We start from the raw sequence: 57,671 nt of genomic DNA, 5'->3' as shown, positions 1-57,671 counted from the left end.
TAAAATACCAGTGAAAATACCGGCAGCAAATACGAGAGAAACAACTGCTAATACATTCCCTGCATGAGAAGCAATACGTTCTTTCTGTTGCTCTAAGTTTGGATAGTTAATCATAACAGCAATAGCAAAAGCGACTGTAAATAAAACAGGTAACGGCATAACTTCTAGTATGAGACAGACAAGTAATGTAGCAGTTAATAAAAAGTTAATCCATAGAAGTTTAGGACGTTTATGCGCTGCGGCTTCGACAGTTGCAGCTTGCTCATCCATTGTTTGCATTTGTTTTAAATACTGTACATCCATAATACCTAAACGTTTTCTTTCTTTTTTTCCAAGATAGTAGGCAACGAGAATAACCCAAATTGCACCAGCAATCATTCCTGGAATAAGAGGTGTAAATAATTCGGAAGCCTCAAGTCCAAGTGCGCTCATAACACGAGCTGTGGGTCCACCCCAAGGTGTAAGGTTTGTTACTCCTGCCCCTAACATAACAACTCCAGCTAATATGAGGGGGTTCATTCCAAGGCGCTTATATAGTGGATACATTGCGGAAACTGTAATCATGTATGTTGTTGTACCATCACCATCTAGAGAAACGATAATAGTCAATATAGCCGTTCCGACAACGATTTTTAAAGGATCTCCTTTTACAAATTTTAAAATCTTACTAATGACAGGATCGAATAAACCGCTATCAATCATAATTCCAAAATATAAAATAGCGAACATAAGCATAATACCAGTAGGTGCTAATTTTTGAATCCCCTCTAACATCATAGGCCCCATATTGGCATAGAATCCGCCAATTACTGCAAAAACACTCGGAATTAATATTAAGGCTACTAGTGCTGACATACGTTTCGTCATAATTAAAAACATAAAGACAAATACCATCGCAAATCCAAGTAGTGCTAACATGTAATTTCCCCCTCAAAAGAATGATTGCGCTTTCAAAATAGAATAAAAATTCAGAAAAAGGTTTTTTATTTATAATAAAAGCATCTATTCAAATGGTAAATAATTTGAAAAATAACATCATTAGAAGCATAATTTTTATTTTGTTCATTTTGTTCACGGTAGTTAATTTGAATTTTTAAAAAGTAAGCCGCTCCTCGTAAGAATGGTAGAATAAGATGAAAATAGTGAAGTGTGAAATAGGGAGTAGATGTTATATGAAAACGAGAATAGAAGAGATTTATAGCTCTTATGAAGGAAAAGTAGAGGAGATTTTTATTAATGAATCTTCTTACGTATATGAATGGGAAAAATTACTGATGATCCGAAAAAATGACGGTGAGCTAAAAAAAATTGCAGTCGGGATTAGTGGAAATATAAGATTGGTAAATGTAGAAGTTGGACAGGAAATTAGTGCGGATACATTATTAGTTAAATTAGAAGATGATTTATTAATTACAGGTTGTGAGTGATGAGAGATGTGTAGAAATAACTACACATCTTTTTTTATTTCCTATATTACAAAAAGCACATTGTTTTTTCACAAATCTCACACAACCTTTTGGTATTCTTTTCATGGAGTATACGGTTTCTAGGGAGGAATATTGATGAAAGTAAAATATGTCGTACTTGCTATATGTTTATGTTTCATATTTACAGTAGTCGGGTGTGGGAAAAAGGAAACAGCAGGTGTTGCCATTGATGAGAAACATGATAAATGTGATATTTGCCAAATTGGGGTAACAGATAATCAATTTGCAACAGAAATTATTTTAGAAAATGGAAAAGCGTTAAAGTTTGATGATATTGGTTGTATGTATAAATGGATGGAGATCAACTCAGATGAAAAGACGAAAGAGAAATTTGTCCGAGATTATGATTCGAAAGATTGGATTTCGTTAGAAGACGCTACTTACGTATATGATAAAACAATAACGACACCGATGGCTTATAATGTCATTTCATTCAAAAATAAAAAAGATGCAGAGAGCTTTGTATCTAACTATAAGGGGAAAATTCTTTCGTATAAAGAGTTAGCAGAGCACAAATGGGAAATGAATAAAGAGATGATGGGGAAACCGAAAGCAGGAAATCATGGTGGACATCATTAATAATAGAAAAAGACAACTATATAGTTGTCTTTTTCTATTATTACTCAGGTGCAAATATAGAAAAGGTGTAAAATTTTTAGAAGAACGGTTACAATGGAATATAGTAACCTAAAGCAATCATTTATCCCGCATTAACGGGCAGTAAGACCCCCACCTCAAAATTCAGCGGAAGCAAAGAAGTTAGGTGGGGGATCAACTGCCAGTAAACGCCCGAGTGGTTCAACTAATAATCAGTGGTGGATGAACAAAACCCCCACTGATTAAAGTTTCACTTTATGTACTTTTTAGAAATGTATACAAATGCGGTAAAAACGTGCTAAACTAATTGCTTCATAATGTTAATGATGGGGCCATCAGGCGTATCATTCCAATAGGTTGAGAAACATAGTATAAGCTTAAGATAATCCGATTAAAGAAGGAATCTAAAGGGCTTATGGATAAATGTACTCAAGAAGAGTTATTGTATGTGATGGAGGAATGGTTAAGAAAACATTATCTTTCATAGGAGCTGTAGTTGTGAGAAAACAAAAAATTTTATTATGTATTTTATTAGGACTTTTAATGACGGTAGTGGCTTGTGATAAGCAAGAAGAACCAGAATCGAAACCGGTTCATGTGAAAAATGAAAAGAAAAAAGAGAAGCATAAAGAACAGGAAGAATCTAAAGAAGAGAAAAGTATAAATTTAATGGACAAACAGTTGTTACTTTCAGCTACTCTTGGAGACACAGAGACAGCTATGAAGTTGATTCAGGATGGAGCGAATATAAACGTAGAAGGTGACAACGGAGAAACGCCTGTCCTTGCAGCGACGTACCAAAATCATGTAGAGACAGTTAAAGCATTAATTGGTGCAGGTGCTAATATTGAAATTAAAGATGAGAAACAAAGTAATCCACTTCTTTATGCAAGTAGAGAAGGATATACGGATATTGTAAAAGTATTAATTAATGCAGGAGTTAATACGAAAGAAACGACTAAGTCAGGTGGAACAGCACTTATTTCTGCATCTGAGCGTGGACATGTAGAGGTTGTTAAAGAATTATTAGAGCATACAGATATTGATGTGAATTATAAAAATGAACGTGGTGGAACAGCGCTATTAGAAGCAATTGTATTAGGAAATGGTAGTGAAAACCATAAGAAAGTAATTCAATTGCTTATTGATCACGGTGCAGATGTAAATATGGCTAACAAGGAACATCTGACGCCACTGCAATACGCTGAAAAAAGAGGTTTTAAAGATATTGTAAATATGTTGAGGGTAGCTGGAGCAAATGAAGTAGTACAGCCACAACAACCAGTAGAGTAAAAAACGAAAAATAATCCCATTTAGATAGACAGAATGAAGAAATCAGTTAGTATGATGGATTCAGTAATGTGTATTTGAATGGGATTTTTGTTTTGAACATGAAAAATAGATTATGAATAGATGGTATATGGAGTAAATAAGGAGGGTATAAATGAGTCTCTCAGAACTTGATTTAATAGTAATTCAGGTAGAGGTTTTATTTGTTCATAATCAAGTAGGAAAAATGAAATATGTAAATGAACAAGGAAATCCGAAAGCACCACGTTTTTTTCTTGGCAGAACTCGTGAAGGGAGTATAACGAGATATCATTGTAATGTGGATGATGAAACGGTAAGTAATATTGAGAAGTTAATTCGAGAACCTTCAAAGTATATAGAGATAGCAAAGATCATTAATGTATTAAATGAAGACAGAACAGTGGAAAATATTTGGATGGGTCCTGCTTTCATGTTCCCTAATACTTTACATAAGCCGACTAGAACAATACAAATAACTGAGAAGAATAAAGAGCTTTTGCGAGAAAATTTTCCTAATCTAATAGAACAGATGGAATGGAGGCAACCTTATTTTGCAATTGTAAAAAATGAAAAGGTAGTTTCCGTTTGTTGCAGTGCCAGAAGTACGCCCGTAGCTGCTGAGGCAAGTGTGGAAACTTTAGCGGAATTTCAAGGGAATGGATATGGTACTGATGTTGTTACAGCCTGGGCCATATCAATACAAGAGGAAAAGCGCATTCCACTTTACAGTACTGCTTGGGATAACTTTCCTTCGCAAGCAGTGGCAAGCAAACTAAAACTCATTAACTATGGAATGAATTTACATATTGATTGAATTTTAAGCATTGTTTCGTTCTATTATTTTATATTTTAATATCCAGATTAATGTAAATGATGATGTGGTGAATATTAACATTCGATTAACACCTAATTAACAATCTATCAAAACTGACTTAATAAATGCGTAATATAGTAAAGGTAACAAAATAACTAGGGTAGAGAACATTTGAGAACACCCACTTACATATAATGTGCCACTTTCTTAGGTGTGCTCTATTCCCTAGAGTTCAAATAAGGAGAAAGGCGTTCTATGTAAGTAGGTGTTTTTAGTTTTGATAAAAATAGAACAGTTAGGTGGAATGAATGTTTAAAGAACCTTATATTGAGATGATAAAAGATTGGAAAGGATACAAAGCATACAAAAAATTGCCGAAAACAGTTTTTCTTATGACTGGTTCAATGCTGGAATTACCAGAGCATGTATATGAATTGCAGAAACATGGACATGATGTATTTCTTCATTGTGATTTTATACAAGGCTTAAATACGAATACAGAGGAAGCGCTTTTGTATATTCAAGATGTTATCGGGGCACAAGGTATTATTTCAACAAAGGGTTCGACAATTCGAAATGCTAATAAAATTGGATTGAAAACAATTCAACGTATTTTTATTGTAGATACTTTATCCCTTACTAAATCAATTGAAAATTGTAAAACGACTAAACCAAATGCAGTAGAGATTATGCCAGGGATTATGCCTTCTATAATTAAACAGCTAGCAGAGGAAATAGAATTTCCTATTATTGCAGGCGGGCTGATTCAAACGCGAGAAGATGCGGAAATTGCAATTCGTGCAGGAGCAAGTGCGATTTCAACAAGTCATTATGAAGTATGGATACATAAAGAAAAAAGGAGTGCAACCTTGTGATTGAATTGAAAAATGTTTCAAAGGTATATAAAAATGCAGAAGAGACAGCGGTTAAAGGCGTATCGGTTCATATTAAGAAGGGCGAATTTTTTGTTTTAGTTGGACCTTCGGGATGCGGGAAAAGCACATTATTACGCATGATCGCTGGCTTAGAAGAGATTTCTTCGGGAGATTTGATTATTAATGAACGTGTTGCAAATGATCTAGAGCCGAAAGACCGTAATCTATCAATGGTATTTCAAAATTATGCATTATATCCACACTTATCTGTAGAAGAAAATATTTTATTTGGACTTAAGGTAAGAAAAGTACAAAAAGAAGAGCGACAAAAGCGATTAATGGAAGCGATTGAAATGGTAGGACTGAAAGAGTATGTGAAAATGAAACCAGGTCAATTATCAGGCGGACAAAGACAGCGTGTTGCGCTTGCTAGAGCGATCGTGAGTCAAGCACCAATCTGTTTAATGGATGAACCACTTTCGAATTTAGATGCGAAATTACGTGCGCAAATGAGGATTGAAATTAGAGAAATTCAGCAGCGATTAGGAATTACGATGATTTACGTTACCCACGATCAAATAGAAGCGATGACTATGGGAGATCGTATCATGGTTTTAAATAAAGGAAGTATACAGCAAGTTGGAACACCACTTGACATATATAACGAACCAGCAAACGAATTTGTTGCAAGTTTTATAGGTTCTCCTTCTATGAATATAAATGATGGAGAAGTGGATAAAGAAAAAGGTGTATTACATATAGGGCAATTGCAAATTCCATTATCTATTGGACAGTTAAAGCAATTACCAGAAGGAATAATTCGTATAGGCATGCGTCCTGAGCATATTGAACTGTCTGAGGAAGGACAAGCAGTGACGCTGCAATCTGTAGAAGTATTAGGGAATGAATCTATATTAAACTTTGCGGTAAATGGAACAACTTGGAGTGCGAAAGTCATCGGACAGTTACTCTTGAACAAAGGTGATAAAGTAAAATTATTATTCTCGCAAGAAAAGTTATGCTTCTTTAACGAAAACACGAATGAACGCTTAAAAGTGGTAGCTGAAGAAGAGTTGAAAGTGGTGGCGAAATAATGATCGAAGTAAGTAAGTTACCAGTTCAAACAAAGGTGTCAAAAAAGAAAAAATTATGGGGGAGAACGAAAGATTTAAGAATAGGATTATTGTTTTTGGCGCCATCTATTTTGCTATTTTCGATTTTTTTGTTCTATCCATTGTTTAGGACGATTTACTATAGTTTTTATTTAACCGATATACATGGAGAAGCTAATCTTTTCGTTGGCTTAGAAAATTATCAATATTTATTCTCTGATCCAGCTTTCTACAAAAGTATAAAATCAACTTTACTATTTGTTTTATATACAGTGCCTACGAGTATTATATTTGCTTTGTTTCTTGCATTGATTGCAAATGGAAAGGTAAGAGGTATTGGGTTATTCCGAGTTCTGTTTTCTTCGACGATGGGAATATCAGTAGCTGCTAGTGCAGTGATTTGGCTATTTTTATTTCATCCAAGTGTAGGATTATTTAATAATATATTAGCCTCTATGAATCTTCCTGCAATCGCGTGGTTAACGAGTCCGGACTGGGCACTATTCTCTGTATCAGTTACAACAGTTTGGGTGAATACAGGATTTGCATTTTTAGTTATATTAGGTGGTTTACAAAATATCGATACGTCTTTATATGAGAGTGCATCTATAGATGGTGCTAGTTATTTATATAAGCTTCGCCGTGTTATATTACCGATGCTATCGCCAACTTTATTCTTTATTGTAACAGTAACGTTAATTAGTGCGTTCCAAAGCTTTGGACAAATTGATATTTTAACGCACGGTGGACCGAATGATGCAACGAATTTAATTGTGTACTCGATTTACAAAGAGGCGTTTGTGAATCATCAATTTGGAACAGCAAGCGCACAAGCGATGGTATTATTTGTTTTCATTTTCATTGCTACATTACTTCAATTTAAGTTTGCTGAGAGAAAGGTGCATTATAAATGATTGTTAAACAGTGGAAGCAAAATTTCCTATTATACATGCTGCTCATAATTAGTGCAGTAATGGTGTTTTTTCCTGTACTGTATGCGTTTTTAATAAGCTTTATGACACCAGACGATATTCAAATGAGAAGGTTATTTCCAACTCAATTTACTTTTGATAATTTCATTAATATTTTTCAAAAAGTACCGCTTTTTACATACTTATATAACAGTTTAATTGTATCGACAGTCGTTATGATTGGACAACTTATCGTATCAAGCTTAGCGGCGTATGCTTTTGTTTTTCTTCAGTTTAAAGGGAGAAATTTAATTTTCTTCCTGTTTATTTCAACGATGCTTATTCCGTGGGAAGCAACGATGGTGCCTAACTTTTTAACGATTCAAAACTTTGGCTGGATCAATAGTTTCGCTGGGATGACAGTGCCGTTTTTTGCAACAGCTTTCGGTATTTTCTTACTACGTCAACATTTTATGACACTTCCGAATGAACTGAAAGAAGCTGCTTTTATTGAAGGGATTGGAAATGTAAGGTTTTTATTCAGCGTTGTAATTCCGTATTGTAAAACGAGTTTTATTACGCTTGGAGTATATAGCTTTTTAACAACATGGAATATGTATTTATGGCCACTTTTAGTGACCACTGATGAAAAAGTAAGAACAGTGCAAATTGGTGTGAAGCAGCTTCAGTCACAAGAAGTTGCAACTGATTGGGGAAGCGTAATGGCCGGTGTGACGGTTATCGTTATTCCAACATTGATTTTACTATTTTTAGGACAAAAACAATTACAACAAGGATTAACAAAAGGTGCAATTAAATAACTAAGAGAAGGTGAGCTTAAAATGAGTTTAGTAAAAAAAGGTGCTGCTCTATTAATGGCAGCAACAATGGCATTATCTAGTGCCGCTTGTTCAAATAGTAAAACAGAGGGAAAACCTGAAGCGCAGGCAAAAGTAGCACCAGTTGAAAAAAATAGTGATAAAACTGTAATTCGCTTCTGGCATGCGATGGGTGGAAAAACACAAGGTGTACTAGATGGTCTTGTTGCAGACTATAATAAGTCACAAAATAAATACGAGATAAAGGCAGAGTTCCAAGGGACATATGAAGAGTCTTTAACAAAATTTAGAACGATGTCTGCAACGAAAGAAGCGCCAGCTCTTGTTCAATCGAGTGAAATTACAACGAAATATATGATTGATAGCAAAAAAATCACACCAATTGATAGTTGGATAAAAAAAGATAAGTACGATACGTCAAAATTAGAAAAAGCAATTACAAATTATTATTCAGTTGATGGAAAAATGTATTCTATGCCATTTAATTCATCTACACCAGTATTAATTTATAATAAAGATGCTTTTGCAAAGGCGGGCTTAGATCCAGAGAAAGCTCCGAAAACATATGCGGAATTACAAGAAGCAGCGAAGAAGTTAACGATTAAAGAAGGTGGAAATGTAAAACAATATGGATTCTCCATGCTTAACTATGGTTGGTTCTTTGAAGAATTGTTAGCGACACAAGGTGCTTTATATGTAGATAACGAAAACGGCCGTAAAGATGCTGCAAAGAAGGCGGTATTTAACGGTAAAGAAGGACAGAAAGTATTTGGAATGTTAGATGATTTAAATAAAGCTGGCGCACTTGGAAAGTATGGAGCAAGTTGGGATGATATTCGTGCTGCGTTCCAGTCTGGACAAGTTGCTATGTATTTAGATTCTTCAGCAGGTGTTCGTGATTTAATTGATGCATCTAAGTTTAATGTAGGAGTTTCATATATTCCATATCCAGAGGATTCGAAACAAAATGGTGTTGTTATTGGTGGAGCATCATTATGGATGACGAATATGGTTTCAGAAGAAACGCAACAAGGTGCTTGGGACTTTATGAAATATTTAACGAAGCCAGACGTACAAGCAAAATGGCATACTGCAACAGGCTATTTCTCAATTAATCCAGATGCATATAATGAACCTTTAGTAAAAGAGCAATATGAAAAATATCCACAGTTGAAAGTAACAGTAGAGCAACTGCAAGCGACGAAGCAATCTTCAGCAACACAAGGCGCTTTAATTAGTGTATTCCCAGAATCACGAGATGCAGTTGTAAAAGCATTAGAAGCGATGTATGACGGGAAGAATAGTAAAGAAGCTTTAGATGAAGCTGCCAAAGCAACAGATAGAGCAATTAGTATTTCAGCTCGTACGAGTCAAAAATAAGAGAAAGCCGTATCCTTAAAAGGGATACGGCTTTCTTTATAGGGAGATAAGGGATCAAAGAAATAATGAAGTTTTATCTCTTTTATATGAGTAAAGGGTCTAGAATGAATGTTGTCTTTTTCATTATTTATTTAACTCCATTGCGACTTGTTTACCATTTATGAAAACCTCTACTACCGCTACTATAACTTCTATTACTTTTTTCATCTCTCCTTGTTTTTGTTTCATTTCTTACTTTCAGTATAAGGAAATACAGTAATTACAACCATCGAATTGGATGACAAGAGACTTACAGTGTTGTAAGGATAATAGTTTAGTTTGTAATAAAGTGAAACTTTAATCAGTGGGGATTCTTCATCTCCCACTGATTATCAGCCCTCGCCAATCGGGCTTTTACGGCCCATTAATGTGGGATAAATATGATTCGGGATTGCGATTCTGAACTTTCTGTCGTTTTGAACTATAATTAGAAAGAGGGGGGATAATATGAAAAGAATTCTTGTTATTAGTGATATTCATGGAGAGATAGAAAAGTTCGAACAGTTATTGGAAGAAGCTCAATATGATGCGAAACAGGATCAATTAATCTTACTGGGAGATTATGTAGATCGTGGTCCAAATGCGCGTGCTGTAATTGAAAAGGTAAGAGAATTGAAAGAAGAGGGAGCACTCATTTTAAAAGGAAATCATGAAGATATGATGATTAAAGCGTTAACGACAAATGAGGAACGTTCATGGAACCATTGGGTAAAAAGAAATGGTGGAGATAAGACATTATATAGCTATGGATTTGTAGAAGAAGATATTGCGGTTAATGAGAAAGACTTCTCAAAACCGATTTTACAATCTCGTGTATTAGAGGAACATATAAAGTTTATTCAAGAATTAGATCATTACATTGAAACAGAAGAGTATATATTTGTACATGCTGGGGTTGAGCCGATGAAACGAGTTTCTGAATCTGAACCATATACGTTAATGTGGATCCGTAATGAATTTCATAATGGATATATCGGTGAAAAGGTTGTTATATTTGGGCATACGGAAACAAAAACGCTTCATGGTAGTGAGGATTGCGGAGTGTATTTTGGTAGTAATCGTATTATTGGAATTGATGGCGGGGCTGTGTATGGTGGTCAGCTAAATTGTTTGGAGTTGCCGAGTAAAAAGGTATATGTAATAAAAAATTGAAAGAGATAAGAGGAATCTTATTTCTTTCAATTTTTTATTAAGGTAAATTTAAGACAAAGCTTTTATAATAAAACTTCAAAATTTTATATAAAGCAAAACTTCAGAAGAAAATAGTTGAAAATGAAATTACGTAATGTAACTACATTCTTTTGTTACGAAGAGAAGAAACGTAATAATAAATAGAATTGAACTATATGATGGAAGGTGACAGTATGCGCTTACTTGTAGTAGAAGATAATGCTTCGTTACTAGAGTCTATCGTACAAATTTTGCGTGATGAATTTGAAGTAGATACAGCAATAAATGGAGAAGATGGATTGTTTTTAGCGCTTCAAAATATATATGATGCAATTTTGCTGGATGTGATGATGCCAGGGATGGACGGATTTGAAGTAATTCAAAAAATACGTGATGAAAAGATTGAAACACCAGTCCTGTTTTTGACAGCGAGAGATTCTTTAGAAGATCGGGTGAAGGGATTGGACTTTGGTGGAGATGACTATATCGTTAAGCCATTTCAGGCTCCCGAATTAAAAGCGAGAATTCGCGCTTTACTACGCAGAAGTGGTAGTTTAACAACGCAGCAAACGATTCGTTATAAAGGGATTGAATTGTTCGGAAAAGATAAAGACGTTCAAGTAGATGGAAAAAGTATTAAGTTGACATTGAAACAATATGAGCTACTAGAGTACCTCATTCAAAATAGCGGGAAGATTTTAATGCGTGAACAAATTTTTGATCGTGTTTGGGGATTTGATTCAGATACGACAGTAGCGATTGTAGAAGTGTATGTGCATCATTTACGTAAAAAATTAGAACCATTCGGTTATCAGAAAGATATTCAAACCGTTCGAGGTATTGGATATATATTAAAAGAACAATGAAAAAGGGAAGTATGTTTCAAAAGACACGCATTCGTTTGACTATAGTGAATTCATTAGTATTTATCCTATTAATAGGTATATTAGGTAGTATTATTTATTCATACACATATAAGCGTATTTATAATGAAGTGGATCAATCTATAAAAATGTTGGCTCAGTATAGAGAAAAATTAGATGTTAAAATACCACCAAGAAAACGCATGGAGAATATCCAAATTGGAGATCCGCGAGTAACTAGAATAACTTGGAATGGAAAAATAGTGAAAATAGAGGGCGATAACCGTAAATTCCGTTCTATTTTTGAAGAGAATTTGGAAAAGTTTTCTCCAAAAAATTTAGAGGAGTTACAAGATATTGAAGTACAAGGACGATATTTTAGAGTATTTTCGCTTCAAAAAGATGGAGAAATAGTTCAAATCGTGCGAGATATAACAGCGGAAGAAAGAATGTTAAATACTTTATTTTTAATCCTTGTTATAGGTTGTAGCATAGGAAGCCTCTGTGCGATAGGTATCGGCTTTTTCCTAGCTGGTAGAGCACTCGTACCTATTCAAAATTCATGGGAGAAACAGCAGCAATTCGTTTCTGATGCATCACATGAACTCAGGACACCACTTGCAGTTATTCAATCAAAAACGGATGTTTTATTCCAGTCACCATCCGCTACGATAGAAGAAAAAGCGATGGATATTTCTACAATTTCAAAAGAATGTAGGCGGTTATCGAAACTCGTTAGTAATTTATTATTGCTAGCACGTTCTGATTCTAATCAAATTGAGATGGATAAGAAAACATTTGAACTTGATAAATTGTTAGAAGAAATAGTAGCCCCATATAAAGAGATTGCTTCTTATCAAGAAAAAGAGATGTTACTAAAAGTAGAAAGTGACGTATCTTTTATGGGGGATAGAGAGCGGATTCATCAAATGATGGTCATACTGTTAGATAATGCGATGAAGTATACAAACGAAGGCGGGCATATTCAAATTGATTGCACGCAAACGAGTAGTGCAATTCGTATACAGGTGAAGGATAACGGGATAGGAGTGAAAGAAGAAGATATTCCGAAATTATTTGATCGTTTTTATCAAGGGGATAAAGCAAGAAGTACGTCAGAAGGAGCTGGATTAGGTCTTTCAATCGCAAATTGGATTGTAGAAAAGCATTATGGAAAAATATCAGTAGAGAGCAAATGGGGAGATGGCACTTGCTTTGAAGTGATATTCCCTAAAAATCAAAGAATATAAGTAAGAAGACGATCTTGTTTTTACAAGGTCGTCTTTTTTTAAGATAAAGTTAAGAAACTATTTATATTATGTATGGCATAAAGAAAATTCATTACGTGAAGAAGAGATTATAGAGGTGTACGTGAGTGAATTTTATCGATCATAATGTTATTTCAAGCAGCGATGAGATGTATGTATAGTATTAAAAAAATTATGGGAATGATGGAAAAGAAAGTGTAAGAGGGAGGAATTAATTTTGAAAAAGAAAATGATGACGGTATTCACTATTGGAGTAATGAGTTTAAGCATATTAGGGGGTGCCTCTCCTTCTGAAACATCAAAAGGAAAGACAGATTACACACAGCGCAGTAAAGAACAATTAAACAATGGAAAGATACATGCGGTGAATACAGAAGAAAAAGCGGAGAAACTAGGTATTGAAACGGAAGGAAAAGAACAAATTACGCTAGAAAAAGAAATTCATGAAACAGAAGTAGGAAGAGAAGCAGAGCAGTTAGGCATCTCGATTGAAGGAAAAGATGTTGGAACTCTGTCTGAAGAAATCTATGAAACAAAAGTGAAGCAAGAAGCGTTAAAGCTAGGCATATCGATAGAGAATACATCAATTGTAGATTTAATTACTCAAATTAATACGATTAAAATTAAAGATGAAGCAGATAAATTAGGTATTGCAACAAATGGAAAAGAAATTGAAGACATCGCGGAAGAAATTTATGGGACTAAAGTAAGAGAAGCAGCAGGGAAGTTAGACATCTCTCAAAAAGGAAAAGAAATTGAAGAGTTAGCACAAGAAGTGTACGAACAAAAAGTACAGGAAGAAGCAAAAAAATATCATATTGATTTGTACGGTAAAGATATATATCAAGTGTTAAGAGAAATTAATGAACAAAAGGTGCTACAATTGGCAGATGAGCTTAATATGGACAAAGCGAACATGAATATTCAAGAGCTAACAGAAAAAATAAAAAAAAATCAACCTGAGAGAGAAAAAGAACTAAATTTTGTACCAGTGATTCGAACGGATGCTGACGCATTTTATTCTTATTTAACGAACTAAAAAGGGCGTGAGAGTGATACGGAAGTTTAAGTGGTATATATGTATATCATTACTAGCTATAGCGGTATGGAGTGTATATACAAATGGAATTACAAAGTATGTGGAGAAGTTGACATTCTTCAATATACAAAACGGAAAAGAATCGGAATTTAGTAACAATGATGAAAAGGTCATTTTATCAAGTGTACCATTAATTCAGCAATTACCAGAGCTAGATAGAGGTTGTGAAGTGACAAGCTTAGCGATGATGTTACAATACGCTGGTGTTTCAGTAGATAAGATGACGTTAGCAAATGAAATAAAAAAAGTTAATTTTATAGAAGATGGTGTGCGCGGGAATCCGAATGAAGGATTTGTAGGTAATATTTATACATTCTCTGAATCAGGATACGGTGTATATCATGGGCCACTTTTTCAGTTAGCGGAAAAATATTTACCTAATAAAGCTGTAGACTTAACAGGGAAGAATATAGAAGAAATTTATAAGAGTGTAAAAGCAGGGCAACCTGTAGTCATGATCACAAATGCAACATTTGCACCATTAGATGAAGATGAATTTACTACATGGGAAACAAATAGTGGAGATGTTTCTATTACGTATAATGAACATTGTGTTGTACTTATTGGGTATGATCAGGAATCTGTATATATTCGAGATCCACTTGAGGATAGCTTAGATGTAAAAGTACCGAGAGAAACCTTTGAACAGGCATGGGTACAAATGGGAAGTCAGGCAATTAGTTATGTAAAGAGCGCTAAATAAATTAGGACGAAGATTTTTAGTAATATGACTATAAGGTGAAGGATAAACATTTGAGGATTATAAGAGAAGTTTTATAGAGTAGACGCTGTTAAGAAATAAGAGAACTTTAGCATATATAATGCTAAAGTTCTCTTATTTTTATGATTAAAATACGTATAAGGAATGAATATGCAAAAATGCATAATTGAAGAAAAAATTACATTTTATCATTATATATTGTTTTATACATGTTAATTGTATAAAATGACACAAGTATCCACATTACATAAAGGAGGCTTATTATGCAAAAAATATTTAACTGGGTTAAATGTATGAGTATCAAGAAAAAATTAATCATTTCATTTTTTATTATTTTAACTATACCAGGAATTATTATCGGTGGTGTTTCATATCAAACTGCCAAAACAAATTTTGAACATCAAATGACAGATAAAGCAAAGGAGAATATTTCAGTTTTAAATACTGTTATTTCTCAAAATATAGAAGAGAAATTTGTTGATGCGACGTACTTTGCAGACATCTTAACAGAGGATACATATCCAAACGGACAAGAAGAAATAGTAAGAACGAAGTTAGCACAATATATAAAGCTTCATCCAGAAGTAGAAGGTATTTATATTGGAACAGAGACGGGAAAGTTTATAAGAGAACCATTTATTCAAATGGCTGATGGGTATAATCCAACAGATAGATCTTGGTATAAAGAAGCACATGAAAATAAAGGGAAAGTAATTGTTACTGCGCCATATCAGTCAGCATCTACAAAAAATATGGTAGTGACGATTGCGAAAGAAGTAAAAGATGGTAAAGGTGTTATAGGAATTAATTTAAACTTAGATAACATCTTAAAAATTTCCAAAATGATTAACATTGGTGAAAAAGGTTATGCAGTTATTTTAGATCAAAATAAGCAAATTGTTAGTCATCCATCTAGAAAACCAGGTGCAAAAGTTACTGATCCTTGGATTAAACCAATTTATGAAGATAAACAAGGAAATGTGTCTTATACAGAACAAGATGATAAAAAGAATTTAATCTTTGCAACAAATGAGAAAACAGGCTGGAAAGTAGTTGGAGTTATGTTCGATGAAGAAATTACCCAAGCTGCCAATCCAGTGTTTTATAAGACTTTGATTGTCATTGCTATTGCTATTGCATTTGGTAGTGTATTAATTTATTTCATTACAAAGTCTATTACAAGGCCATTACGAAAAATAGCTGAATCGGCATATAAAATTAGTAAGGGAGATTTAACAGAGAAAATTACAATCCATTCCAAAGATGACATAGGGAAATTAGGGGATTCATTTAATGAAATGTCTACGTCTTTACAAGATGTTATTACCCAAATTAGCTTTTCAGCAGAACATGTTGCAGCATCGGCAGAAGAGTTAACAGCGAGTGTACAGCAAGCAAATGATGCGACAGACCAAATTACAATTGCAATGGAACAAGTATCAGGTGGCGCTGAATCACAAAGTCAAGGTGTTGAAGAAGGGGCGGCTACATTACAACAAGTAAATACAGCAATTCAAGATGTAACTGGCAGCGCAGAGTCAATTTCTATTTCCTCATTACATGCGCGAGAAAGAGCTGAAGAGGGAGAAGATTTAGTTGAACAAACCGCAAAACAAATGCAATCTATTTCTAAATCGGTATCCGAGTCAGATGCTATTATTAAACTTCTTGATGAGAAATCAAAGCAGGTAGGAGCTATTTCTGAAGCAATTCAAAACATCGCTACTCAAACGAACTTATTAGCTTTGAATGCGGCTATTGAAGCAGCAAGAGCAGGTGAACAGGGACGAGGATTTGCTATTGTAGCAGATGAGGTTAGAAAATTAGCAGAGCAATCAGGAGAGTCATCTGGAGAGATTGCAAATTTAATTGCAGAAATTAAGGCGGATATTGAACATACTGTTAAGGCAATGGATAATGTGAATGGAGAAGTCCAAGAAGGCCTTGATGTTGTAACAAAAACGAAAGTAAGTTTTACGGAAATTTTAAGTTCTACTACACATATTGTTTCTCAAGTTAATCAAATGGTAGAAACAACGAAGAGAATTGCTGGAGATGCAAATGAAGTGACAAATGCTATTGATGAAATTGCAGCTGCTGCAGAAGAAAATACAGCTAGTATGCAAAGTGTTGCAGCTTCAACAGAAGAACAGGTTAATTCCATGGAAGAAATTAGTTCAGCTTCGCAAAACTTAGCTGAGATGGCAGAAGAACTACAAGCGATGACTAGTAAATTTAAAGTATAATAACAGCAGATAAGTAAGGTGAAAATAATATCACCTTACTTATTTTTCTATTCAGCAATTAGGGGAGTCATTAATGGGATGAAAAAAAGAAAAAGACTATGGAATTTATGGAAAACGATTACATTGTTAGTTTGTACAGTTGTAATTTTTTCTTTACTTGTGACAGATATATTAATTAGTCATAATGTGGAACGGACGACGGAGGATAGCCAAGCAGAGAAAGCAAAAACAATTGCACACATTGTGGCGAATGATTCGATTGTAATAGATGGTCTGGTTGGGAAAGCAGATACCTCTGCAATCCAAACGTATACAAATAGGATATTAAAAAACACAGGTGTTCAATTTATTGTAGTTATGGACATGGATGGAATAAGAAAATCTCATCCAGATCCTCAAAAAATAGGTCATCATTTTATTGGCGGGGATGAAGGGCCTGTATTGAAAGGAAAAGAACATGTATCGTTAGCAGAAGGAACTTTAGGTATTTCCATGCGCGTGTTTGTACCAATATTTTCTGAAACAGGTGAACAACTTGGAGCAGTGGCCGTTGGTATTTCAGCAGATAATGTAAAAGAGAGAGTTAGGGAAAGTAGATATATCATTTATATTGGTGTCGGAGTTGGCGTGTTAGTCGGGATTGTAGGAGCAATATTACTAGCTAGACATATAAAGAAAAGTTTATTCGGTCTTGAGCCGCACAGGATAGCAAAAATTCTTGAAGAAAGAAATACGATGCTACAATCTGTAAAGGAAGGTATCATTGCTGTCGATAAAGAGGCTAGAGTAACGCTAATTAATAATGAAGCGAAACGTCTATTTAAAAAAAGCGGACTTGAAGAAGATTTTATCGGTAAAGATGTTGAGTTATATATGCCAAATTCACGTATAAAAGAAGTATTGCAAACGGGAGAAGTACAATTAAACGAAGAACAAAATATTTACGGAATTACGATTGTGACGAATCGAGTTCCTTTATATGTAAAAGGAGAAATAGTTGGTGCAATTGCAACATTTCGTGATAAAACAGAGATTAGAAAACTAGCAGAGGAACTAACTGGTATTAGACTATATGCAGAAGCATTACGGGCACAATCTCATGAGTTTATGAATAAGATGCATGTCGTATTAGGGCTTACACATATGAAACAGTATGAAGAATTACAGAAGTATATAAGCGGCATGGTATCAGAGCATCAATATGAAATTGGTGGAGTTATGAAAAGAATAAAAAGTCCAGTATTTGCTGGTTTTTTACTCGGTAAGCTCAGCTATGCTAGAGAGAAAAATATAAAATTAATTATAAGTGAAGATTCTTATATGCCGGAAATAGATGATGAAAGTATTACTCATGAACTTATTACGATTGTCGGAAATTTAATTGATAATGCATTAGAGGCAGTGACGAATTGTGAAAAGAAGCGAGTTGAAGTTGAGATACAACATGGGGATATATTAACTATTACAGTACAAGATACGGGAAAAGGTATACAAGAAAAAGAAATAGAGGAATTATTTACGAAAGGGTATTCCACAAAGGGAGATAACCGCGGTTATGGTCTGTATCTTGTAAAAGAAAGTATACAGCGAATAAATGGGGAAATTCATATGCATTCATTAGTAGGAAAGGGAACAACGATAACGATTGAAATACCTAAAGGTAGGGATGAGAGGCAAATATGATTAAAGTTTTAATTGTAGAAGATGACCCGATGGTAGCAATGTTAAATACGCATTATTTAGAGCAAGTAGGAGGGTTTGAACTTGTTCAAGCAGTTAACTCAGTAAAGTCAGCGATAGAAGTATTAGAGAAATCACGAGTAGATTTAGTATTACTTGATATTTTTATGCCTGAAGAGACTGGCTTTGAGCTTTTAATGTATATTCGGAACCAAGAAAAAGAAATCGATATTATGATGATTTCAGCTGTACATGATATGGGGAGTATTAAAAAAGCATTACAATATGGCGTAGTAGATTATTTAATTAAACCATTTACATTTGAACGATTTAAAGAGGCATTAACTATATATCGAGAAAAACTTACTTTCATGAAAGAACAACAAAAAATTAGTCAATCGGAATTAGATTCGTTAATTTTACAAAAAGAAAAAAGGGAGCCTATTGTCACGAAAGAGCTTCCGAAAGGGTTAACGAAGCAAACGTTGCAATTAATTTGGCAGAAGATCGAGTCGCTGAATGGAAGAGTGTTTACAACAGATGAAATGGCACAATTAGTTGGAATTTCAAGAGTTTCTATTCGAAAATATGTAATGTTTTTGACTGACATTGGGGTGTTAGAAAACGAAATGATGTACCAACATGTGGGAAGACCTGTAAGTAAATTAAGATGTGTTGATCAAAAGAAAATAGAGTTTTACGTATAAGCGACTTAGTATAAGTCGCTTATACTTTTTTTAATTACAAAATCAATTACAAAACTTACAAAAACTATTTTTACTATTGAAAGCGTTTTAATATTGTTATTAAGAAAACGAGGGGGTGCCATATGGGAATTCAAAAGAATGTGGAAGCGGTATCATTTTCTGAAGGAAATGAAGTACAAAGAGAATCTTTCGCTTCTAAAATTATGAATGTAAAAATCGGTGTTATACCTTTACCGTTATATGTAGTATTGGCTGCTATTATTTATGGGGCATCTGTATATAATAAATTGCCAGCAGATATGATTGGTGGATTTGCAGTTATTATGATTATGGGGATTTTCTTAGGAGATATTGGGATGAGAATTCCAATTTTAAAAAATATCGGCGGTCCAGCAATACTTTCGTTATTTATTCCATCATTACTTGTATTTTTTAACTGGATGAATCCAGCTTCAATGGAAGCTGCGACTATGTTAATGAAAAAATCGAACTTTTTATATTTATATATTTCTTGTTTAGTAGTCGGAAGTATTTTAGGAATGAACCGTAAAGTGTTAGTACAAGGTTTCGTTCGTATGTTTATTCCTTTAGTAGTAGGGACGTTAGCTTCTGTAGCAGTAGGATTATTGGTCGGTTCATTATTTGGATTTGAAATGAAGCAGACATTCTTCTTTATCATCGTACCAATTGTGAGTGGTGGTATCGGGGAAGGGATTTTACCATTGTCGCTAGCTTATAGTGATATTTTAAATGAATCATCAGCAACGTTTGTATCACAGCTTATTCCAGCAGCTATTATTGGAAATATGTTCGCAATTGTAAGTGCAGGGTATATGAAGCGTTTAGGTGAGAAGAAACCGGAGCTTAGTGGTAACGGTGTATTAGTGAAAACAGACAATCAAGCAGAATTATTAAAAGAACAAAATACAGAGCAGCCAATTGACTTCTCATTAATGGGAGCAGGTTTATTAATTGCGTGTACGTTCTTCATCTTCGGAGGATTTGCTTCTAAGTTCATCGGTATTCCTGGGGCAATCATTATGATTTTCTCAGCAGCACTTGTGAAATATTTTAAATTAATGCCAGCAAAAATGGAGCAAGGAGCATTCCATTTATATAAATTTATTTCGAAGAATTTAACTTGGCCTTTAATGGTTGGATTAGGATTGCTATATATTCCGTTAAAAGACGTAGCAGCAGTTCTTTCAGTAGGATATGTTGTTGTGTGCGCATCGGTTGTTCTTACGATGGTAGCATCAGGTTTTCTTGTAGGGAAAGTGATGAAAATGTATCCAGTTGAATCGGCGATTGTAACTGGATGTCATAGCGGTTTAGGTGGAACTGGAGATGTTGCTATTTTATCAGCTTCAAATCGTATGGAATTAATGCCGTTCGCGCAAATTTCGACTCGTTTAGGCGGGGCAGCAATGGTTGTAACAGCGACAATATTATTAAAAATGTTTTCATGATCAAACAAGCTAGCTATATTCATATAGCTAGCTTGTCAAATTAAGGGGCGATTATAAGTATGTTAGAAAATGAAATTAATGAAAGATCATTGTTATTGCATAAAGAATTAGTAGGGAAAATTGAAATTACAAGTAAAGTAGAAGTAAATTCAGCGGATGATTTAAGCCTGACGTATACACCAGGTGTAGCGGAGTCTTGTAAGGCAATTGCGGCAGATGAAGAAACAGTGTATGACTATACAGCACGTGGCAATATGGTGGCAGTTGTTTCAGATGGAACAGCGGTACTCGGCTTAGGAAACATTGGACCGAAAGCGGCAATGCCTGTTATGGAAGGAAAAAGTATTTTATTTAAGAAATTTGCGAATGTAGATGCTTTCCCATTATGTTTAGGCACAACGGATGTAGATGAAATCGTTACCCTTGTAAAAAATTTAGAGCCTACATTTGCAGGGATTAATTTAGAAGATATTGCAGCACCGCGTTGTTTTGAAATTGAAAAACGATTAAAAGAAGAAACGAATATTCCTGTATTCCATGATGATCAACATGGAACAGCTATTGTCGTTTTAGCAGCTGTTATTAATGCATTAAAAGTTGTTAGCAAACAAATGGATAATGTGAAAATCGTTATTAACGGTGCGGGTTCGGCAGGAATTGCAATTGGAAAATTATTATTAAAGGCTGGTGCAAAGCACATTACGTTAGTTAGCTTAGAAGGTATTGTTTGTGAAGGTGAAACATGGATGAACGAAGCGCAAATTGAAGTTTCAAAAAAGACAAATCGTGAACATGTGCGTGGAACGTTAAAAGAAGCGATTCACCAAGCTGATATTTTTATTGGTGTATCTGCTCCTAACGTATTAACGAAAGAACTTGTACAGACGATGAGTGAGAAAGCAATTGTATTTGCAATGGCGAATCCAATTCCAGAAATCTTCCCGGAGGATGCATTAGAGGCTGGGGCAGCTGTAGTAGGAACTGGGCGCTCGGATTATGCGAATCAAGTAAATAATGTATTGGCGTTTCCCGGAATATTCCGCGGTGCGTTAGATGTGCGCGCGACTGATATTACAGAAGAGATGAAATTAGCGGCAGCATATGGGATCGCTAACATTATTACGGACGAAGAACGTAATGCGAATTATGTAATCCCGAATCCATTAGATAAAAGAGTTGTTCCAAGTGTTGCAGAAGCAGTAGCGAAAGCAGCTATTGATTCAGGCGTGGCGCAAATTACGAAAATACCAAGTTATTAATAGCTAAAAGCAGTGCCTAAAAAGGCACTGCTTTTTTGAGATAAGAAATCAAAATAATGAAGAAGTGTAGAATTATTTATGTTTCTTCACTATTTATTTAATTCCATTGCAACTTGTTTACCATTCACTAAAACCTCAGTTACTGCTACGATCACTTCTATCATTTTTTTCATCTCTCATCTCTCCTCGTTTCATTTCTTACTTTAAGTATAAGAGAAGAGAGATAATTCAACTATCGAAGTACATGACGTAGAAATTACATTGTTGTAAGAAAGTGGTTTATTTTTGTCACTTTACTCAGCGGTGATTACAAACTGATCATAATATTTTTCATTCACGTATATATTTAATAGCCATAATCCAGATGAAGGTAGTGACATAGTGAGAGGGAGTTCGTTTGTAGTAGAATCGATTGTATTTGAAGTAGTCCACGTTTGCTTGGAAATTTCTTTTTGAAAGAGTATTGGTATTGGAGTTACAGATCCTTGTTTTAGCGCAATAATAGACAATTTTCCAGTTGGTATTTCAGAATCTAGAAAGTACCACATTATTTCATTTTGTTCATTTGCGATAATAGGACTATCAGCCATTGCGATTTTTCCTTCGATGCCTTTTAAAGGTATTTTTCCGTCTATGAATGAGGGTGCTTCTTCCCAATTTACATCTTTTAAAACACTAAGGTGAAAGAAGGAAGGTGCGTTCACTTGAGTGGATGACGTTGTGACAGCTTCTGTTTTAGGTGCTTTTGAATCAGGTTGTGCTTGTGCGCATCCAGTGATGAGGAAGGAGAGAAGTAGCATAGTTCCGATTTTTTTCATGGTGCCACACTCCTAGTTTTTATTGTTAGTGTAATTGTATTTGCTAGAAGGCGGGACAATTCCTTTAAAGTATAAAAAGAGGTCGTAAGTTTTGTACGACCTCTTTTGACATTTTTTATCTCGTAAAAGCCCGATTGGTGTAGGTTAATAATCAGTGGGAGATAGCCTCCCCCACTGATTAAAGTTTTACTTTATACTTGTTCCGTTGTATAGGTTGGTTCGTTTTCTTTTTGAGGCATCGTCAAAAAAATAACGGACAGAACGATACATACGCCGCCTAATAATTGATATGTTCCAAAAGATTCATTTAGCCAAGTGATTGAAACGATGGCAGCTACAAGGGGTTCAATGCTAGATAAAATGCTTGTTTCTGTTGCTGCTAAATATTTAAGACTACCGATATATAGAAGGAAAGAAAGGGTACCACTAATAATGATAAGAATAAGCATAGAAAAAGTTTTTAGTGTAAGGGTTTGTGAAAATTGATTCCACCCGAATGAACGATTATAAATAAGTAGTGCAATTCCTCCGATTAACATCCCCCAACCAATTACTACAGTTGTCCCGCATTCTTTAATGAGAGAAGCCGGATGAAGGGTATAAAATGCAAATCCGATTGCTGTTAATAGTCCAAAAATAATAGCCTCTTTAGATAAAACAATATTTTCAATTGAGCCATTTGTAATAATAAAGTATGTTCCTATTAGCGCGGCTATAATTGCGAATAGTTGCATGGAAGCAGGGAATTTTCTTTGTTCAAATGCAACGTACACGGTAATAAGAACAGGACCTAGAAATTGAAATAGCGTTGCTGTGACGGCGTTACTAATATGAACCGTTTCGATAAAGGCGTATTGCGCACCAAGCATGCCGAGAATAGAGAAAATAATAAGTTGTATATAATATCTAGGGTGTTTCCAAATTTGAAATATGTTTTGTTTCTTTATAAGTAAGAAAGACAAAATAAATATTCCTGCAAGCAACAATCGAATTGTTAAAAAATCAATTGAGGATACATTAGTATGCTGAAATAGCCACTGAATCATTGGACCAGATAATCCCCATAATGTAGCTCCTGTAATAATCATAATGAGTCCGATACGTCTATTATTGTTCATGATCATGTTTCTCCTCTCAGGTATTTGATTTTTTATGTGTGACATGATAAAAGGAATTATATATAAAATCTGGTACTGTAAAAAGTATCAGATTTTAGTTTTATTAAGGGGTCAGATATTATGTTAGAATTAACGCCTAATTTAAATATGAATAGTAAAAAGGCATTGTATGTGCAATTGTATGAGTATATAAAAAAAGAGATTAAAGATGGATCGATTGTCCCTTTTACGAAATTACCGGCTAAGCGAAAGTTAGCGATACATTTACAAGTAAGTAAAAATACAGTAGAGGCAGCGTACGAACAATTACTTGCAGAAGGTTATATTGAGTCGATGTCGAGAAGAGGTTATTTTGTTTGCGAGATTGAGCAAATTGTTCATGTAGAAGATAGAGGAGAGAGAATAGGAGAAGTATCGTTTCAGGAGAAGAGTTACAAATTTGATTTTACACAAACAGGAATTGATACAAATGCTTTTCCATTCAATATGTATCGGAAAATTGTAAATGAAGTATGGCAGCCGCATAATAATAATCTTCTCTTTCTGGGACACCCCCAAGGGGAATTGAGTGTAAGGGAAGAGATTACGAAATATTTGTATGAATCTAGAGGAGTGCGTTGCTCAGCTAGTCAAATTGTATTAGGAGCGGGGACACAAATATTAGTGAAACTACTTTTTCAATTGTTAAAGGGAAGCAATTATGCAGTTGAAAATCCAGGGTATCATAGGAAAATGGTCGTTTTTGAACAGGGAGAAACAAGGGTCCAAATGTTATCTTTAGATAGAGATGGAATTTGTATTGCAGATTTAGAAAATAGCGATGCGAATGTTGTATTTGTTACACCTTCTCACCAGTTTCCTTATGGAATGATAATGCCTATTACGAGAAGGATGCAGCTTTTACAATGGGCAAAGAAAGAAGAGGGTAGGTATATTATTGAAGATGATTACGATAGTGAATTTCGCTATTCGGGAAAGCCTATACCAGCGCTGCAAGGGTTAGATACAGAGGGGAAAGTTATTTATATGGGTACGCTATCTAAAGCATTATTACCATCGTTACGGATGAGCTATATGGTGTTGCCGAAGAAATTAATTAAAAGGTATCAACAGCAATATTTATTTTATACACAAAGTGTTTCAAGAATGGATCAAGAAGTGATTAGAAGATTTTTAAATGAAGGATATTGGGAAAAACATATTCATAAAATGCGTGTCGTCTACCGAAAAAAGAGAGATCGACTTGTTTTTGAAATAGAAAAGTATTTTTCAAATCGTGTTGAAGTGATAGGAGAGGATTCGGGATTACACATTTTATTAAAGGTGCATAATGGAATGCGGGAAGAAGAATTAATTAAAGAAGCTGCAAAACATAGTATTAAAATATATCCTGTTTCTACGTACTATAAAGATGGTACTGCACCTGAAAATGTAGTTTTACTTGGGTTTGCGATTTTATCAGAAGAAGAAATTGCGAAAGCGATTCAATTATTAAATACAGCGTGGTCTAGAAAAAAGTAAAAAACATCCTCATATAGGAGAGGATGTTTTTTGTTATTTATTTTCATCTAAGAATAAGACCATATGCTCTTCGTCCCAATATTGTCCATTATATTTTAATGAACGTTCTTGTACACCGAATGTTTTAAAACCTAATGATTCATAAAGTTTTTTTGCTCCATCGTTGCCAACAACAACATCAAGCATAACTTGTTCTACTTCTAAAGATTTAGCAAGTTCAAGACATTCTTTAATAAGTGCTTTTCCTGCTCCAAGTCCGCGTGCTTTTGGAGACACATATACAGAACCGATTTTAGCTTTATGTTCCTGTTTTACATATGGTTTCGTTTCCAGCGTTGCAACTCCGATTAATTGTCCATCTTTAAATGCACCTAGCGTATAGTTTTCATCTTGTGCTAATTTTTGTGCTTTATATTCAATCGCACACTCTTTATTAATAATATCTTCATAAGAAGAGCTGAAAGCTTCAGGGTTTTGCTTTAATCCTTCTACACGAAGTTCTAAGTAAATTTCCGCTTCGTCTTTTGTTAATACATGGATATCCAATTATATCACCCTCCAAATCTTTGCAAATGTACCTTTATTTTATATTGAAATAAGAATAATTTCAAAAGCTTAGCTTATATGAGCTGATTTTATGAACAAAATAACACCAGTAGTGTTTACTACTACTGGTGTTTTCACACACATATTATTCAAAAGGTAGCTCAATTATAAAGTTTGTTCCTACACTTAATTTGCTTGTTACTAGAATGGAACCGTTATGCAATTCCACAATTTCTTTTGCAACAGCTAGCCCGATGCCTTTTCCACCTGTAGCTCGTGTTCTAGATTTATCGACACGATAAAAACGGTCAAAAATATGCGGGATATCTTCTTCAGGAATACCTTCACCTTCATCTTGTACACTTATTGTAAAAGAATCTGTTTCCGTGAGTACACGTATCATAATAGACGTGTTTTCTGGCGAATGTTGATAAGCGTTGTGTAATAAATTTAACATAACTTGTTCCATACGCCTTTCATCTATGCAAACTTCTAAATCATCTTTGCAATATACATCAAGTTGCATTTGCTTATTTGTTAATGTTGTTTTTGTTTTTTCTACCATTCGTTCTAAAAATGGCTGAAGAAGTACTTTTTGTTTTTTTATAACAAATTGGTGTTGTTCTAATTGTACAAGCATAAATAAATCTTGGACGAGATCGGTTACACTATCCGTTTCATCCTCAATGATTTGTAAGTATTCTTCTCGCTCCTCTTTTGTTAAAGAGTCTCTCTTTGCTACCTTCGCATAACCTTTCATATAGGTCAATGGAGTTAATAGTTCATGAGCGACACTAGCGAGAAATTCATTGCGCTCTTTTTTCATATACGTAAGTTCACTCGATAAATCTTCAATTGTTTTTGCTAAGCTTCCAAGTTCATCATTCCGTTTAATACCTAATTGAATTGGCCTATTTAATTTTGACATTTTTTCTGTTGCCTTCTTCATTTTTATAAGCGGTTCAGTAATAACACGAGAAAAAACAAAGACAGAAATAGTCGTTAAAATAATCGTCAAAATACTAATGATAAGAAATTGATGCAGTAGTTTAAGTAACATCTTTTCTAAGAAAGACGTCTTTAATAACATATATAAATTACCTTGAAATCCTTGAATTTCAAGTGGACTTACTGTTGAAATGAATTTTGATTTTTTCCAGTTTCTTTCTACAATTAACCCGCTATTTGGGATAAGTTCTGTTTTACAAGTAAGTTGTTTTTTCATTTCTTTCGTTACGGGTTCGGAGTTAGAAATAATTTTGCCGTTATTGTCAGTTATAACGATTGTTATATCAGTATTAGCAATTAATTCGGAACCGATTAAATCTTCAGCCGCATGTTCGATAGTGAAATCCTGATACCGAGGATGTTTAGGACGTTCTGTGTATTGCTGTTGTTTAGAATATTCATTCCATCTTGCACGGTTTACAATCTTATCACGATACCGATTACCTTTCTCTAATAGAGCATCGGTTTCTTCTTTCACACGCATTGTTGATATGCTTTTATAAAAAGATACGAAAGCAATTGTTTCAATACATAAAGCTAATATTAAAAAGTATGTCCCAATTTTAAGGGAAAGTTTACTCATTTTCTCACCATACCTTATTCATAATAAAGAGTCAGTGGTATACGATTTCCCACTGACCGAAGTAATTATTCACTTTTCCATTTATATCCGACTTTATAGACCGTTTCTAAGTAATCTTCAATTGGAAATCCTTTTTTGCGTAGTTTATCACGGATATTACGAATGTGTGAATCAATGGTTCTATATTCGATATCTGTTTCATAACCCCAAATTTTCTCGATTAAATCATCTCGGCTATAAGCACGGTTTGTATTTTGCAAAAATAGCCCGAGTAACGAAAATTCGATAGGTGTCAATGAGATTTTTTCATCATAAACTGTGACAGTATGTTTCGTTTTATCCCACTCAATACCATTGAAACTAACAAAGCCATCTTTTTTTGTACGGCGTAATATAGCCTCGATTCGTGCGACTAATACATGCTCATCAAATGGTTTTGTAATATAGTCATCTGCCCCCATAGTAAGGCCTTTCACCATATCGTAGTTTTGGTTGCGAGCTGTTAACATAATGATAGGAACGTTGGAAATTTGACGAATTTGATAGCAAGTATCCCATCCATCCATATTAGGCATCATAACATCTAATAAAATAATATCGAATTCTTTTTGTTCGATTAATTTTAGTGCTTCAAGGCCAGAGGTAGCTTTCATACAAAAATAGCCGCGAGGGCTTAAGAACAGATCTAATAATCGCAACATACGTTCTTCATCGTCTACTAATAAAATTTTTACCATAATCTTGTGCACCCCAAACTGTTCATTCTACTTGTATAGTTTACATGAAAATAATAAAAAACTCTTTTTATGTGATTGAATGGAGGGCTGATTTTTTCGCTCAGAGTAATTGACATAAAAAATGCACTAGTTTTGCACAACTATTTTTTATAATAGAAAACGTAGCGACACAAAATACCCTATGTTGCGACATAACGTCATGTCATTTTATTTATAAAATGACAATTCCATTCTATTGTGTATGTGAGATAGAGAGGGTTTTCGTATTCACCTCGCATCGGATAAGAAAAATTTCCTATCTCACACTTTTTTTAAAAGGAGATCATACACATGAATTCAAAAGAAGAAATTTCAAAAAAAGAAAAGCAAGATCGTAATACGGTTGTAATGTGTGTTGCCGTATCTATGGTTATTATTATAAGTTGCGTAAATAAAATTTTGGGGATTTTATAATATAAAAAAAGCTGATTGCTTCTTAAGAAGCAATCAGCTTTTTTCGTTGTTAGGGGGAGTGTTCATATAATAAACCAAGGTAAAATTGCTAATCCAGAAGTTATAATTGCTGTAGTAAATATTAAAAGCATAGCTCGTTTGTTTTGTTTCATGTCACATTCTCCTCTACATATCAAGTACATGCGATCAGTGTGAGAGGGGGTTCCACACTGAGTAAAGTTTCATTTTATATTTTTAGTATAATGAATGGTAAGGATTGGTACGATCGATAAAGGTGACATGAAGATTACATTGTTGTAATGAAAAAAAGCACCTTTCTTATTAAGAAAGATGCTTTTTGAAAACTCCCCCGCTATTTGCGGGCAGTAACTCCCACCTTAAAATTCGGCGAATACGAGGGAGTTAGGTGGGAGTTACTGCCCGTAAAAGTCCGATTGGTTCAACTAATACTCAGTGAGGGGTGGAAAAATCTTCCGCTGAGTAAAGTTTCACTTTATATTGAAGTATTAATCATTTAAGAACAGAACCATATGTTCCTCGTCCCAATATTGACCGTTATGTTTTAATGAACGCTCTTGTACGCCGTAAGTTTGGAAACCTAATGACTCATATAGTTTTTTGGCACCAACGTTACCAACTACAACATCGAGCATGAGTTGTTCTACATGTAATTTATTGGCATTTTCAATAATTGCTTTAATTAGAGCTCGTCCTGCTCCGAGACCACGTGCTTTTGGAGAAACAAAAACGGAGCCAATTTTTGCTTTATGTTCTTGTTTAATAAATGGTTTTGTTTCTAAAGTAGCGATACCAATTAAATCATTATCTTTGAAGACACCTAGAGTATACTTATCCGGATTGCTTAATCGTTTAGCCATAGCAGCCACAGGATCTTCATGTTTAAGAACATCTTCATAAGAAGAGCTAAAAGCTTCCGGATTCTTCGTTAAACCTTCCATACAAACTTTTAAATATATTTCTGCGTCCTCTGTTGTTAATAAGCGAATTTCCATAGTTGTAACCTCCCTGGTGGATTTCAAATAAATCCATTACTTTTTATAAGATTGAGTATGTGTTTTTTGTTAGTATTCTCTTTTAATTTGTAAAAGAATGAAAAGATATATGCTACAATGTTTTGTTTTAATTGTGTAATGAAATTATATATTAACTTTATTAACTATTCAAGTGTTTAATATATTACATTTTTATAACTAAAATAACTCCTCAATTGAGGAGTTATTTTTTAAACATTGGATTGATAGCCATCAATTCGTATTGGATGTGTGTAAATATTACAAGATTCATTTCTAATAAACCCTACAACTGTAATGCCTAAATCATGTGCAAGCTGCAATGCCAGTTTTGTTGGAGCGGATTTAGATAGAACAATTTCACATCCGATTTTTGAAACTTTGAGTAAAATTTCAGATGAAATACGTCCGCTAAATGCGATGATTTTTCCTTTAATGGATATATCGTTACGCAAACAATGACCATATATTTTATCTAATGCATTATGTCTTCCAATATCCATTCTTGATAGGAGGATATTGTTTCGATCACATAGTGCGGTATTGTGAACACCGCCAGTTTGGCGAAATGTAGTAGAAGATTGTTGCAAGGTATTCATTAAGTGAAAGCATTCTTCAGGAGTAATTTTTACATGTATATCATGTAAGTCTTTTGCTTTTGCTGCGTCGTTTACGAAAATAAAACCTTGTCTACCTTTTCCGCAGCAAGAAGTGATGTATCGTTTATTATATAAAGTTTGATAGAGCGGATTCACTTTTGATGATTTTACATGGACAATTCCGTTATCCTTTTGAACCCATAGTTCTTCGACATCTTTATAGGAAGAAATAATCCCCTCAGAAATTAAAAAACCAATTACCATATCTTCAATATAATTTGGTGTGCATACGACTGTTACATATTCTTCACCATTCAATTTAATAGTAATAGGAGATTCTGTAACAATCTCATCAAGTTGTTTTGAAAATGTACCAGATTGATAGCGTACAATTGTATAAGTCTCTTGCGTAGGCCCCATATTTAATTCCCCTTTTATATGTATTTCTCTCCCACATTTATCATAAAACAATGGGAAAAATAAAAACACCTATTAGCAAGAAGATCACAGATTATTTTGGTTATTATTGTATATGTACGATATAATAGAACTGTAGAATAGTGATATTTTCAAGCTTTCGTAGTTATACCTTATAACATCTAGAATCGACTTCATAAGAAAGTATTTGGGTAGAGCGTTTCAAAAATATGTACAGTAATGCGATTTTGAAAACGGATTCATAATTGTGTTGTACAGTTGGTTGTAAGGAGAGGGGAAACTATGGCAGAACAGACAGTCCGTGTAACCGTCGATGGTAAAGAATTTTCTGCATCAGGTGAAAAGACGATACTACAATTATTTAACGAGAGTAATTTGGAACATCCTCAAATTTGTCATGTACCAGAAGTAGATCCAATTCAAACTTGTGATACGTGTATTGTAGAAGTAAATGGAAAGTTATTGCGTGCTTGTTCAACAAAATTAGAGAACGGTATGCATATCGAAAGACAGTCCCGGCGTGCAAAAGAGGCACAGACTGAGGCAATGGATCGAATATTAGAGAATCATTTATTGTATTGTACCGTTTGTGATAACAATAATGGTAACTGTAAAGTCCACAATACAGTACATATGATGGGGATTGAGGAACAGAAATATCCGTATGAGCCGAAAGTAAGTGCGTGTGAAGTGGATATGTCACATCCATTTTATCGATATGATCCAAATCAATGTATTGCTTGTGGGCAGTGTGTAGAAGTATGTCAAAACTTACAAGTGAATGAAACTATATCGATTGATTGGAGCTTAGACCGTCCACGTGTTATTTGGGACAATGGTGTAAGTATAAATGACTCGTCTTGTGTAAGTTGTGGACAGTGTGTAACAGTATGTCCATGTAATGCGTTAATGGAAAAAACAATGTTGGGTGAAGCTGGATTCATGACTGGATTGAAACCGGATGTGTTAGATCCGATGATTGATTTTGTAAAGGATGTAGAGCCTGGATATAGTAGTATTTTAGCAGTTTCAGAAGTAGAGGCTGCGATGCGTAAGACGAAAGTGAATAAAACAAAAACAGTTTGTACATTTTGTGGTGTAGGTTGTTCATTTGAAGTATGGACGAAAGACCGCCACATTTTGAAAGTACAGCCTGTTTCAGATGCGCCGGTTAACGGTATTTCCACATGTGTAAAAGGCAAATTTGGATGGGATTTTGTAAACAGTGAAGATCGAATTACAAAGCCATTAATTCGCCAAGGAGATATGTTTGTTGAAGCTTCATGGGAAGAGGCTCTTGAAGTTGTTGCATCCAATATGCAGCATATTAAATCAGAATATGGCAGTGATGCATTTGGGTTTATTTCCTCTTCGAAAGTAACGAATGAAGAAAATTATCTTATGCAAAAACTAGCCCGTCAAATATATGGAACGAATAATGTAGACAACTGTTCCCGTTATTGTCAATCTCCAGCAACAGACGGTTTATTCAAAACTGTCGGTATGGGCGGGGACGCTGGAACAGTGAAAGATATTGCGGAAGCTGGCCTTGTCATTATCGTTGGAGCAAATCCAACAGAAGGACATCCTGTACTTGCAACTCGTGTAAAACGTGCTCATAAATTACATGACCAAAAATTAATTGTGGCGGACCTTCGTAAACATGAAATGGCAGAGCGTGCGGATTTATTCATTCATCCGCGCCAAGGAACTGATTACGTATGGCTCGCTGGTATTACGAAATATATTATTGATCAAGATTGGCACGATAAAAAGTTCATAGCTGAAAATGTGAAGAATTTTGATGAATATAGCAAAATGGTAGAAAAGTATACGCTTGATTATACAGAAGAAATTACGGGGATTTCGAAAGAAAATCTGAAAGAAATGGCTCGTATGGTATATGAAGCAGATGGTACTTGTGTACTTTGGGGAATGGGTGTAACTCAAAATACTGGAGGAAGTACAACTTCAGCAGCAATTTCAAATCTATTGCTTGTTACGGGTAACTATCGTCGTCCTGGTGCAGGAGCATACCCATTACGCGGACATAATAACGTACAAGGTGCTTGTGATATGGCAACATTACCAAACTGGCTTCCAGGTTACCAAGCAGTTTCAGATGATGCGCTCCGTGCGAAATTTGAAACTGCATACGGTACTACAATTCCGAAAGCACCAGGGTTAAATAATATTGCAATGTTACTTGCGGCAGATGAAGGAAAACTGCGTGGTATGTATGTTATGGGTGAAGAAATGGCTTTAGTAGATTCGAATGCCAACCATGTACAACATATTTTAGCGAATTTAGATTTCCTTGTTGTTCAAGATATGTTCTTGTCGAAAACAGCTCGTTTTGCTGATGTTATTTTACCGGCAGCACCAAGCTTAGAAAAAGAGGGAACATTTACGAATACAGAGCGCCGTATTCAAAGATTATATGAAGTATTGAAGCCGCTTGGTGATTCAAAGCCAGACTGGTGGATTTTACAAAAAGTAGCTCGTGCACTTGGCGGGGACTGGAATTATGAAAGTCCAAGTGAAATCATGGATGAAATTGCATCGCTTGCACCTTTATATTCTCAGGCGACATACGATCGTTTAGAAGGATGGAATAGTTTATGTTGGGGTAGCCATGATGGTAGTGATACACCACTATTATATGTGGACGGATTTAACTTCCCAGATAAACTAGCTCGTCTATCATTAGATGAATGGGTACCACCAGTTGTAGCGCCAGATGAGTATGATTTACTTTTAAATAATGGTCGTATGTTAGAACATTTCCATGAAGGGAATATGACGAATAAATCGGCTGGTATTTTATCTAAAGTATCTGAAGTGTTCGTTGAAATCTCGCCTGAACTCGCCCTAGAGCGCAATGTGAAAGATGGTGGTCTTGTAGAATTAGCATCACCATTTGGGAAAATTAAAGTACAGGCACTTGTTACAGATCGTGTAACGGGGAAAGAGCTATATTTACCGATGCATGCAACGGTAAATGAAGAGGCAATCAATATTTTAACTGGAACGGCGACAGATCTTTATACGTGTACACCAGCGTACAAACAAACGATGGTAAAGATGCGTGTACTACGTGAAAAAGGGAATCGTCCGTTACCATCTTCAAACCCGAGAGATAAAAAGCGTAATCCGCAAAACGGTGTTGAAATCCAGCAAAAATGGCAAAGAAAACAATACGTATCACTTGTGGACTAGGGGGCGGAGATAGTGGCGAAAGAAATTACTGTAATTAAAAAGAAAGTTGTAACAGAGGAAGAACAGAAACAGCAAGTAGCAGATGAACTTCTAAATGAGCTATCTAATAATCGTGAAGCAGTAGAAGAAACGATGCAGCTTTTAGCACAGTTGCAGAAGGCTGGTATATTAGATGCGGCAATTAGTTTACTTGCTGCGAAGGAAGATGTTTCAAAAATCGCTGTGGAGCAATTAAATCGTGAACCCGTTAAAAATGCGTTAAACAATATGATGGGGGCAGGAGAAGCGTTATCTTCAGTTGACCCAGAAATAACGAAGCAAATTACGTCAAGTTTAGTTACAGGATTGCAATTTGCAACAGACGAATTAAATAGTGGTAAAAAAACAAAAGTGATGGATTTCTTTAAAGTATTAAAAGATCCAGATATCAATAGAGCTATTACATTCGGTTTTAGCTTCTTGAAAGCATTTGGACAAGGGTTAGAGAAAAAATAGAATAAATGAAAAAGTGATGGGAAGTAGCCATCACTTTTTTCATTATATGTATAAGAGTGTTCATGTTAAGCGGAATATATTATTATTAAAAAGATGGATTAGAACTGGAAATGTGGAATCCATCTCAAATACCGTTTTAGAATTTGGAGGAATATATGCAACACCGTAAAAAACTATCTATACCAGGAGTAATGAGACATTCCTTTCAAACAGTTAAATTTGCTTTTTGGAATGTATTAACTTTTCAACTTGCTTATAAATTATTAGCAGCGATTGTGTTTGTTCCACTATTTGGAATCATTTTTAATAAGTTATTGTATTTTGGTGGTTATGCAAATGCGACAAATGATGAATTATTAGCGTTTTTAAAGACGCCTTATGGCATCTTAGCAATTGTAATTTTGTCATTGTTAGCACTGTTTCTTATCTTTACAGAATTTGCGGTGCTTATTATTATTTCGTATTTCGCTCATAAAAGACAGAAGGTGAAATTACGTCCGATTTTATATAAAACGGTAACGTATTTACCTACTCTTTTCACATATTGCTTACCAGGATTTATTTTATATGCTGTCGTATTGTTGCCTCTTTTAAATATGGGATATGAAACGGCATTAATCCCGCAAATTCAAATTCCTAACTTTATTACAGGAGAACTGTTTAAGACAACGATGGGGCAAGTTGGTTATTACACGTTCTTTGCTGTAGTCGCGTATTTGAATCTTCGATGGATTTTCGTTCTACCTATTGTTGTTTTAGAGCAAAAATCATTTCGCGTGGCAGCACGTAAAAGTGCAAATTTAGTAAAGGAAAGCTTTTTTAAAGTACTACTCTTTTTAGTAGGATTTTTTATTTCAATTGGAATTGTATATGTCGTATTTTTGGGAATATATTTATTGTGCCTATGGGGTGTTTATGAATTTACAAACCCGAAAGGAACATTTGCATTATTAGCTGAATCAACGATTTCTGTATTTTTAACGAGTACGTTGTATTTATTTAGTTTTATCGTGACGCCATTTTATATTATGGCGATTACGCGATTATACTTACAAAAGGTACCGGTTGAAGATGTTTTATTAGAAGAAGGATTAGATTATTCGAAAACGAAAGCAGATAAATGTTTCTTCCAAAAACATCGCTGGAAATTTATTGGCGTATATATTGTGGGGATTATTACTGCCGGAATGGTTGTTGCCTTCATTGTAACGTTTATTTCAAATTCGTATAAAGAACCAATTATTATGGCGCACCGCGGGTATATATCAAAAGGCGTAGAAAATACGAAAGAAGCTGTGCAAGGTGCTATTGATGCAAAAGCAGACTACGCTGAAATAGATGTATTACAAACGAAAGACGGTGAACTAGCGGTTATACATGATTTGAAGCTGAAACGTCTCGCAAATGCAAATGTGCATGTGTCAGATTTAACGATGGCTGAGTTAAGGCAGCTTACCCTTAGTCAAGATGGACTTTCAGGACAAATAAGTACACTTGATGAAATCATTAAGCTAGCAAATGGCAAAATCAAACTTAATATAGAAGTGAAGCTTCATGGGGGCGAAAAAGACTTTGTAAACAAAGTCTTAAAAACGATTAAAGATAATGAATTTGAGAAGCAATGTGTAATTCAAACGTTACACTATCCGCTTATTAAAGAGTTTAAGCGTGCAAATCCAGATATAAAAGTAGGGTATATATTGTATGCAAGTAGAGCTAACTTAAAGAATGTGAAGGCTGACTTTTACGTAGCAGAAGAATATATGTTAAATAAGAAATTAGTAAAAGAAGCAAGGAAGTTAAACAAACCAATTTACGTATGGACAGTAAATGATATGGAAAATTTAAAGGCATATTATAAGTTAAACGTAGATGGTATCATAACTGATTACCCTGAAGATGCACGTGAAACAATTAAGATGTTAAAAGAGCAAGAAGCGGAAGAAAGTGATCTGTTTGATAAAATTACTGAAACGACAGATGATTTGTTTTTAAAATTATTTATAAGTTACCCAGCTGCTAGCTAAATGCTAGCAGCTGTTTTTTTGTGAAAAGAATATATCTCTAAAGTATTAAGTAAAGTAATAACTGTATATGTATACGTTATCGCTTAGTTTTTTACATTGTTACATTATTGTCAAATAATAAATGATTACTGTTTATTTTGAAGAAGTATAATAAAAATTGAGTGAAAGATAATGGAATGTCACGAAACCCCTAATAGAATCAATGTTTTATATATTTACACTATTCTAAATATATAAACTTTAGAAAAATGATATGTTAGCGTTTTCATAACTTTTAAGTTATGCTAGAATAAGGACATAAGTTATTAATTATTACAAAAAGAAAAAAGAATCTCTTTTTTCTGTTAATTATAAGGGGGCATTTCATTATGCGTATTGGGGTACCAGCAGAAATTAAAAACAACGAAAACCGTGTGGCAATGACACCAGCAGGTGTTGTACATTTAATTCGTAACAATCACGAAGTATTCATTCAAAAGGGTGCAGGTTTAGGATCTGGTTTCACAGACGCTCAGTATGTTGAAGCGGGAGCGAAAATTGTTGATACAGCTGAAGAAGCTTGGAACATGGAAATGGTTATGAAAGTTAAAGAACCAATTGAAAGCGAATACAAACACTTCAGTGAAGGCTTAATCTTATTCACATACTTACACTTAGCTCCAGAGCCAGAATTAACAAAAGCGTTAATTGAGAAGAAAGTTGTTGCGATTGCATACGAAACAGTACAATTAGAAAACCGTTCTCTACCATTACTTGCACCTATGAGTGAAGTAGCTGGTCGTATGGCTGCACAAATTGGTGCGCAATTCCTTGAGAAAAACAAAGGCGGTAAAGGTATCTTACTTGCAGGTGTTCCAGGAGTTAAACGTGGTAAAGTAACAATCATCGGTGGTGGACAAGCTGGTACAAATGCTGCTAAAATTGCAGTTGGACTAGGTGCGGATGTAACAATCATCGACTTAAGTGCAGAACGTCTTCGTCAATTAGATGACATTTTCGGAAACCAAGTAAAAACTTTAATGTCTAATCCTTACAATATTGCAGAAGCTGTAAAAGAGTCTGATCTTGTAATCGGTGCAGTATTAATCCCAGGTGCAAAAGCGCCAAAACTTGTAACAGAAGAAATGATTAAATCAATGGAACCAGGTTCTGTTGTTGTAGATATCGCGATTGACCAAGGTGGTATTTTCGAAACAACTGACCGTATTACAACTCATGATAACCCAACTTACGAAAAACACGGCGTTGTTCATTATGCAGTTGCAAACATGCCAGGTGCGGTTCCACGTACATCAACTCTTGCATTAACAAACGTAACAGTACCATATGCAGTACAAATTGCTAACAAAGGCTACAAAGAAGCTTGCCTAGGCAACTCTGCATTACTAAAAGGTATTAACACATTAGATGGCTATGTAACATTTGAAGCAGTTGCAGAAGCTCACGGTGTAGAGTACAAAGGTGCTAAAGAATTATTAGAAGCAGAAACAGTATCTTGCTAATAGAAGCATTATACAAAACAAAATCGAACAATATATAATACAACATGATAAGAGCTAAGAGATAATACCTCTTAGCTCTTCTTAGTAAAAGGGGGCATACATCGTGGCCAACCTATTTAAAAAGAAATCCGTTACGCAATTGTTAGGGGAAAGTAAAAGTAAAACTTTGACGAAAACGCTAGGGGCATTTGACCTAACAATGCTAGGGATTGGTGCGATAATTGGTACAGGAGTTCTAGTATTAACTGGATTAGTAGCAGCAAGAGATGCTGGTCCAGCAGTTATTTTTTCATTTATGATTGCAGCAATTGTTTGTGGATTTGCAGCATTATGTTATGCAGAAGTTGCATCTACACTTCCTGTTTCAGGTAGTGTGTACACATATTCGTATGCAACAATTGGTGAGTTTGTTGCTCATTTAATGGGATGGACATTACTATCCGTATATGTCGTAACGACTGCCGCAGTAGCTGGCGGATGGACTGGTTATTTCAATAATTTAGTGAGTGGACTGGGACTTGAAATTCCGAAAGCGTTGCTAACAATTCCAGCGCAAGGTGGTATGGTAAACTTACCAGCAGTTATCGTTACGTTAGTGATAACTTGGTTATTATCACGAGGTACGAAAGAAAGTAAGCGTGTGAATAACATAATGGTATTAATTAAAATTGGTATTGTTGTTTTATTCATTGCAGTTGGTGTATTCTACGTGAAACCAGAAAACTGGATACCATTTGCACCTTACGGTTTAAGTGGAGTGTTCGCAGGGGGAGCAGCAGTATTCTTTGCTTTCTTAGGATTTGATGCATTAGCAACTTCTGCTGAAGAAGTAAAAAATCCGCAACGTGATCTACCAATTGGTATTATTGCTTCGTTAGTTATTTGTACAATCATTTATGTTGTAGTTTGTCTCGTTATGACAGGCATGGTTTCTTATAAGGAATTAGATGTACCTGAAGCTATGGCATATGTGTTAGAAGTTGTAGGACAAGATAAAGTGGCTGGTGTAATTGCTATTGGAGCTGTAATCGGTATTATGGCTGTAATTTTCGCTTACATTTATGCGACAACACGTGTATTCTTCGCAATGAGTCGTGACGGTTTATTACCAAAATCTTTTGCGAAAATTAACAAGAAGACTGAAGCGCCAACATTTTCAGTTTGGTTAACAGGAATTGGTAGTGCTTTAATTGCTGGATTTATCGATTTAAAAGAATTGTCGAATTTAGCGAATATTGGAGCGTTATTAACATTCGCCATGGTTGGTGTAACTGTTATCATTCTTCGTAAAACGCATCCGAAATTACAACGTGGATTTATGGTACCACTTGTACCGATCTTACCGATTATTTCAATTGCATGTTGTCTATTCTTAATGGTAAATTTACCGTTAACAACATGGATATACTTTGGTATTTGGTTAGCGATTGGAGTAGTTGTATACTTTGTTTATTCGAAAAAACATAGTCATTTAAAAGACGATGGAAGTTCGCAGGATAATTTAGATCAAGCTAATTAAAGGGATATAAAATAGTAAGCCTTGTGCGTCTAGGGAGCGCGCAAGGTTTTTCTTTTGGATAAAAAAGGAAAGAAAGGTAACTTTATCGAATTTTTATGTCGGAATATGAAAAAAGGGTGGGAGCAAAATGCGAGAAACGAAAGTTGTTGTTGGAGCAGAGGGGTATAATAATAATCCTGGTTGGTTACATACGAATGAAGAAGAATTAAATTTATTGCGAAGAGAAACTTGGCTTGATAAAGTGAAACCCAATTCTTTATCAGCAATTTTAGCGGAACATGTATGGGAGCATTTATCGTACGAAGAAGGAATTGAAGCTGCAAAAATTTGTTATGAGTTTTTAATGGAGAATGGATATATTCGTTGTGCAGTACCAGATGGATTTTTTCCAGATGAAGAATATCAGCAGGGTGTACAAATAGGTGGACCTGGTCCATTAGAGCATCCAGCAGCAAGCCATAAAATTGTTCATAACTATAAAACAATCACGTCCATGTTTGAATCAGCAGGTTTTCAAGTGAGGCTCTTAGAATACTGTGATGAGAATGGTAAGTTTCACTATAATGATTGGAATGAGAAAGATGGATTTATTTATCGATCGAAACGTTTTGACCATAGAAATCGGGATAATCAGTTAGGATTTGTTTCTTTAATTGTGGATGCGGTGAAAAATAAAAAGTAAGTAAAAAGGGGTGTGCGAATTGTACATCCTTTTTTGTATGAGAATATAGAGGATGCGGAAAATATGTATATGCCTTACTAAAATGTGAACGGAATGTTCATAAAAAAATTCAGATTTCATTGACACATATGAGTAGGCGCTCATATAATAAGAGTATAAGATATATGAATGATTGTTCATATGTTCAATTAAAGAGGTGAGCTATAATGGCTGGAAATAAAGTGGAAACACCACAAGAGACATGTTCTCAAACAATAATTCATGAAGAAGTTGTTGAGCAAGTAAAACAAACAATTCCAACTGATGAAAGTTTAAGTAAAGTAGCAGAACTATTTAAAGTATTAGGTGACCGTACACGTACGAGAATATTACATGCGCTATTTGAAGCTGAAATGTGCGTTTGTGATTTAGCTTATTTATTAGGAATGACACAATCATCTATTTCGCATCAGCTTCGTGTGTTAAAGCAAGCGAAACTTGTAAAGAATCGTAAAGAAGGAAAGGTTGTTTATTATTCGTTAGCTGACCAGCACGTAATTCATATCTTCGAGCAAGCGTTTGAGCACGTAAACGAAGAAGAATAAAAAGAACGCGAGGAGGGAGAACGATGGCTGAAGCATTAGTGAAAAAGAAACTGATGTTAGAAGGTTTAGATTGTGCGAACTGTGCAATGAAAATTGAAAAAGGTGTTGGGAATATAGAAGGAGTAAATTCTTGCTCTGTAAACTTCGCAACAAAGACAATGATCTTAGAAACAGCACAAAATAAAGAAAACGAAGTTGTTACGGAAGCAAAACAACTCGTTACAAAATTAGAACCGCATATTAAAGTGCAAGAAGAACAAAAAAATAAAATTGCTAAAGAAGTATTTATATTAGAAGGTTTAGATTGCGCGAACTGTGCAATGAAAATTGAAAATAAAGTTAAGGAAATGCCAGCTGTCTCAGAAGCAACTGTTGATTTCGTATCGAAGAAACTACGAGTAGAAATTGCGAATAAAAGAGAACTAGAAGCGACTGTAGTAAATATAACAAATGTCGTTCAAAAGTTAGAGCCAGATGTGAAAGTTGTTCGTGAAGAGAAGAACGGTCATGACCACGGACATAGTCACGATCATGGTGAAGCAAACGTGAAAAAGATGGTAGGGAGATTAGTGGTCGGCGGAATTTTGACAGCAATTGCTGCATTAGCGAGCTTACCACAAATGGTAACAATTCCGTTATTCGTCCTTGCTTATTTATTAATAGGTGGAGATATCGTTTGGAGAGCGGTAAGAAACATAACTCGCGGCCAAGTATTTGATGAAAACTTCTTAATGGCAATTGCAACTGTAGGAGCCTTTGCAATTCAGCAATATTCAGAAGCTGTAGCAGTAATGCTATTTTATCAAGTAGGAGAACTATTCCAAAGCATTGCGGTAAACCGCTCTCGAAAATCAATTACTTCATTAATGGATATTCGTCCTGATTATGCGAATGTAAAGGTTGGGAATGAAACGAAACAAGTATCGCCAGAAGATGTACAAATTGGCGATTATATTATCGTTAAGCCAGGTGAGAAAGTACCATTAGACGGAAAAGTAATTGAAGGAACATCAATGGTAGATACTTCGGCATTAACTGGTGAATCTGTACCACGTGAAGTTGAAGTTGGAAATGATGTATTAAGTGGCTTTGTGAACCAAAACGGTGTATTAACAATTGAAGTTACAAAAGAATTCGGTGAATCAACTGTATCGAAAATTTTAGATTTAGTTCAAAATGCAAGCAGTAAAAAAGCACCAACAGAAAACTTTATTACGAAGTTTGCGCGTTACTACACTCCAGTTGTAGTTATTACAGCGGCGATCATGGCGTTTATTCCACCGCTTATTTTAGAAGGAGCTACATTCTCTGAGTGGATTTATAGAGCTTTAGTGTTCTTAGTAATCTCTTGTCCATGTGCGTTAGTTGTATCCATTCCTCTTGGATTCTTTGGAGGTATCGGTGGTGCATCTAAAAGTGGTGTGTTAGTAAAAGGTAGTAACTATTTAGAAGCTTTAAATGATGTGAAATATATTGTTTTTGACAAAACAGGAACATTAACAAAAGGTGTTTTCAAAGTTACAAAAATGGAACCGAGCGAAGGTACTACAAGTGAAGAGTTATTAGAGTATGCGGCATTTGCTGAAGTGTATTCTAACCATCCGATTGCCCAATCTATTCGAAAGGCATATGGAAAATCAATTGATGAAAAAATAATCGATGATTATAACGAAATTTCTGGTCACGGTACAGTCGTGAAAGTACAAGGAAAAGAAATTTTTGCAGGTAATGCAAAATTAATGAGAAAAGAAAATATTGAATTTAAACAACCAGAAACAGTAGGTACATTAGTTCACGTTGCTGTAGATGGAAAATATGCAGGTTATATTGTTATCTCTGATGAGGTAAAAGAGGATTCGAAACAAGCGATTCAAAAGTTAAAAGAACTAGGTATTAAAAAGACAGTAATGTTAACTGGTGATGCAAAAACAGTTGGTGAAGCTGTCGGTAAAGAATTGGGCTTAGATGAAGTTCATGCGGAATTACTACCGCAACAAAAAGTAGAAGAGATTGAAAAAATTGATGCAGCGAAGCACGGAAAAGAAAAAATTGCCTTCGTTGGTGACGGTATTAACGATACACCAGTATTAGCCCGTGCAGACGTTGGTATTGCGATGGGTGGTTTAGGATCAGATGCAGCAATTGAAGCGGCAGACATCGTTATTATGACTGATGAGCCTTCAAAAATTGCGACAGCTGTAAAAATTGCAAAACGCACAAGAAGTATAGTGTGGCAAAATATCATCTTTGCTTTAGGTGTAAAAGGGATTGTTCTATTACTTGGTGCCTTTGGTATTGCAACAATGTGGGAAGCTGTTTTCTCAGATGTTGGTGTGACACTACTTGCAGTGTTAAATGCAATGCGTGTATTACGAGTGAAAGATTTATAAAAAAGAGGACGCAACCTGCGTCCTCTTTTTTATTAGTGATTTTGTTGAAATTGATTTAATAAAATAATATCAAATATTATTTTACTTTTAAATAGTGTAATATTAAAATTTACAAATAAAACACATTCGTCTTATTATTTTAATATATTTTTTACAAATATCCATATAGTATTGAAAAAACAGAGAAGGAGAAACTTCTCTGTTTACTTTTGTATGTTTTTTTCAACTTGTTCTCGAACAGTTTGGATGTAATTCATTTTATGATCCCAACATTCTTGGCTTAAATCGACAGGATACTCTTCGGGATTTAAAGTTCGCATGTATTCTTCCCAAAATAGAGCGAGACTCTGTGCACTATATTGTTGAATATCTAATATACTTGGTAGTTCATATGTTCTTTCAGCGTTAACGAAAATGTCTTTATGCAGTTCACGGGCTTCAAAGTTTGTTACGAATTTACTTATATATGTGTGAACTGGATGGAACATTTTTAAGCGCTCTTCTTTTCCAGGTTCTTCAGAATCTAACGCAATATAATCACCTTCTGCATGATCGTTAACACGATTGATAATACGATAAATTCGTTTCAGTCCTGGAGTGGTAATTTTTTCAGGGTTAGATGAAATTTTAATCGTATCATTTAATTTTCCGTCAGTATCTTCAATCGCAACTAGTTTGTAAACAGCTCCTAATGCAGGTTGCTCAAAGGACGTAATTAATTTTGTCCCAACGCCCCATACGTCAATTTTTGCCCCTTGAGATTTAAGGTGCATAATTGTGTATTCATCTAAATCGCTAGAAGCGATAATTTTTGTATTTGTAAATCCTGCTTCATCTAGTAGTTTTCTTGCCTTTTTAGATAAATAAGCCATATCACCACTATCAAGACGAATGCCATAGAAATCAATACGATCTCCAAATTCTTTTGCGACGCGAATCGCATTTGGAACACCAGATTTCAATGTGTCATATGTATCAACGAGAAAGACGCACTTTTTATGAGTTTCAGCGTATTTCTTAAATGCGACGTATTCATCGCGATATGCTTGAACGAAAGAGTGCGCATGTGTGCCAGCTACAGGGATCCCGAAGCGTTTTCCGGCACGAACGTTGCTTGTAGAGGAGAAACCACCAATAAAGGCAGCGCGTGTCCCCCAAAGGGCAGCATCGAACTCATGGGCACGTCTTGTGCCGAACTCTAAAAGCTCATCATTACTTGCAGCATGTTTCATACGAGCAGCTTTTGTTGCAATTAATGTTTGGTAATTCACAATATTTAAGAGGGCGGTTTCAATAATTTGTGCTTCACCGAGTGGTGCATCAACACGTAATAAAGGCTCGTTATTAAATACAACTTCACCTTCTTGCATACTGCGAATCGTCCCAGTGAATTTCATATTTTGTAAATAATGAAGGAATTCTTCTTCAAATTGTAATTCTGCTAAATAAGCGATATCGCTTTCAGTAAAACTGAAATTTTCTATGTACTCTACAATTTTCTCAAGGCCAGCAAAAACAGCGTAGCCATTCTCAAATGGAAGCTTTCGAAAATATAAATCAAAAACAGAACGGCGATTATGAATACCATCTTTCCAATATGTATAAGCCATGTTGATTTGATATAGGTCTGTATGTAAGGCATAACTATCGTCTTTATAATGAGTCATCGCGAGAACACCTCCATAATTTGGTTATAGTATACCAATTTTTCATCATTCGTAGCAAAGAAGAGATATTGATGTGAAGTCAAGAGAGAAAAAAATGAAATTATGCATATTTTTTAGAAAATTAACATTTATCAATTTATATTTCTCTCGATTTTATGTATTATTAGAGTAATGGGGTAATGAGAATGGAGGAGGACAATGCAACAAACATTAGAAAAAATAGGCAAACAAGTCTTTTACAAACGGCTCCAGCAAAAAATGACACAAGAAGAACTATGTCAGGGCATTTGTTCTGTCTCATACTTAAGTAAGATCGAAAATGGAAAGATCGAAGCATCAGAAGAAATTCTACAATTGCTCTGCACAAGACTGGAAATTGCCGTGACGGATTTGAGAGATGTAGAAGAAGATGTGAAGGGGAAGCTGGATGAATGGTTGAATGCACTAGTTCATTTGGACAAGCAACAAGTAGAACGTATATATGAAGAGTTGCAAGGTGAAATGAAGCATGTGTTGGATTTTGAAATTATAAATTATTATAAACTGCTGTATACACGTTATTTAATTATGAAAAGGGATTTTCCTGCACTCGAAGAAGAATTAGATAAGTTGAAGAAGGTATATAAAAAATATTCTCCATTTCAGAAGTTATTATATATGTATAGTAGAGGGTTATTGTGCTGTTTACAGTATAGATGGAAGGATGGGCTAGATTACTTATTAAAAACAGAAGTAATGGCCAAGGAACAAGGGTATCATGAAACAGGCTTGTATTATAATATAGCGCTTGCATATACTCATTTAGATATTCATCATCTTGCAATTCATTTTGTAAATATGGCATTAGAAGGATTTCGTAGTGAATATAAGTTTAGAAACATAATTAATTGCCAAATCCTTATTGCGGTAAGTTATACAGAAAAAGGTCAGTATGAAGAAGCTTTAAAAATGTATGAAAGTATATTGAGAGAGGCCACATCTTTTGCTGATAAGGATGTACTATTAGCTATTACTTTAAGTAATATGGGAAGTATCTATTATAAAAAAGGAAAATATCAGCAAGCGAAAAAATATTATTTAGATAGTCTACAACTTCAAAAACAAATAGATTTAAACTATTTAGATACAATATATGAAATGGCATTAGTATGCATTAAATTAGAAGAGTTGGACGAGGCAAGGGCGTTAATTGATAAGGGAATTGATGCAGCGAAACAAGAAGAGAGATTTAATGCAAAATTATACTTGCTTTTAATGCTTAGATATAAATATTTTGAAGAAGCAAAAGATTATAAATTATTTTTGGAAAATGAGGCTATCCCGTTGTATAAATCTGCAGGAAATAAAATAGAATTAAAGAAAGTATACGTTGAACTAGCAGAACATTTTTCAAATTTATCGAGATTTGAAGAAAGTAATCGATATTATAGGTTAGTTATTGATTTGATGAATGATAATAAGGAGGAATAAAAATGAAAAAGATGGTATTTGGAGTATTAGCGTTTATAGTGACTCTTACAGTTGCTGGAGGAATACATCAGTATAGCAGTAAACCTGATATTGTTGGTCAACAAGCTAAAACTGTTGAACAAGTTAATTCATAATAATCCCCCTTTCCAATCGGAAAGGGGTTTTTTTTCAATATTTGTTCCTCAAAATTCTACAAAACTTGAGAAAATAATTATTTGAATTTTTAGTATATTAATAGTGGAAACATAATGCTAATATGAAACTACTCTTTTTCAAAAAATTTTTTATTAGGGGGAAGGTTATATGAAAAAGAAGAGTTTAGCATTAGTGTTAGCGACAGGAATGGCAGTTACAACTTTTGGAGGGACAGGCTCTGCGTTTGCGGATTCTAAAAATGTGCTCTCTACGAAGAAGTACAATGAGACGGTGCAGTCACCTGAGTTTATTTCTGGTGATCTAACTGAAGCAACTGGTAAGAAGGCAGAATCTGTTGTGTTTGATTACTTAAACGCAGCAAAAGGTGATTACAAGCTAGGAGAAAAGAGTGCGCAAGATTCTTTCAAAGTGAAACAAGTGAAGAAAGATGCTGTAACTGATTCAACAGTAGTACGTATGCAACAAGTTTACGAAGGAGTACCTGTATGGGGTTCTACTCAAGTAGCTCACGTAAGTAAAGACGGTTCTTTAAAAGTTTTGTCTGGAACAGTTGCACCTGATTTAGACAAAAAGGAAAAGTTGAAAAATAAAAATAAGATTGAAGGCGCAAAAGCAATTGAAATCGCGCAGCAAGATTTAGGTGTGACACCGAAATATGAGGTAGAACCAAAAGCGGACTTATATGTATATCAAAATGGTGAAGAAACAACATATGCATACGTTGTAAATCTAAACTTCTTAGATCCAAGTCCAGGAAACTACTACTATTTCATTGAAGCAGACAGCGGTAAAGTATTAAATAAGTTTAATACAATTGATCATGTGACAAATGATGATAAGTCACCAGTTAAGCAAGAGGCTCCTAAACAGGATGCGAAAGCAGTAGTAAAACCTGTAACAGGAACAAATAAAGTAGGAACTGGTAAAGGTGTATTAGGAGATACGAAATCACTTAATACAACATTATCTGGTTCATCTTACTACTTACAAGATAATACGCGCGGGGCAACGATTTTCACATATGATGCGAAAAACCGCTCAACATTACCAGGAACATTATGGGCAGATGCGGATAATGTTTTCAATGCAGCGTATGATGCAGCGGCAGTAGATGCTCATTACTATGCAGGTAGAACATATGATTATTATAAAGCTACATTTAACAGAAACTCTATTAATGATGCAGGAGCACCATTAAAATCAACAGTTCATTACGGAAGTAAGTATAATAATGCATTCTGGAATGGCTCACAAATGGTATACGGAGATGGTGATGGTGTAACATTCACTTCATTATCTGGTGGTATTGATGTAATTGGTCACGAATTAACGCATGCTGTTACGGAAAATAGCTCGAATTTAATTTATCAAAATGAATCAGGCGCATTAAATGAAGCGATTTCTGATATCTTTGGTACTTTAGTAGAATTCTATGATAACCGTAACCCAGATTGGGAGATTGGTGAAGATATTTACACGCCTGGTAAAGCAGGAGATGCGCTTCGCTCTATGAGTGATCCAGCGAAATATGGTGATCCAGACCATTATTCTAAGCGTTACACAGGTTCAAGTGATAACGGTGGCGTTCATACAAACAGCGGCATTATTAATAAACAAGCTTATTTATTAGCAAATGGCGGTACGCATTTTGGTGTAACTGTAACTGGTATCGGTAAAGATAAATTAGGTGCGATTTACTACCGTGCAAATACACAGTATTTCACGCAATCTACTACATTTAGCCAAGCTCGTGCTGGTGCAGTACAAGCTGCTGCAGACTTATATGGTGCAAATTCTGCTGAAGTAGCAGCGGTTAAGCAATCATTTAGTGCTGTTGGTATTAACTAAGGATTTAAAGGATAGCTATTAATAAAATACCTCAAAAATAAAGAAGGAGCCTATGCTCCTTCTTTATTTTTTTCTCCATTTTTTCCACAAATAATATAATCCGATACAACCTGCGATTGTCACAATCCACTTCGCTTCATTTGTTCCGTTCATGACTTGGTATGCCGAATATACTTCAATCAATAAGGCCGGTATTTTACCTATTGTACTGGCAATACTGAAGGAGAGTAATGACATTTTCCCTAGAGCTGCAAATAAAGTCACGATACTTGATGGGATGAAAGGTATCAATCGAAACGATAGAACGAGTAGAAAGGCCTCTCTACCTTCTACATAAAGAAGACGCTCTACCTTTGGGTACTTATTTACTTTATCGTGAGTGAACTTTTGAAGGCCCATGCGGTAAATATAAAACGAGATAATAGCCCCTAAGGCCTCACCTGCGATCGAGATGATTGTGCCATTTGTTACACCGAAGAGCTGTATATTAATGGCGGTTAAAAAGATGCTAGGAATAACACCTAAAAGACTAATGATGATGTTAATTAAGATACTAAGTGGAATTGCGATTGAATAGTATTCTGTTAAGAAATTTTGAATCGTTTCAGCCATTGTTTAAAATCCTTTATCTTTTTTTGCATTACACCACATTTCGATTGTATAGGCAAGGGTAAATTTACATAATGTAGAAAATGTTGATAAGAAGGTATTTATATACCTTATATGGGTATTAGGTATATAAAAATAGGGGTATTTTAAGTTATTTTCAAAAAAGTTTAATAACCCTTTGTTTAAAAGGGTTATATGGTTTTATTATCGGTATTTTTATTTGGGAAATAATCATAAAATTTAGGGGGTATATATTAAGAGGGGCGGAAAATAGGGTGTTGGTGAAAGTGTGTAGGAAAATAGATGAAAAAAATGAAAACTGATAGGTTTTTTCGTTGTGAAATTGACTTTTAGTGAAGTTACGATAATAATCATGGAAGAGGTGATATGATGAAACGAATAAGCAGTCTTTTCTTGAGTAGTTTATTGGCACTAATGCTGATCTTAAGTGGATGTGCAGGAAAAGAACAAAAAACAGAGAAACAAACAGGGAATCAATCGACATCAGTAGAAAAAATTAGTGATAATATTTTAGATGAAATGGAAGGACCACCTAAAAATGGTCATACGATTGAAAGACATGTAGGCAAATCAGAAGAAGATTTGAAGAATCGCTTGAAGACAGATAAAGTATCAGCAGCAAGTACATACTATGACAAGGAAACAGCAACGAAAGCTGTAAAAGATAGTTTGAAGCAGCATGATAAGGAAATTCAAGACTGGTTAAAAAATTCTAAAGAGGCTCGTCTCGTATTAAATACAACACATTCATTCCCGGTTGGAAAAACGGTAATAAAGAAAAATATGAGTGTAAAAGACAAGTTGGTAAAAACTGTTACTGTTTTAGCGAGAGATAAGTCAGGAGAATTAGGGTTTAAGATTATTACTTCTTATCCATCTGATAAATAAGAAGGGGGAGTACATTATGTATACGACATTACAATACTTTCTTAAATCGTACTGTACGTTAAGTATTCATGAGGATGAAATAGTAAGCGTGATGGAAGAGTTTATTGAACAAGAAGACGAAGAAATTGTTTTGAAATTACGTGATGAATTAATAAATATGAAGAAAAAGAACGCGTGGGAAGAGGCGTGTGTATTAGCTGCGAAGCAAGGCAATCGTATGTGGTCTTTAGAAGAAACGAAAGACCATCTTGAAACTTTTTTACTATTACTGCAAAAGAAAAAGGCGTGATATAATCACGCCTTTTTCTTTATGCTATTCGGTGGATATTATCTATTCTTTTGGAGCGCTTTTATATACGCTTTTTGAAATTTGTCCATTTGATATTACTTCCCCGTTTTGTGTTACTTTTTTATACGTAACTGCTGTTATTTTATCACTACTTCTACTAATTACTTGAGAAGAGACTTCAACATTTTTACCAGTATTTGTACCGAAAATGCGTGTAGTAATACTACCCCCATTTGAAAATGCTTGAATATAAATATGATTGCCCGTATTATTTTTAAATTTTAAATCTGGACCATAATCTGCTACTGCTGCATCTTGCCCAAGTGGTAAATAATTTACCGGCATAGAATGATTACTTCGAGAAACAATACCTAAATCTGCCCTTAAAGCTGCGCTGTATAATGTACTACTGACTTGGCAAACTCCTCCGCCTGCACTTTGTATTACTTTACCTTGTGAATATACTGCTGCAGATTTGTAACCATGTGCAGCATCAGTTACGCCAACGCGGCCGTTAAAACTAAATGTTTCATCAGGTGCGACAATAACCCCACTTAAAGTATTAGCTGACTTATTTACGTTAAATGATTGATTTCCGTTACGGCCAGCCATTGGAGTAGAATATTCAGCGATGACTTCTTTAATACCCATTTTCTGTATGTCTTCTGTAGAACGTTCGGGTTTTATGAATGTAACTGGCAATGTAACATCTGATTTACCAGTAGTAATCGCTTCGTTTGTTAAACCGTTTAGCTTCCCTTTATCAATTTTTTCTCCGTTTTGACTTTGACTAATATTTACTGTTGGGCCTTCAATACTTAATTCCGCATTAACAGGATTTTTTAATGTTTCATTATATTTATCTTTTATAAAGGTTTCATAAGCTGTTGCATTTAATTGTGGTGTTAATTTATAGTCACGTTTTAATTCACCGTTTTCAGCTTGCTTCCGCATTTTGTAACGATTCATTACGTTTCCTTCTTGTTCTTTAAAGATTTTGTCAATAATATCTTTCTCTTTATAATTTATCCCTAAATCTTTCCATGTGTAAGTTTGTTTATCGTTTTGGAATATGTAGGTAAGGGATTTTTGATCTAATTCAGTTACCTTTTGATTAATAATTGCTTGAATATCGTTCTTATTTTTTCCATCGAGAGAAATACCTTCAAATGTAGTATTTGGTAATGCAGTAGTATTTAATTGATTATTTAATTTGGATACATATTGATATCCCCCAACACCGCCTACACAAAGTAATATGCCCCCAGCAATTGCAGAACCGATCAGTATTTTACTTAGCTTCATTTATTTCCCCCCAGAAATTTATGTATAAATATATGTATTACATTTTTTGTATAAAAATGATGAAAATAACATTATGTACGTACTAGTATACTATTATTTTCACTGTGTGTGTAATGTTTTCATAAAAAATGTTACATCGCTGTAATAATTGTCACTTCTTGTCACAATGTGTATGAAAAATATGTTGAAAAATAAAATAAAAAGGCTGTCTAGAAAGATCTAGCAGCCTTTTTATTATAATTTTTTATGTTCATTTTTATTCGTAACACCGAGATGTTTTTGAAGGGTAGTTGAAATAGTATCGACGCTTTTTTCATTTGGAACGTAATAATAAATACCACCTATATATTTATCTGTACCTTCTACTTGCATTTTTTCCATTTTTAAATTTGAATCCATTGAATTTTTTGTAATTGTCATCATATCATCAAACGTTAAATTGGTTTTTAAATCTTTATCGACAGCGTCTAGTAGGCCACCGATTTTATTAATGGAATTAAGAGATAGTGCCTTTTCAGCAATGGCCTCTAATACAAGCTGTTGTCGTTGGCCACGCATATAATCACTATCGATATGACGAGTTCTAGCTAGCGCCAATGCCTCTTCTCCATTTAAATGTTGACGTCCTTTTTTAAGATGAATTGCATCTGCTTCATCTTTACTATTTTGCTCTGTGAACTCAACTGGAACGTCCACAGTAATACCACCAAGAGAATCAACAATTTTGATAAAGGATTTAAAGTTGAATTTTACATAGTAATCAACTGGAACATCTAAAAAGTTCTCTACCGTATCAATTGTGCTGTCTACACCACCGAATACGTGAGCATGTGTAATTTTATCGTATTTATCACGTGACTTAATGTAGACGCGTGAGTCACGTGGAATGCTTACAAGTTTAACGGATTTATCGTTTTTATTAATTGTTGCAAGTAATAACGCATCTGTTCGAGTTGCTTTTCCGTAACCTTTTTCCCTAATATCACTTTCATCAACACCCATAATTAGTACGGAAATGTTGTCGGTCATAGGTTTAACAGCTTTTTCGCGTTTACTGGACTTATCTCCTCGACCTAGTTCAGCATAAGCATTATTTAAGACGGACTTTGCTTTACTGTATATATGGAAGGAGTAGCCTCCTGCTCCAAGTGCTACAATTAGTAATGGAATAAGAAGGAACCAAAGTAAGCGTTTTTTCTTTGAGCGTCCTTTTTTGGCTCGCGTATTGTTGTTCGTGTCGGATTTCATCATTTTTTCTCCTTTAAAACTATCAAAGTGTATACATTTAGAAGTGTATTCAAACACATAAAAAATATTTTACGCTAAATAAAAGCGATTGTACATGTATAAAAAATAGATGTCTTGATTATTTATCCCGCATTAACGGGCAGTAAAACTCCCACCTCAAAGTCCAGCGAATGCAAGGAAGTTAGGTGGGAGTTAACTGCCCGTAAAAGCCCGATTGGTGAAGGCTAATACTCAGAGGGGGCTATCCCCCTCTGAGTAAAGTTTCACTTTATAAGACATCTATTCGTTATTGTGTACAAAAGATAGGGATAAGAAAATGATAAAATTTTACCTAATTACAACATAATGCTTACGATAATTGCAGATAAAATGCTAACGAGAGTAGCTCCATATAGTAATTTAAGGCCAAACCTTGCAACAACGTTTCCTTGTTCCTCGTTTAGTCCTTTTACCGCACCTGAAATAATACCAATGGAAGAAAAATTGGCAAAAGACACGAGGAAAACAGAAATAATACCAACTGTACGGGGAGAAAGGTTATTAGAAATTTTACTAAGATCCATCATTGCGACAAATTCATTCGTTACAAGCTTCGTTGCCATAATGCTGCCAGCTGCGACAATTTCAGAACTTGGTACACCGATAAGGAATGCGATAGGTGCAAATACGTAGCCGATTAATTGTTGGAACGTAATACCGAATATAATGAGGAACAGGTCATTAATACAACTAATTAATGCAACGAATCCAATGAGCATAGCGCCGACAACAATGGCTACACGAAAACCATCAAGAATGTATTCTCCAAGCATTTCAAAAAAGCTTTGTTTTTCACCTTTGATCTCTAAAATATCTTCGTCATCTTTAACGTCGTAAGGGTTAATGATGAGTACGATAATAAAACCGCTAAATAAATTAAGAACGAGTGCGGTTACTACATATTTAGGCTCAATCATTGTCATATAGGCACCTACGATAGACATAGATACGGTTGACATAGCAGAGGCACAAAGTGTATAAAGACGGTGTTTTGGAATTTGAGCTAATTGCTTTTTCACTGTAATAAAAACTTCTGATTGGCCGACAATGGCAGAGGCGATAGCGTTGTAAGATTCTAATTTCCCAAGACCATTTATTTTACTAAGAAAGTACCCAATCCAATGAATGAAAAACGGTAGTATTTTGAAATGTTGTAATATACCAATTAAAACAGAAATAAAGACGATTGGTAATAATACAGTAAGGAAAAATGGCATTTCACCTTTATTTGCAAGACCACCAAATACGAAATTTATTCCATCAGCAGCATACTCGAGTAGCTTGGTAAACAAACTAGAAATGATTCTAATAAGTATGAGGCCGATTTCTGTATTTAATAGTAAATAGGTTAAAATTAACTGTATAATAAGCATGATAAAAATTGGTTTAAATTTAATATGCTTCTTATTATTGCTAGCAATATAAGCGAGCAAGAAAACAACAATTAGTCCGATGAAAAAAGTAATGAATTTCATGGTAAGCCCCCTAAAAGAGATATTCTGCTATATATGTTTTTCATTTCAAGGGAGAATATGCATCTTTGGTAAAGAAAGGAATAGAGAGAGTATGAATATATGTAGAGTGCATCACGTTGCAATTATTTGTTCGAATTATGAGACGTCAAAAAATTTTTATACTAGAATATTGAGATTTAAAGAAATAAATGAAGTATATAGAAAGGAACGAGATTCTTATAAATTAGATTTATGTGTAGGAGAAGAGTATCAAATCGAATTATTTTCATTTCCAAATCCGCCTGAGCGCAAAAGTTTTCCAGAAGCAGCAGGTCTTAGACATTTAGCATTTGCTGTTACAAATATAGAAGAAGCTGTGAAGCATTTAAATCAATGTGGTGTTGAGACAGAATCGATCCGTATTGATGAAATAACGGGGAAGAAATTCGTCTTTTTCCAAGATCCCGATGGTTTACCTTTAGAATTGTATGAGGTTTGAAAATTGGTTGATTTTATATAGAGTTGCTTTCAAATAATTGAAGAAACTAAAGTGAAACTTCTTTTTAAAAGGAGGTGTAACTTTAGCTAAGAAAGCTAAAGGACATATGTGGATATTTTAAAATTATTGATGGTAGTCATTCTTATTGGGTTAACAGCATTTTTTGTGGCTGTTGAATTTGCAATTATTAAGGTACGTAGCAGTCGTATTGATCAACTCGTTAGCGAAAAAAGACGAGGTGCACTGGCAGCTAAAAAGGTAACTTCAAATTTAGATGAATATTTATCGGCCTGTCAGCTAGGTATTACAATTACTGCTTTAGGGCTCGGGTGGTTAGGGGAACCAACCATTAAACATTTACTCGAGCCGTTGTTTTTAAAATTAAAATTCTCACCTGCGATTTCTAGTACAGTTTCATTTATTATTGCCTTTGCAGTAATTACATTTTTACATGTTGTCATTGGGGAGCTTGCTCCAAAGACATTTGCTATACAAAAAGCAGAACAAGTTAGCTTATTGTTATCGAAACCACTTATTTATTTTTACCGAGTTATGTATCCGTTTATTTGGGCTTTGAATGGTTCAGCGAGGGTTGTAACTGGCTTATTCGGATTACATCCAGCTTCTGAACATGAAGTAGCTCATTCAGAAGAAGAATTAAGGTTAATCTTATCTGAGAGCTATGAGAGCGGAGAGATTAACCAAAGGGAATTTAAATATGTAAATAATATTTTTGAATTTGATAATAGAGTAGCAAAAGAAATTATGGTACCTCGTACGGAAGTTGTAGGCTTATATGAGGACGAACCATTTGAAACACATATTAAAGTAATCGCACAAGAAAAGTACACGAGATATCCTGTATTTGGTGAAGATAAAGATGAAATTATTGGGATGGTTAATGTAAAAGATTTATTTATTCGTTATATGGATGGTAATCGGGACGAAGAGTGCTCGATTATGCCATATACAAGGCCAGTTATTGAAGTGCTAGAAAATATTCCAATTCATGATTTACTATTACAAATGCAAAGAAAACACATTCCATTAGCTGTATTGTATGATGAATATGGTGGTACAGCAGGGATTGTTACACTAGAGGATATTTTAGAAGAAATTGTTGGAGAAATTCGAGATGAATACGATGAAGATGAACACCCGCCTATAGAGCATGTAAGTGAAGGGTATAAAATTGTAGAGGGAAAAGTGCTTATTAGTGAAGTAAATGATTTGCTTGGCATACATTTAATTGCTGATGATGTAGATACAATTGGTGGCTGGATTATGGTACAAAAACAAATCGTTGCTGAAGGAGATCTTATTGAGAAACACGGTTTTTATTTTAAAGTCCTTGAAAAGGATATGCATCAAATTAAACGAGTGGAAATAAGGAAAGTAGAAGAATGATTTTCTATAAACTTTAATAAAAAGGATATGCAGAAAAATAAATGTTTGCGCTTTCAAAAAAGGTGCTATATAGTGAAGGTGGATACTGAAAAATTCTTCTGAATGATACTCGTGTTTTTAGAGGGCGGATTTTTTGGATAAGGATTTAGAATGAAAAAGTATAGGTGATAAAAATGATAGCAACGAAGGATATACGTATAGAAAAAGATTTTTTAGGTGAAAAAGAAGTACCAGGTGCAGCTTATTATGGTGTACAAACATTACGTGCCGTAGAAAACTTCCCAATTACAGGATACCGCATTCATCCATCACTCATTACAGCAATGGCAATTGTGAAAAAAGCGGCGGCACTTGCGAATATAGATACTGGTTATTTAGCTAAGGACATTGGACATGAAATTGCAGAAGCAGCGCAAGAAATTGTTGATGGAAAGTTTCATGATCAATTTATTGTGGATCCTATTCAAGGCGGAGCCGGAACTTCTATTAATATGAATACAAATGAAGTAATTGCGAATAGAGCGTTAGAACGTATTGGATATGAAAAAGGGGAATATGCGAAAATTAGCCCAAATACTCATGTGAACATGGCCCAATCAACGAACGATGCGTTTCCAACAGGGATTCATATTGCAACTCTTATGATGTTAGAAGAGCTTCTTATTACAATGGAAGAACTTCATTCTGCTTTTCGTAAAAAAGCAAAAGAGTTTGATCACGTTATTAAAATGGGACGCACACATTTACAAGATGCAGTTCCAATTCGCCTTGGACAAGAATTTGAAGCGTATAGCCGAGTGCTTGAACGTGATATAAAAAGAATTAAACAGTCTCGTCAACATTTATATGAAGTGAATATGGGGGCGACAGCTGTTGGTACAGGATTAAATGCAAATCCTACGTATATTGAACAAGTAGTAAAACATTTAAGAACGTTTAGTGGATTCCCACTTGTTGGTGCAGAGCATTTAGTTGATGCAACGCAAAATACAGATGCATACACAGAAGTATCTGCAGCACTTAAAGTATGTATGATGAATATGTCTAAAATTGCAAACGATCTTCGTATTATGGCTTCTGGACCACGTGTTGGGTTAGCTGAAATTCAATTGCCAGCACGTCAGCCAGGTTCATCTATTATGCCAGGTAAAGTAAATCCAGTTATGGCAGAAGTAATTAACCAAGTCGCATTCCAAGTAATCGGAAACGATCATACAATTTGCTTAGCATCAGAAGCAGGGCAATTAGAGTTAAATGTAATGGAGCCTGTGCTTGTATTTAATTTAATTCAATCTATCAGTATTATGAATAACGGATTCCGTGTATTCCGTGAATATTGTATTGAAGGAATTACAGCAAATGAAGAATTGCTGAAGCAATATGTTGAGAAAAGTGTTGGAATTATTACAGCAGTTAATCCTCATATTGGTTATGAAGCAGCATCTCGCATTGCACGTGAAGCAATTGAAACAGGAAAATCTGTTAGGGAGTTATGTTTAGAGCATGGTGTACTGACAGAAGAGGAATTGGATATTATTTTAGATCCATTTGAAATGACACATCCTGAAATTGCTGGAGCTTCTTTATTAAAAAATAAAAAAATGTAATGTGAAAAACACCGATCCATTTTGAAGTGAACCCTGAAAACGGGACA

50 protein-coding genes (1 of these 50 running past the window's edge) are annotated in these 57,671 nt (G+C 34.7%); 37 read left to right on the top strand and 13 right to left on the bottom strand.

Annotation, left to right across the window (positions count from 1 at the left end; genetic code table 11):
* Nucleotides 1–918: the 5' portion of a CitMHS family transporter gene (locus RT27_RS06245; protein WP_016083599.1), read on the bottom strand. Its footprint begins 387 nt before the window's first position; 918 of the gene's 1,305 nt are visible here — the first part of the coding sequence; it begins with the start codon at nucleotides 916–918; the stop codon falls past the left edge of the window.
* A gap of 254 nt (nucleotides 919–1,172) precedes the next feature.
* Here RT27_RS06245 and RT27_RS06240 point away from each other — a divergent pair, with 254 nt between their 5' ends.
* The 19 genes from RT27_RS06240 (at nucleotide 1,173) to RT27_RS06150 (ending at nucleotide 21,847) form a co-directional block, all read left to right on the top strand.
* Nucleotides 1,173–1,427, top strand: a complete 255-nt coding sequence (locus RT27_RS06240) for a hypothetical protein (protein WP_000857376.1) — start codon at nucleotides 1,173–1,175, stop codon at nucleotides 1,425–1,427.
* A 135-nt stretch (nucleotides 1,428–1,562) separates the two neighbouring features.
* Entirely contained in the window at nucleotides 1,563–2,066 is a 504-nt protein-coding gene (locus tag RT27_RS06235) for a nitrous oxide reductase accessory protein NosL (RefSeq protein ID WP_016083598.1), read from the top strand.
* A gap of 441 nt (nucleotides 2,067–2,507) precedes the next feature.
* The gene (locus RT27_RS06230) at nucleotides 2,508–3,377 is read left to right on the top strand and encodes an ankyrin repeat domain-containing protein (RefSeq protein WP_016083597.1); all 870 of its coding nucleotides are present in this window, start codon (nucleotides 2,508–2,510) and stop codon (nucleotides 3,375–3,377) included.
* Nucleotides 3,378–3,528: 151 nt separating this feature from the next.
* Nucleotides 3,529–4,209 carry a GNAT family N-acetyltransferase gene (locus RT27_RS06225; protein WP_043935548.1) on the top strand — a complete coding sequence of 227 codons (681 nt, stop codon included), beginning with the start codon at nucleotides 3,529–3,531 and terminating at the stop codon, nucleotides 4,207–4,209.
* A gap of 308 nt (nucleotides 4,210–4,517) precedes the next feature.
* Entirely contained in the window at nucleotides 4,518–5,084 is a 567-nt protein-coding gene (locus RT27_RS06220) for a glycerol-3-phosphate responsive antiterminator (protein ID WP_043935547.1), read from the top strand.
* Nucleotides 5,081–6,178 carry a sn-glycerol-3-phosphate ABC transporter ATP-binding protein UgpC gene (ugpC, locus tag RT27_RS06215; RefSeq protein ID WP_043935546.1) on the top strand — a complete coding sequence of 366 codons (1,098 nt, stop codon included), beginning with the start codon at nucleotides 5,081–5,083 and terminating at the stop codon, nucleotides 6,176–6,178. Before RT27_RS06220 ends, ugpC begins: the two co-directional genes overlap by 4 nt.
* Nucleotides 6,178–7,110, top strand: coding sequence for a sugar ABC transporter permease (locus RT27_RS06210; RefSeq protein ID WP_043935544.1), 933 nt, complete (start codon nucleotides 6,178–6,180; stop codon nucleotides 7,108–7,110). The genes ugpC and RT27_RS06210 overlap by 1 nt, the downstream gene beginning before the upstream one ends.
* Nucleotides 7,107–7,928 carry a carbohydrate ABC transporter permease gene (locus RT27_RS06205; protein ID WP_000635948.1) on the top strand — a complete coding sequence of 274 codons (822 nt, stop codon included), beginning with the start codon at nucleotides 7,107–7,109 and terminating at the stop codon, nucleotides 7,926–7,928. The genes RT27_RS06210 and RT27_RS06205 overlap by 4 nt, the downstream gene beginning before the upstream one ends.
* Nucleotides 7,929–7,949: 21 nt before the next feature.
* Nucleotides 7,950–9,326, top strand: a complete 1,377-nt coding sequence (locus RT27_RS06200; RefSeq protein ID WP_016083592.1) for an ABC transporter substrate-binding protein — start codon at nucleotides 7,950–7,952, stop codon at nucleotides 9,324–9,326.
* A gap of 486 nt (nucleotides 9,327–9,812) precedes the next feature.
* Nucleotides 9,813–10,517, top strand: coding sequence for a metallophosphoesterase family protein (locus RT27_RS06195; RefSeq protein WP_043935542.1), 705 nt, complete (start codon nucleotides 9,813–9,815; stop codon nucleotides 10,515–10,517).
* A 212-nt stretch (nucleotides 10,518–10,729) separates the two neighbouring features.
* Nucleotides 10,730–11,401, top strand: coding sequence for a response regulator transcription factor (locus tag RT27_RS06190; protein ID WP_016083590.1), 672 nt, complete (start codon nucleotides 10,730–10,732; stop codon nucleotides 11,399–11,401).
* A gap of 11 nt (nucleotides 11,402–11,412) precedes the next feature.
* Entirely contained in the window at nucleotides 11,413–12,648 is a 1,236-nt protein-coding gene (locus RT27_RS06185) for a HAMP domain-containing sensor histidine kinase (RefSeq protein WP_016083589.1), read from the top strand.
* Between the two features lie 235 nt (nucleotides 12,649–12,883).
* Nucleotides 12,884–13,705 carry a hypothetical protein gene (locus tag RT27_RS06180; protein ID WP_016083588.1) on the top strand — a complete coding sequence of 274 codons (822 nt, stop codon included), beginning with the start codon at nucleotides 12,884–12,886 and terminating at the stop codon, nucleotides 13,703–13,705.
* Nucleotides 13,706–13,712: 7 nt separating this feature from the next.
* The gene (locus RT27_RS06175; protein WP_043935541.1) at nucleotides 13,713–14,468 is read left to right on the top strand and encodes a C39 family peptidase; all 756 of its coding nucleotides are present in this window, start codon (nucleotides 13,713–13,715) and stop codon (nucleotides 14,466–14,468) included.
* A gap of 281 nt (nucleotides 14,469–14,749) precedes the next feature.
* Nucleotides 14,750–16,732 carry a methyl-accepting chemotaxis protein gene (locus RT27_RS06170; protein ID WP_029441528.1) on the top strand — a complete coding sequence of 661 codons (1,983 nt, stop codon included), beginning with the start codon at nucleotides 14,750–14,752 and terminating at the stop codon, nucleotides 16,730–16,732.
* Between the two features lie 78 nt (nucleotides 16,733–16,810).
* Nucleotides 16,811–18,415 (top strand): sensor histidine kinase, encoded by a 1,605-nt coding sequence (locus tag RT27_RS06165; RefSeq protein ID WP_016083585.1) that lies wholly within the window; start codon nucleotides 16,811–16,813, stop codon nucleotides 18,413–18,415.
* Nucleotides 18,412–19,119 (top strand): response regulator, encoded by a 708-nt coding sequence (locus RT27_RS06160; RefSeq protein WP_016083584.1) that lies wholly within the window; start codon nucleotides 18,412–18,414, stop codon nucleotides 19,117–19,119. The genes RT27_RS06165 and RT27_RS06160 overlap by 4 nt, the downstream gene beginning before the upstream one ends.
* 122 nt (nucleotides 19,120–19,241) lie before the next feature.
* On the top strand, nucleotides 19,242–20,588 hold the full coding sequence (locus RT27_RS06155; protein ID WP_029441529.1) for a 2-hydroxycarboxylate transporter family protein: 1,347 nt from the start codon (nucleotides 19,242–19,244) through the stop codon (nucleotides 20,586–20,588).
* A 59-nt stretch (nucleotides 20,589–20,647) separates the two neighbouring features.
* Nucleotides 20,648–21,847 carry a malic enzyme-like NAD(P)-binding protein gene (locus RT27_RS06150; protein WP_029441530.1) on the top strand — a complete coding sequence of 400 codons (1,200 nt, stop codon included), beginning with the start codon at nucleotides 20,648–20,650 and terminating at the stop codon, nucleotides 21,845–21,847.
* 293 nt (nucleotides 21,848–22,140) lie between these two features.
* Here RT27_RS06150 and RT27_RS06145 read toward each other — a convergent pair whose 3' ends face one another.
* Nucleotides 22,141–22,665, bottom strand: coding sequence for a DUF4871 domain-containing protein (locus RT27_RS06145; RefSeq protein WP_029441531.1), 525 nt, complete (start codon nucleotides 22,663–22,665; stop codon nucleotides 22,141–22,143).
* 191 nt (nucleotides 22,666–22,856) lie between these two features.
* The gene (locus RT27_RS06140) at nucleotides 22,857–23,783 is read right to left on the bottom strand and encodes a DMT family transporter (RefSeq protein WP_043935539.1); all 927 of its coding nucleotides are present in this window, start codon (nucleotides 23,781–23,783) and stop codon (nucleotides 22,857–22,859) included.
* Between the two features lie 120 nt (nucleotides 23,784–23,903).
* Here RT27_RS06140 and RT27_RS06135 point away from each other — a divergent pair, with 120 nt between their 5' ends.
* A complete protein-coding gene (locus RT27_RS06135; protein WP_043935537.1) occupies nucleotides 23,904–25,304 on the top strand; it encodes a PLP-dependent aminotransferase family protein in 1,401 nt (466 codons plus the stop codon).
* 33 nt (nucleotides 25,305–25,337) lie between these two features.
* Here the strand turns inward: RT27_RS06135 and RT27_RS06130 are convergent, their stop codons facing one another.
* From RT27_RS06130 to RT27_RS06120, 3 genes are all read right to left on the bottom strand, one after another.
* Nucleotides 25,338–25,850, bottom strand: a complete 513-nt coding sequence (locus RT27_RS06130; RefSeq protein ID WP_000351216.1) for a GNAT family N-acetyltransferase — start codon at nucleotides 25,848–25,850, stop codon at nucleotides 25,338–25,340.
* A gap of 145 nt (nucleotides 25,851–25,995) precedes the next feature.
* Nucleotides 25,996–27,441: a HAMP domain-containing sensor histidine kinase gene (locus RT27_RS06125; protein ID WP_016083578.1), complete on the bottom strand. Its 1,446-nt coding sequence runs from the start codon at nucleotides 27,439–27,441 to the stop codon at nucleotides 25,996–25,998.
* A 65-nt stretch (nucleotides 27,442–27,506) separates the two neighbouring features.
* Complete coding sequence (locus RT27_RS06120; protein ID WP_000238956.1) at nucleotides 27,507–28,178, bottom strand: response regulator transcription factor; 672 nt, start codon at nucleotides 28,176–28,178, stop codon at nucleotides 27,507–27,509.
* A gap of 330 nt (nucleotides 28,179–28,508) precedes the next feature.
* On the opposite strand from RT27_RS06120, the gene RT27_RS36065 reads away from it, so the two are divergent.
* Nucleotides 28,509–28,631 carry a hypothetical protein gene (locus tag RT27_RS36065; protein ID WP_001085006.1) on the top strand — a complete coding sequence of 41 codons (123 nt, stop codon included), beginning with the start codon at nucleotides 28,509–28,511 and terminating at the stop codon, nucleotides 28,629–28,631.
* Between the two features lie 506 nt (nucleotides 28,632–29,137).
* Here the strand turns inward: RT27_RS36065 and RT27_RS06115 are convergent.
* On the bottom strand, nucleotides 29,138–29,644 hold the full coding sequence (locus tag RT27_RS06115; RefSeq protein ID WP_016083577.1) for a GNAT family N-acetyltransferase: 507 nt from the start codon (nucleotides 29,642–29,644) through the stop codon (nucleotides 29,138–29,140).
* Between the two features lie 230 nt (nucleotides 29,645–29,874).
* The gene (gene fdhD, locus RT27_RS06110; protein WP_043935536.1) at nucleotides 29,875–30,681 is read right to left on the bottom strand and encodes a formate dehydrogenase accessory sulfurtransferase FdhD; all 807 of its coding nucleotides are present in this window, start codon (nucleotides 30,679–30,681) and stop codon (nucleotides 29,875–29,877) included.
* Between the two features lie 300 nt (nucleotides 30,682–30,981).
* On the opposite strand from fdhD, the gene fdhF reads away from it, so the two are divergent.
* The 8 genes from fdhF to RT27_RS06070 all read left to right on the top strand — a co-directional run bounded on the left by fdhF (nucleotide 30,982) and on the right by RT27_RS06070 (nucleotide 43,117).
* On the top strand, nucleotides 30,982–33,918 hold the full coding sequence (fdhF, locus tag RT27_RS06105) for a formate dehydrogenase subunit alpha (protein ID WP_043935534.1): 2,937 nt from the start codon (nucleotides 30,982–30,984) through the stop codon (nucleotides 33,916–33,918).
* A 12-nt stretch (nucleotides 33,919–33,930) separates the two neighbouring features.
* Nucleotides 33,931–34,413 (top strand): DUF1641 domain-containing protein, encoded by a 483-nt coding sequence (locus RT27_RS06100; RefSeq protein WP_001040540.1) that lies wholly within the window; start codon nucleotides 33,931–33,933, stop codon nucleotides 34,411–34,413.
* A gap of 155 nt (nucleotides 34,414–34,568) precedes the next feature.
* Entirely contained in the window at nucleotides 34,569–36,440 is a 1,872-nt protein-coding gene (locus RT27_RS06095; RefSeq protein ID WP_001164720.1) for a glycerophosphodiester phosphodiesterase, read from the top strand.
* Between the two features lie 368 nt (nucleotides 36,441–36,808).
* Nucleotides 36,809–37,942 carry an alanine dehydrogenase gene (ald, locus tag RT27_RS06090; protein WP_001219741.1) on the top strand — a complete coding sequence of 378 codons (1,134 nt, stop codon included), beginning with the start codon at nucleotides 36,809–36,811 and terminating at the stop codon, nucleotides 37,940–37,942.
* 103 nt (nucleotides 37,943–38,045) lie between these two features.
* Complete coding sequence (locus RT27_RS06085) at nucleotides 38,046–39,461, top strand: amino acid permease (RefSeq protein WP_001284896.1); 1,416 nt, start codon at nucleotides 38,046–38,048, stop codon at nucleotides 39,459–39,461.
* A gap of 127 nt (nucleotides 39,462–39,588) precedes the next feature.
* On the top strand, nucleotides 39,589–40,143 hold the full coding sequence (locus RT27_RS06080) for a protein distantly related to SAM-dependent methyltransferase (RefSeq protein ID WP_043935532.1): 555 nt from the start codon (nucleotides 39,589–39,591) through the stop codon (nucleotides 40,141–40,143).
* 206 nt (nucleotides 40,144–40,349) lie between these two features.
* Nucleotides 40,350–40,727, top strand: a complete 378-nt coding sequence (locus RT27_RS06075; RefSeq protein ID WP_000918378.1) for a metalloregulator ArsR/SmtB family transcription factor — start codon at nucleotides 40,350–40,352, stop codon at nucleotides 40,725–40,727.
* 23 nt (nucleotides 40,728–40,750) lie between these two features.
* A complete protein-coding gene (locus RT27_RS06070; RefSeq protein ID WP_043935530.1) occupies nucleotides 40,751–43,117 on the top strand; it encodes a heavy metal translocating P-type ATPase in 2,367 nt (788 codons plus the stop codon).
* A 203-nt stretch (nucleotides 43,118–43,320) separates the two neighbouring features.
* On the opposite strand, the gene RT27_RS06065 is transcribed toward RT27_RS06070, so the two are convergent.
* A complete protein-coding gene (locus RT27_RS06065) occupies nucleotides 43,321–44,784 on the bottom strand; it encodes a nicotinate phosphoribosyltransferase (RefSeq protein WP_043935529.1) in 1,464 nt (487 codons plus the stop codon).
* A 198-nt stretch (nucleotides 44,785–44,982) separates the two neighbouring features.
* On the opposite strand from RT27_RS06065, the gene RT27_RS06060 reads away from it, so the two are divergent.
* The 3 genes from RT27_RS06060 (at nucleotide 44,983) to RT27_RS06055 (ending at nucleotide 48,258) form a co-directional block, all read left to right on the top strand.
* Entirely contained in the window at nucleotides 44,983–46,254 is a 1,272-nt protein-coding gene (locus RT27_RS06060; RefSeq protein ID WP_001187958.1) for a tetratricopeptide repeat protein, read from the top strand.
* A gap of 2 nt (nucleotides 46,255–46,256) precedes the next feature.
* Nucleotides 46,257–46,388: a quorum-signaling peptide NprX gene (gene nprX, locus RT27_RS32915; protein WP_000738912.1), complete on the top strand. Its 132-nt coding sequence runs from the start codon at nucleotides 46,257–46,259 to the stop codon at nucleotides 46,386–46,388.
* A 169-nt stretch (nucleotides 46,389–46,557) separates the two neighbouring features.
* On the top strand, nucleotides 46,558–48,258 hold the full coding sequence (locus RT27_RS06055) for a M4 family metallopeptidase (protein WP_029441539.1): 1,701 nt from the start codon (nucleotides 46,558–46,560) through the stop codon (nucleotides 48,256–48,258).
* Nucleotides 48,259–48,321: 63 nt separating this feature from the next.
* On the opposite strand, the gene RT27_RS06050 is transcribed toward RT27_RS06055, so the two are convergent.
* Entirely contained in the window at nucleotides 48,322–48,870 is a 549-nt protein-coding gene (locus RT27_RS06050) for a VTT domain-containing protein (protein WP_016083570.1), read from the bottom strand.
* Nucleotides 48,871–49,257: 387 nt separating this feature from the next.
* Between RT27_RS06050 and RT27_RS06045 the strand changes: the two genes are divergently transcribed.
* Both RT27_RS06045 and RT27_RS06040 read left to right on the top strand, forming a co-directional pair.
* A complete protein-coding gene (locus tag RT27_RS06045; protein WP_029441540.1) occupies nucleotides 49,258–49,776 on the top strand; it encodes an RNase A-like domain-containing lipoprotein in 519 nt (172 codons plus the stop codon).
* A gap of 16 nt (nucleotides 49,777–49,792) precedes the next feature.
* On the top strand, nucleotides 49,793–50,065 hold the full coding sequence (locus tag RT27_RS06040; RefSeq protein ID WP_000288803.1) for a hypothetical protein: 273 nt from the start codon (nucleotides 49,793–49,795) through the stop codon (nucleotides 50,063–50,065).
* A gap of 42 nt (nucleotides 50,066–50,107) precedes the next feature.
* Here the strand turns inward: RT27_RS06040 and RT27_RS06035 are convergent, their stop codons facing one another.
* From RT27_RS06035 to RT27_RS06025, 3 genes are all read right to left on the bottom strand, one after another.
* On the bottom strand, nucleotides 50,108–51,370 hold the full coding sequence (locus RT27_RS06035; protein ID WP_043935527.1) for a VanW family protein: 1,263 nt from the start codon (nucleotides 51,368–51,370) through the stop codon (nucleotides 50,108–50,110).
* Between the two features lie 234 nt (nucleotides 51,371–51,604).
* On the bottom strand, nucleotides 51,605–52,621 hold the full coding sequence (locus RT27_RS06030) for an LCP family protein (RefSeq protein ID WP_002163841.1): 1,017 nt from the start codon (nucleotides 52,619–52,621) through the stop codon (nucleotides 51,605–51,607).
* A 332-nt stretch (nucleotides 52,622–52,953) separates the two neighbouring features.
* A complete protein-coding gene (locus tag RT27_RS06025; RefSeq protein WP_016083566.1) occupies nucleotides 52,954–54,132 on the bottom strand; it encodes a nucleoside transporter C-terminal domain-containing protein in 1,179 nt (392 codons plus the stop codon).
* A 91-nt stretch (nucleotides 54,133–54,223) separates the two neighbouring features.
* Between RT27_RS06025 and RT27_RS06020 the strand changes: the two genes are divergently transcribed.
* The 3 genes from RT27_RS06020 to aspA all read left to right on the top strand — a co-directional run bounded on the left by RT27_RS06020 (nucleotide 54,224) and on the right by aspA (nucleotide 57,624).
* Nucleotides 54,224–54,610 carry a VOC family protein gene (locus tag RT27_RS06020; protein ID WP_043935526.1) on the top strand — a complete coding sequence of 129 codons (387 nt, stop codon included), beginning with the start codon at nucleotides 54,224–54,226 and terminating at the stop codon, nucleotides 54,608–54,610.
* A 108-nt stretch (nucleotides 54,611–54,718) separates the two neighbouring features.
* Entirely contained in the window at nucleotides 54,719–56,017 is a 1,299-nt protein-coding gene (locus tag RT27_RS06015) for a hemolysin family protein (RefSeq protein WP_043935525.1), read from the top strand.
* A 173-nt stretch (nucleotides 56,018–56,190) separates the two neighbouring features.
* Nucleotides 56,191–57,624 (top strand): aspartate ammonia-lyase, encoded by a 1,434-nt coding sequence (gene aspA / locus RT27_RS06010; protein WP_043935524.1) that lies wholly within the window; start codon nucleotides 56,191–56,193, stop codon nucleotides 57,622–57,624.
* Nucleotides 57,625–57,671 lie beyond the last annotated feature (47 nt).

The sequence above is a fragment of the Bacillus sp. L_1B0_5 genome (assembly GCF_000836715.1).
Classification (GTDB): domain Bacteria; phylum Bacillota; class Bacilli; order Bacillales; family Bacillaceae_G; genus Bacillus_A; species Bacillus_A thuringiensis_S.
This window is presented reverse-complemented; position numbering and strand designations above follow the sequence as displayed.

Coding starts and splice junctions, on each gene's coding strand:
- RT27_RS06220 (WP_043935547.1), top strand. CDS start 4,518: ATGTTTAAAGAACCTTATATTGAGATGATAAAAGATTGGAAAGGATAC.
- RT27_RS06205 (WP_000635948.1), top strand. CDS start 7,107: ATGATTGTTAAACAGTGGAAGCAAAATTTCCTATTATACATGCTGCTC.
- RT27_RS06190 (WP_016083590.1), top strand. CDS start 10,730: ATGCGCTTACTTGTAGTAGAAGATAATGCTTCGTTACTAGAGTCTATC.
- RT27_RS06155 (WP_029441529.1), top strand. CDS start 19,242: ATGGGAATTCAAAAGAATGTGGAAGCGGTATCATTTTCTGAAGGAAAT.
- RT27_RS06095 (WP_001164720.1), top strand. CDS start 34,569: ATGCAACACCGTAAAAAACTATCTATACCAGGAGTAATGAGACATTCC.
- RT27_RS06030 (WP_002163841.1), bottom strand. CDS start 52,621: ATGATGAAATCCGACACGAACAACAATACGCGAGCCAAAAAAGGACGC.
- RT27_RS06075 (WP_000918378.1), top strand. CDS start 40,350: ATGGCTGGAAATAAAGTGGAAACACCACAAGAGACATGTTCTCAAACA.
- RT27_RS06140 (WP_043935539.1), bottom strand. CDS start 23,783: ATGAACAATAATAGACGTATCGGACTCATTATGATTATTACAGGAGCT.
- RT27_RS06225 (WP_043935548.1), top strand. CDS start 3,529: ATGAGTCTCTCAGAACTTGATTTAATAGTAATTCAGGTAGAGGTTTTA.
- RT27_RS06170 (WP_029441528.1), top strand. CDS start 14,750: ATGCAAAAAATATTTAACTGGGTTAAATGTATGAGTATCAAGAAAAAA.
- fdhD (WP_043935536.1), bottom strand. CDS start 30,681: ATGGGGCCTACGCAAGAGACTTATACAATTGTACGCTATCAATCTGGT.
- RT27_RS06065 (WP_043935529.1), bottom strand. CDS start 44,784: ATGACTCATTATAAAGACGATAGTTATGCCTTACATACAGACCTATAT.
- ald (WP_001219741.1), top strand. CDS start 36,809: ATGCGTATTGGGGTACCAGCAGAAATTAAAAACAACGAAAACCGTGTG.
- RT27_RS06055 (WP_029441539.1), top strand. CDS start 46,558: ATGAAAAAGAAGAGTTTAGCATTAGTGTTAGCGACAGGAATGGCAGTT.
- RT27_RS06035 (WP_043935527.1), bottom strand. CDS start 51,370: ATGAAGCTAAGTAAAATACTGATCGGTTCTGCAATTGCTGGGGGCATA.
- RT27_RS06150 (WP_029441530.1), top strand. CDS start 20,648: ATGTTAGAAAATGAAATTAATGAAAGATCATTGTTATTGCATAAAGAA.
- RT27_RS06210 (WP_043935544.1), top strand. CDS start 6,178: ATGATCGAAGTAAGTAAGTTACCAGTTCAAACAAAGGTGTCAAAAAAG.
- RT27_RS06125 (WP_016083578.1), bottom strand. CDS start 27,441: ATGAGTAAACTTTCCCTTAAAATTGGGACATACTTTTTAATATTAGCT.
- RT27_RS06050 (WP_016083570.1), bottom strand. CDS start 48,870: ATGGCTGAAACGATTCAAAATTTCTTAACAGAATACTATTCAATCGCA.
- RT27_RS06200 (WP_016083592.1), top strand. CDS start 7,950: ATGAGTTTAGTAAAAAAAGGTGCTGCTCTATTAATGGCAGCAACAATG.
- RT27_RS36065 (WP_001085006.1), top strand. CDS start 28,509: ATGAATTCAAAAGAAGAAATTTCAAAAAAAGAAAAGCAAGATCGTAAT.
- nprX (WP_000738912.1), top strand. CDS start 46,257: ATGAAAAAGATGGTATTTGGAGTATTAGCGTTTATAGTGACTCTTACA.
- RT27_RS06195 (WP_043935542.1), top strand. CDS start 9,813: ATGAAAAGAATTCTTGTTATTAGTGATATTCATGGAGAGATAGAAAAG.
- RT27_RS06045 (WP_029441540.1), top strand. CDS start 49,258: ATGAAACGAATAAGCAGTCTTTTCTTGAGTAGTTTATTGGCACTAATG.
- RT27_RS06235 (WP_016083598.1), top strand. CDS start 1,563: ATGAAAGTAAAATATGTCGTACTTGCTATATGTTTATGTTTCATATTT.
- RT27_RS06165 (WP_016083585.1), top strand. CDS start 16,811: ATGAAAAAAAGAAAAAGACTATGGAATTTATGGAAAACGATTACATTG.
- RT27_RS06240 (WP_000857376.1), top strand. CDS start 1,173: ATGAAAACGAGAATAGAAGAGATTTATAGCTCTTATGAAGGAAAAGTA.
- RT27_RS06120 (WP_000238956.1), bottom strand. CDS start 28,178: ATGGTAAAAATTTTATTAGTAGACGATGAAGAACGTATGTTGCGATTA.
- RT27_RS06060 (WP_001187958.1), top strand. CDS start 44,983: ATGCAACAAACATTAGAAAAAATAGGCAAACAAGTCTTTTACAAACGG.
- RT27_RS06020 (WP_043935526.1), top strand. CDS start 54,224: ATGAATATATGTAGAGTGCATCACGTTGCAATTATTTGTTCGAATTAT.
- RT27_RS06070 (WP_043935530.1), top strand. CDS start 40,751: ATGGCTGAAGCATTAGTGAAAAAGAAACTGATGTTAGAAGGTTTAGAT.
- RT27_RS06040 (WP_000288803.1), top strand. CDS start 49,793: ATGTATACGACATTACAATACTTTCTTAAATCGTACTGTACGTTAAGT.
- RT27_RS06080 (WP_043935532.1), top strand. CDS start 39,589: ATGCGAGAAACGAAAGTTGTTGTTGGAGCAGAGGGGTATAATAATAAT.
- RT27_RS06025 (WP_016083566.1), bottom strand. CDS start 54,132: ATGAAATTCATTACTTTTTTCATCGGACTAATTGTTGTTTTCTTGCTC.
- aspA (WP_043935524.1), top strand. CDS start 56,191: ATGATAGCAACGAAGGATATACGTATAGAAAAAGATTTTTTAGGTGAA.
- RT27_RS06185 (WP_016083589.1), top strand. CDS start 11,413: ATGTTTCAAAAGACACGCATTCGTTTGACTATAGTGAATTCATTAGTA.
- RT27_RS06115 (WP_016083577.1), bottom strand. CDS start 29,644: ATGGAAATTCGCTTATTAACAACAGAGGACGCAGAAATATATTTAAAA.
- RT27_RS06135 (WP_043935537.1), top strand. CDS start 23,904: ATGTTAGAATTAACGCCTAATTTAAATATGAATAGTAAAAAGGCATTG.
- RT27_RS06145 (WP_029441531.1), bottom strand. CDS start 22,665: ATGAAAAAAATCGGAACTATGCTACTTCTCTCCTTCCTCATCACTGGA.
- fdhF (WP_043935534.1), top strand. CDS start 30,982: ATGGCAGAACAGACAGTCCGTGTAACCGTCGATGGTAAAGAATTTTCT.
- RT27_RS06230 (WP_016083597.1), top strand. CDS start 2,508: ATGTACTCAAGAAGAGTTATTGTATGTGATGGAGGAATGGTTAAGAAA.
- RT27_RS06160 (WP_016083584.1), top strand. CDS start 18,412: ATGATTAAAGTTTTAATTGTAGAAGATGACCCGATGGTAGCAATGTTA.